The organism is Paenibacillus etheri (genome assembly GCF_001012825.1).
GTDB lineage: Bacteria > Bacillota > Bacilli > Paenibacillales > Paenibacillaceae > Paenibacillus_AQ > Paenibacillus_AQ etheri.
In genome coordinates, this window is sequence record NZ_LCZJ02000018.1 from 474,136 (window position 1) to 531,806 (window position 57,671).

51 protein-coding genes and 2 pseudogenes (2 of these 53 only partly in view) are annotated in these 57,671 nt (G+C 42.1%); 42 read left to right on the top strand and 11 right to left on the bottom strand.

Features of this window, described 5'->3' with window-relative positions; all coding sequences use genetic code 11:
• The 6 genes in view from UQ64_RS07680 to rbsB are tightly spaced (at most 27 nt apart) and all read left to right on the top strand, a layout consistent with a single transcriptional unit that may run on beyond the window.
• Positions 1 to 135, top strand: partial view of a LacI family DNA-binding transcriptional regulator gene (locus UQ64_RS07680; protein WP_060622862.1) — the final stretch only. 846 nt of this gene lie to the left of the window's left edge; the window shows 135 of its 981 coding nt (coding positions 847-981); its start codon lies off the left edge, out of view; its stop codon occupies positions 133 to 135.
• Positions 136 to 162: 27 nt separating this feature from the next.
• Entirely contained in the window at positions 163 to 1,041 is an 879-nt protein-coding gene (rbsK, locus tag UQ64_RS07685; RefSeq protein ID WP_060622863.1) for a ribokinase, read from the top strand.
• A 2-nt stretch (positions 1,042 to 1,043) separates the two neighbouring features.
• A complete protein-coding gene (gene rbsD / locus UQ64_RS07690; RefSeq protein WP_060622864.1) occupies positions 1,044 to 1,442 on the top strand; it encodes a D-ribose pyranase in 399 nt (132 codons plus the stop codon).
• 18 nt (positions 1,443 to 1,460) lie between these two features.
• A complete protein-coding gene (locus UQ64_RS07695; protein ID WP_060622865.1) occupies positions 1,461 to 2,942 on the top strand; it encodes a sugar ABC transporter ATP-binding protein in 1,482 nt (493 codons plus the stop codon).
• 2 nt (positions 2,943 to 2,944) lie between these two features.
• Positions 2,945 to 3,913 carry an ABC transporter permease subunit gene (locus UQ64_RS07700; protein WP_060622866.1) on the top strand — a complete coding sequence of 323 codons (969 nt, stop codon included), beginning with the start codon at positions 2,945 to 2,947 and terminating at the stop codon, positions 3,911 to 3,913.
• 12 nt (positions 3,914 to 3,925) lie between these two features.
• Positions 3,926 to 4,843 (top strand): ribose ABC transporter substrate-binding protein RbsB, encoded by a 918-nt coding sequence (rbsB, locus tag UQ64_RS07705; RefSeq protein ID WP_060622867.1) that lies wholly within the window; start codon positions 3,926 to 3,928, stop codon positions 4,841 to 4,843.
• Between the two features lie 68 nt (positions 4,844 to 4,911).
• On the opposite strand, the gene UQ64_RS07710 is transcribed toward rbsB, so the two are convergent.
• Positions 4,912 to 6,720 carry an LTA synthase family protein gene (locus UQ64_RS07710; protein ID WP_245237878.1) on the bottom strand — a complete coding sequence of 603 codons (1,809 nt, stop codon included), beginning with the start codon at positions 6,718 to 6,720 and terminating at the stop codon, positions 4,912 to 4,914.
• 267 nt (positions 6,721 to 6,987) lie between these two features.
• Between UQ64_RS07710 and UQ64_RS07715 the strand changes: the two genes are divergently transcribed.
• The 14 genes from UQ64_RS07715 to UQ64_RS07780 all read left to right on the top strand — a co-directional run bounded on the left by UQ64_RS07715 (position 6,988) and on the right by UQ64_RS07780 (position 21,213).
• Entirely contained in the window at positions 6,988 to 7,536 is a 549-nt protein-coding gene (locus tag UQ64_RS07715; protein WP_060623259.1) for a sigma-70 family RNA polymerase sigma factor, read from the top strand.
• A complete protein-coding gene (locus tag UQ64_RS07720; RefSeq protein ID WP_060622869.1) occupies positions 7,526 to 8,824 on the top strand; it encodes a DUF4179 domain-containing protein in 1,299 nt (432 codons plus the stop codon). Before UQ64_RS07715 ends, UQ64_RS07720 begins: the two co-directional genes overlap by 11 nt.
• Before the next feature lie 68 nt (positions 8,825 to 8,892).
• Positions 8,893 to 9,354, top strand: coding sequence for a hypothetical protein (locus tag UQ64_RS07725; RefSeq protein ID WP_060622870.1), 462 nt, complete (start codon positions 8,893 to 8,895; stop codon positions 9,352 to 9,354).
• Positions 9,355 to 9,509: 155 nt separating this feature from the next.
• On the top strand, positions 9,510 to 9,995 hold the full coding sequence (locus UQ64_RS07730; RefSeq protein WP_060622871.1) for a hypothetical protein: 486 nt from the start codon (positions 9,510 to 9,512) through the stop codon (positions 9,993 to 9,995).
• A 193-nt stretch (positions 9,996 to 10,188) separates the two neighbouring features.
• Positions 10,189 to 12,159: a serine hydrolase domain-containing protein gene (locus UQ64_RS07735; RefSeq protein ID WP_060622872.1), complete on the top strand. Its 1,971-nt coding sequence runs from the start codon at positions 10,189 to 10,191 to the stop codon at positions 12,157 to 12,159.
• 145 nt (positions 12,160 to 12,304) lie between these two features.
• Positions 12,305 to 13,036: a class I SAM-dependent DNA methyltransferase gene (locus UQ64_RS07740; RefSeq protein ID WP_060622873.1), complete on the top strand. Its 732-nt coding sequence runs from the start codon at positions 12,305 to 12,307 to the stop codon at positions 13,034 to 13,036.
• A 65-nt stretch (positions 13,037 to 13,101) separates the two neighbouring features.
• Positions 13,102 to 13,698 (top strand): hypothetical protein, encoded by a 597-nt coding sequence (locus tag UQ64_RS07745; RefSeq protein WP_060622874.1) that lies wholly within the window; start codon positions 13,102 to 13,104, stop codon positions 13,696 to 13,698.
• A 20-nt stretch (positions 13,699 to 13,718) separates the two neighbouring features.
• Entirely contained in the window at positions 13,719 to 14,261 is a 543-nt protein-coding gene (gene cysC / locus UQ64_RS07750) for an adenylyl-sulfate kinase (protein WP_280818174.1), read from the top strand.
• Positions 14,262 to 14,405: 144 nt separating this feature from the next.
• Positions 14,406 to 16,460 (top strand): AraC family transcriptional regulator, encoded by a 2,055-nt coding sequence (locus UQ64_RS07755; RefSeq protein ID WP_245237879.1) that lies wholly within the window; start codon positions 14,406 to 14,408, stop codon positions 16,458 to 16,460.
• A 108-nt stretch (positions 16,461 to 16,568) separates the two neighbouring features.
• Positions 16,569 to 17,573 (top strand): FecCD family ABC transporter permease, encoded by a 1,005-nt coding sequence (locus UQ64_RS07760; RefSeq protein ID WP_060623260.1) that lies wholly within the window; start codon positions 16,569 to 16,571, stop codon positions 17,571 to 17,573.
• Positions 17,566 to 18,567, top strand: coding sequence for a FecCD family ABC transporter permease (locus tag UQ64_RS07765; RefSeq protein ID WP_082651020.1), 1,002 nt, complete (start codon positions 17,566 to 17,568; stop codon positions 18,565 to 18,567). Before UQ64_RS07760 ends, UQ64_RS07765 begins: the two co-directional genes overlap by 8 nt.
• A gap of 40 nt (positions 18,568 to 18,607) precedes the next feature.
• On the top strand, positions 18,608 to 19,669 hold the full coding sequence (locus UQ64_RS07770; protein ID WP_060622878.1) for an NAD(P)/FAD-dependent oxidoreductase: 1,062 nt from the start codon (positions 18,608 to 18,610) through the stop codon (positions 19,667 to 19,669).
• 110 nt (positions 19,670 to 19,779) lie between these two features.
• Positions 19,780 to 20,559: an SDR family oxidoreductase gene (locus UQ64_RS07775; protein ID WP_060622879.1), complete on the top strand. Its 780-nt coding sequence runs from the start codon at positions 19,780 to 19,782 to the stop codon at positions 20,557 to 20,559.
• Between the two features lie 177 nt (positions 20,560 to 20,736).
• Positions 20,737 to 21,213, top strand: coding sequence for a GNAT family N-acetyltransferase (locus UQ64_RS07780; protein ID WP_060622880.1), 477 nt, complete (start codon positions 20,737 to 20,739; stop codon positions 21,211 to 21,213).
• 205 nt (positions 21,214 to 21,418) lie between these two features.
• On the opposite strand, the gene UQ64_RS07785 is transcribed toward UQ64_RS07780, so the two are convergent.
• Together UQ64_RS07785 and UQ64_RS07790 are read right to left on the bottom strand one after the other, a co-directional pair.
• Complete coding sequence (locus UQ64_RS07785; protein WP_060622881.1) at positions 21,419 to 21,778, bottom strand: VOC family protein; 360 nt, start codon at positions 21,776 to 21,778, stop codon at positions 21,419 to 21,421.
• Between the two features lie 318 nt (positions 21,779 to 22,096).
• The gene (locus UQ64_RS07790; RefSeq protein ID WP_342447577.1) at positions 22,097 to 22,921 is read right to left on the bottom strand and encodes a helix-turn-helix domain-containing protein; all 825 of its coding nucleotides are present in this window, start codon (positions 22,919 to 22,921) and stop codon (positions 22,097 to 22,099) included.
• A gap of 124 nt (positions 22,922 to 23,045) precedes the next feature.
• On the opposite strand from UQ64_RS07790, the gene UQ64_RS07795 reads away from it, so the two are divergent.
• The 5 genes and pseudogenes from UQ64_RS07795 (at position 23,046) to UQ64_RS32015 (ending at position 27,451) form a co-directional block, all read left to right on the top strand.
• Positions 23,046 to 23,750: a class I SAM-dependent methyltransferase gene (locus tag UQ64_RS07795; protein WP_060622882.1), complete on the top strand. Its 705-nt coding sequence runs from the start codon at positions 23,046 to 23,048 to the stop codon at positions 23,748 to 23,750.
• Between the two features lie 19 nt (positions 23,751 to 23,769).
• Positions 23,770 to 24,518: pseudogene (locus tag UQ64_RS32010) on the top strand (DUF4184 family protein).
• Between the two features lie 1,109 nt (positions 24,519 to 25,627).
• A complete protein-coding gene (locus UQ64_RS07810; RefSeq protein WP_245237880.1) occupies positions 25,628 to 26,815 on the top strand; it encodes an ATP-binding protein in 1,188 nt (395 codons plus the stop codon).
• Positions 26,816 to 26,999: 184 nt separating this feature from the next.
• Positions 27,000 to 27,332: a DUF421 domain-containing protein gene (locus UQ64_RS07815; protein WP_245237881.1), complete on the top strand. Its 333-nt coding sequence runs from the start codon at positions 27,000 to 27,002 to the stop codon at positions 27,330 to 27,332.
• Positions 27,329 to 27,451: a hypothetical protein gene (locus UQ64_RS32015; protein WP_245237882.1), complete on the top strand. Its 123-nt coding sequence runs from the start codon at positions 27,329 to 27,331 to the stop codon at positions 27,449 to 27,451. Before UQ64_RS07815 ends, UQ64_RS32015 begins: the two co-directional genes overlap by 4 nt.
• A 125-nt stretch (positions 27,452 to 27,576) precedes the next feature.
• Here UQ64_RS32015 and UQ64_RS07820 read toward each other — a convergent pair whose 3' ends face one another.
• Together UQ64_RS07820 and UQ64_RS07825 are read right to left on the bottom strand one after the other, a co-directional pair.
• Positions 27,577 to 28,986 carry an MDR family MFS transporter gene (locus tag UQ64_RS07820; RefSeq protein ID WP_060622886.1) on the bottom strand — a complete coding sequence of 470 codons (1,410 nt, stop codon included), beginning with the start codon at positions 28,984 to 28,986 and terminating at the stop codon, positions 27,577 to 27,579.
• Between the two features lie 88 nt (positions 28,987 to 29,074).
• A complete protein-coding gene (locus UQ64_RS07825; protein ID WP_060622887.1) occupies positions 29,075 to 29,500 on the bottom strand; it encodes a MarR family winged helix-turn-helix transcriptional regulator in 426 nt (141 codons plus the stop codon).
• Between the two features lie 284 nt (positions 29,501 to 29,784).
• On the opposite strand from UQ64_RS07825, the gene UQ64_RS07830 reads away from it, so the two are divergent.
• Entirely contained in the window at positions 29,785 to 31,029 is a 1,245-nt protein-coding gene (locus tag UQ64_RS07830) for a stalk domain-containing protein (protein WP_060622888.1), read from the top strand.
• A gap of 221 nt (positions 31,030 to 31,250) precedes the next feature.
• On the opposite strand, the gene UQ64_RS07835 is transcribed toward UQ64_RS07830, so the two are convergent.
• Positions 31,251 to 31,871: an undecaprenyl-diphosphate phosphatase gene (locus UQ64_RS07835; protein ID WP_425339576.1), complete on the bottom strand. Its 621-nt coding sequence runs from the start codon at positions 31,869 to 31,871 to the stop codon at positions 31,251 to 31,253.
• Positions 31,872 to 32,026: 155 nt separating this feature from the next.
• Between UQ64_RS07835 and UQ64_RS07840 the strand changes: the two genes are divergently transcribed.
• From UQ64_RS07840 to UQ64_RS07860, 5 genes are all read left to right on the top strand, one after another.
• Positions 32,027 to 32,578 carry a GNAT family N-acetyltransferase gene (locus UQ64_RS07840; RefSeq protein WP_245237883.1) on the top strand — a complete coding sequence of 184 codons (552 nt, stop codon included), beginning with the start codon at positions 32,027 to 32,029 and terminating at the stop codon, positions 32,576 to 32,578.
• Positions 32,579 to 32,739: 161 nt separating this feature from the next.
• Complete coding sequence (locus tag UQ64_RS07845; protein ID WP_209445733.1) at positions 32,740 to 33,804, top strand: Wadjet anti-phage system protein JetD domain-containing protein; 1,065 nt, start codon at positions 32,740 to 32,742, stop codon at positions 33,802 to 33,804.
• Positions 33,801 to 35,306: a hypothetical protein gene (locus tag UQ64_RS07850; RefSeq protein WP_060622891.1), complete on the top strand. Its 1,506-nt coding sequence runs from the start codon at positions 33,801 to 33,803 to the stop codon at positions 35,304 to 35,306. Before UQ64_RS07845 ends, UQ64_RS07850 begins: the two co-directional genes overlap by 4 nt.
• 12 nt (positions 35,307 to 35,318) lie before the next feature.
• Positions 35,319 to 36,077: a DUF6063 family protein gene (locus tag UQ64_RS07855; RefSeq protein ID WP_060622892.1), complete on the top strand. Its 759-nt coding sequence runs from the start codon at positions 35,319 to 35,321 to the stop codon at positions 36,075 to 36,077.
• Entirely contained in the window at positions 36,064 to 40,545 is a 4,482-nt protein-coding gene (locus UQ64_RS07860) for a coiled-coil domain-containing protein (RefSeq protein WP_060622893.1), read from the top strand. Before UQ64_RS07855 ends, UQ64_RS07860 begins: the two co-directional genes overlap by 14 nt.
• 363 nt (positions 40,546 to 40,908) lie before the next feature.
• Here UQ64_RS07860 and UQ64_RS07865 read toward each other — a convergent pair whose 3' ends face one another.
• Entirely contained in the window at positions 40,909 to 42,372 is a 1,464-nt protein-coding gene (locus UQ64_RS07865) for an ATP-binding protein (RefSeq protein ID WP_245237884.1), read from the bottom strand.
• 204 nt (positions 42,373 to 42,576) lie between these two features.
• Here UQ64_RS07865 and UQ64_RS07870 point away from each other — a divergent pair, with 204 nt between their 5' ends.
• The gene (locus UQ64_RS07870; RefSeq protein ID WP_060622894.1) at positions 42,577 to 43,299 is read left to right on the top strand and encodes an MOSC domain-containing protein; all 723 of its coding nucleotides are present in this window, start codon (positions 42,577 to 42,579) and stop codon (positions 43,297 to 43,299) included.
• An 89-nt stretch (positions 43,300 to 43,388) separates the two neighbouring features.
• A complete protein-coding gene (locus tag UQ64_RS07875; protein WP_060622895.1) occupies positions 43,389 to 45,458 on the top strand; it encodes a serine hydrolase domain-containing protein in 2,070 nt (689 codons plus the stop codon).
• 74 nt (positions 45,459 to 45,532) lie between these two features.
• On the opposite strand, the gene UQ64_RS07880 is transcribed toward UQ64_RS07875, so the two are convergent.
• The gene (locus tag UQ64_RS07880) at positions 45,533 to 45,964 is read right to left on the bottom strand and encodes a flavodoxin domain-containing protein (protein WP_060622896.1); all 432 of its coding nucleotides are present in this window, start codon (positions 45,962 to 45,964) and stop codon (positions 45,533 to 45,535) included.
• Positions 45,965 to 46,168: 204 nt separating this feature from the next.
• On the opposite strand from UQ64_RS07880, the gene UQ64_RS07885 reads away from it, so the two are divergent.
• Positions 46,169 to 46,510: a DUF4181 domain-containing protein gene (locus UQ64_RS07885; protein ID WP_060622897.1), complete on the top strand. Its 342-nt coding sequence runs from the start codon at positions 46,169 to 46,171 to the stop codon at positions 46,508 to 46,510.
• Between the two features lie 29 nt (positions 46,511 to 46,539).
• Here the strand turns inward: UQ64_RS07885 and UQ64_RS07890 are convergent, their stop codons facing one another.
• The gene (locus tag UQ64_RS07890) at positions 46,540 to 47,358 is read right to left on the bottom strand and encodes a lipase family protein (RefSeq protein ID WP_060623263.1); all 819 of its coding nucleotides are present in this window, start codon (positions 47,356 to 47,358) and stop codon (positions 46,540 to 46,542) included.
• 548 nt (positions 47,359 to 47,906) lie between these two features.
• On the opposite strand from UQ64_RS07890, the pseudogene UQ64_RS07900 reads away from it, so the two are divergent.
• Positions 47,907 to 48,098 (top strand): annotated as a pseudogene (locus tag UQ64_RS07900) (PfkB family carbohydrate kinase); the annotation flags it as partial.
• A gap of 233 nt (positions 48,099 to 48,331) precedes the next feature.
• Here UQ64_RS07900 and UQ64_RS07905 read toward each other — a convergent pair.
• The gene (locus tag UQ64_RS07905; protein ID WP_060622900.1) at positions 48,332 to 49,072 is read right to left on the bottom strand and encodes a collagen-like protein; all 741 of its coding nucleotides are present in this window, start codon (positions 49,070 to 49,072) and stop codon (positions 48,332 to 48,334) included.
• Positions 49,073 to 49,256: 184 nt separating this feature from the next.
• Between UQ64_RS07905 and UQ64_RS07910 the strand changes: the two genes are divergently transcribed.
• The 7 genes from UQ64_RS07910 to nagA all read left to right on the top strand — a co-directional run bounded on the left by UQ64_RS07910 (position 49,257) and on the right by nagA (position 57,168).
• A complete protein-coding gene (locus UQ64_RS07910) occupies positions 49,257 to 50,291 on the top strand; it encodes a YheC/YheD family endospore coat-associated protein (RefSeq protein WP_060622901.1) in 1,035 nt (344 codons plus the stop codon).
• Between the two features lie 511 nt (positions 50,292 to 50,802).
• Positions 50,803 to 51,510, top strand: coding sequence for a DNA alkylation repair protein (locus UQ64_RS07915; protein WP_060622902.1), 708 nt, complete (start codon positions 50,803 to 50,805; stop codon positions 51,508 to 51,510).
• A gap of 104 nt (positions 51,511 to 51,614) precedes the next feature.
• A complete protein-coding gene (locus tag UQ64_RS07920) occupies positions 51,615 to 52,904 on the top strand; it encodes an L-cysteine desulfidase family protein (RefSeq protein WP_060622903.1) in 1,290 nt (429 codons plus the stop codon).
• A 194-nt stretch (positions 52,905 to 53,098) separates the two neighbouring features.
• Positions 53,099 to 54,565 (top strand): protein adenylyltransferase SelO, encoded by a 1,467-nt coding sequence (locus tag UQ64_RS07925; protein WP_060622904.1) that lies wholly within the window; start codon positions 53,099 to 53,101, stop codon positions 54,563 to 54,565.
• A gap of 37 nt (positions 54,566 to 54,602) precedes the next feature.
• Positions 54,603 to 55,082 (top strand): DinB family protein, encoded by a 480-nt coding sequence (locus tag UQ64_RS07930; protein WP_060622905.1) that lies wholly within the window; start codon positions 54,603 to 54,605, stop codon positions 55,080 to 55,082.
• Between the two features lie 167 nt (positions 55,083 to 55,249).
• Positions 55,250 to 55,999, top strand: coding sequence for a DeoR/GlpR family DNA-binding transcription regulator (locus UQ64_RS07935; RefSeq protein WP_060622906.1), 750 nt, complete (start codon positions 55,250 to 55,252; stop codon positions 55,997 to 55,999).
• 26 nt (positions 56,000 to 56,025) lie between these two features.
• On the top strand, positions 56,026 to 57,168 hold the full coding sequence (gene nagA / locus UQ64_RS07940) for an N-acetylglucosamine-6-phosphate deacetylase (RefSeq protein WP_060622907.1): 1,143 nt from the start codon (positions 56,026 to 56,028) through the stop codon (positions 57,166 to 57,168).
• A 27-nt stretch (positions 57,169 to 57,195) separates the two neighbouring features.
• On the opposite strand, the gene UQ64_RS07945 is transcribed toward nagA, so the two are convergent.
• Positions 57,196 to 57,671: the 3' portion of an AraC family transcriptional regulator gene (locus UQ64_RS07945; protein ID WP_060622908.1), read on the bottom strand. The gene runs 298 nt beyond the window's last position; the window shows 476 of its 774 coding nt (coding positions 299-774); its start codon lies beyond the right edge, outside the window — the gene reads right to left on this strand; it ends in the stop codon at positions 57,196 to 57,198.

Genomic DNA, 57,671 nt, shown 5'->3' on the forward strand with positions numbered 1-57,671 from the left:
CAGCCGGCGCATGACATGGGCCGAGAAGCGGCTGGTTTACTTATTAAGTTAATTGAGCAAGATAAGGTAGAAGATAAAATCATTCAATTACCCGTCAGCTTTGTGGAGCGGGAAACAACAAGAAGTATAGAATAGATGACAACATAAGAAAGGTTGATGGACATGGCTAAGATTTGTGTAATTGGAAGTTGCTCTATGGATTTGGTGGTGACCTCATCCAAGCGACCTCACGCAGGGGAGACTGTTCTTGGAGAGAGCTTCGCTACCGTTCCAGGAGGCAAGGGAGCGAATCAAGCTGTAGCTGCTTCGCGTCTAGGGGCCGAAGTTATGATGATTGGTTGTGTAGGTGAAGATTTCTATGGTACGGAGATCATGGAGAATCTTAAGAGAAATCGGGTTCTTATCACAAATGTGGAACCGGTTACACATACCGAAAGCGGGACAGCTCACATCATTTTAGCAGAAGGTGATAATAGCATTATTGTTGTAAAAGGAGCAAATGATTTAGTTACTCCTACGTTGGTTGAGCGAGCGCTTGATGTAATTAAAGGCTCTGATATGGTGCTAATCCAACAAGAAATACCTGAAGAAACAGTGTCTTATGTAAGTGAGCTGTGCCATAAATTTAATATACCTATGCTGCTTAATCCGGCACCTGCTCGTCCTATCAGTGACACGATTATAGAAAATGCTGCCTATCTGACGCCTAACGAACATGAATGTACGATTTTATTCCCTGGGATGAGTACTACAGATGCCTTACGGAAATATCCCAACAAGCTATTTATAACAGAAGGAAGCAATGGCGTACGATTTTACGATGGAGAACAAGAAGTTCTGGTTCCCACTTACAAAGTGAATGCTATAGATACGACTGGAGCTGGAGATACTTTTAATGCGGCATTTGCAGTTGCTTTAGCTGAGGGCAGCTCCATTCCGGATAGTGTAAAGTTTGCCAATCGAGCAGCATCTTTATCCGTTACTAAATTTGGTGCTCAAGGTGGTATGCCAACAAGAGCAGAAGTGGAGGCGAATCTGTAACTATGAAGAAACACGGGATATTAAATAGCCATATTTCCAAAGTGCTTGCGGACTTAGGTCATACCGATACAATTGTCATCGCAGATGTTGGACTTCCAGTTCCACCAGGTGTTCCGAAGATTGATCTGGCGGTTAAACTAGGGGTTCCTAGCTTCCAAGATATCGTTGACATTATTTCAGAGGATATGGTCATCGAAAAGGTGATCGTTGCAAAGGAATTAGAGACTGATAATAAAGTCACCTCTCAATACTTGAATAATAAATTTAAGGAAATACCGATAGAAGCGTATTCACATGAGCAATTTAAGCAGCTGACCCAGCAGGCAAAGGTTATCATTCGTACGGGTGAAGCTAAGCCGTATGCCAACTGCATTCTACAAGCCGGGGTCTATTTTGGATAAAAAGGGGGTTCGAAGTGTATGCACATTACGATGAAAGATATTCATAAGTCTTTTGGCGCTAACCGTGTATTAACCGGTGTGGATTTTGAACTTAAGGATGGTGAAGTTCATGCCCTGATGGGTGAGAATGGCGCAGGTAAGTCTACGCTGATGAATATTCTGATCGGTTTGCACCAACGTGACCAAGGTACCATTCGTATAGATGATCAGGAGAAATACTTTGCAAATCCCAAAGAGGCAGAACAATATGGAATTGCATTTATCCATCAGGAGCTAAATGTATGGCCGGATATGACGGTTCTGGATAACCTGTTTATTGGCAAGGAACGAACATCCAAATTCGGCCTGTTAAATAGGAAAGAGATGAAAGCGTTAGCAAATGAACAGTTTGCTAAGCTCTCAGTGACCATTCCTTTGAACCAAGAGGCGGGGGAATGTTCGGTAGGTGAAAAACAGATGATAGAGATCGCTAAAGCGCTTATGACGCATGCAAAAGTTATTGTCATGGACGAGCCTACCGCTGCATTAACCGAGAGAGAAATACAGAAACTATTCGAAGTCATTGCCTCACTGAAGAAAGAAGGCGTCTCTATCGTCTATATTTCGCATCGGATGGAAGAGATTTTTACAATATGTGATCGAATCACTGTTATGCGGGACGGGAAAACCGTAGATACGAAGCCTATTCCTGAAACTAACTTTGACGATGTAGTTCGGAAGATGGTAGGTCGTGAATTAACAGACCGATTCCCTGAGCGAACTTCTAAACCTGGAGAAGTAGTTCTTGAAGTTAAGAATGCATCCAAGAAAGGGCAATTTAAAAATGCTAATTTCTCAGTGCGAGCTGGTGAAATCATAGGATTCTCTGGATTAATGGGATCTGGACGTACAGAAATGATGAGAACCTTATTCGGACTGGAATCTTTAGACCAAGGTGAGATTTGGGTGAAGGGACAGAAGGTTACCATCCGGAATCCCAATGACGCTATGCAAGCTGGAATCGGCTTTGTTACAGAAGACCGCAAAGATGAAGGGTTAATCCTAGATTTCTCTATTCGAGATAATATGGTGCTGACGAATTTATACGACTTCGCCCCTAAGGGTGTAATCAATGCTAAGAAGGAACAAGAATTCGTGGATATGCTTATTAAACGGCTGCAAATCAAGACACAATCATCATCGACTTTGGTCCGGAATTTATCTGGGGGTAATCAACAAAAAGTAGTTATCGCCAAATGGATTGGTATTGGCCTAAGTGTTCTTATCCTCGATGAGCCAACACGCGGCGTCGACGTTGGGGCTAAACGGGAAATCTATCAACTCATGAACGAATTAACCGAGCGTGGCGTCGCCATTATTATGGTATCCTCAGAACTTCCTGAAGTCCTAGGGATGAGTGACCGCATCGTAGTTGTTCATGAAGGGGAAATCAGTGGAGAACTTTCACAACAAGAAGCTACGCAAGAAAAAATCATGACGCTAGCTACAGGGGGGCAATAGTAATGACTACTATCAAAGATGAGAGTGTAAAAAAAGGGTTCCAAATGGGGCAAATCACGCAGAAATTAGGGCCATTACTAGGGCTAATCATTCTTATTATCATCGTAACTGTGCTGAATCCAAGCTTTATGGAACCTCTAAATATACTGAACTTACTTAGACAAGTCGCAATTAATGCGCTTATCGCTTTTGGAATGACCTTTGTTATTCTGACGGGTGGCATCGATTTATCAGTAGGCTCTATTCTAGCCTTATCCAGTGCCTTTACAGCCAATCTGATGTTATCAGGATGGGATCCAATCTTAGCTATTGTTGTGGGTTGTTTAGCGGGTGGACTGATGGGGATGGTCAACGGGCTAATGATTACGAAAGGCAGAATGGCGCCTTTTATCGCTACGCTGGCAACCATGACTATTTTCCGCGGCTTAACGCTTGTATACACGGATGGTAATCCAATCACGGGTCTCGGAGACAGTATGACGTTCCAATTGTTTGGCCGTGGATATTTACTGGGAATACCTGTACCTGCTATCACGATGATTATCGTATTCGCTGTCTTGTGGATTGTACTGCACAAAACGCCATTTGGCCGTAAAACGTATGCCATTGGTGGGAATGAGAAAGCATCCATTATTTCAGGGATTAAAGTAGACCGCATCAAAATAATGATCTATTCCTTAACGGGTATGTTATCCGCATTGGCTGGAGCTATCTTGACCTCCAGATTGAACTCGGCACAACCAACAGCGGGTACATCTTATGAACTGGATGCGATCGCAGCTGTAGTATTAGGGGGTACGAGCTTAACAGGTGGCCGTGGACGTATCGTAGGCACTTTGATTGGTGCTCTAATTATCGGGATTCTGAACAATGGATTGAACTTGCTCGGCGTATCTTCTTTTTACCAAATGGTAGTTAAAGGGATCGTTATTGCGATTGCTGTACTCATAGACCGTAAGAAAGCCGTATAAGGGGGATTCCACATGAAAAAGCTCACATTAATTTTTACTTCCTTACTCTTGATTCTTATGACTGGCTGTTCCTTAGAGCCTCCAGAGTGGGCTAAGCCTAATAGTGGTGGGGGCCCGGGGAATATGAAGATTGGATTATCCATATCTACCTTGAACAATCCGTTCTTTGTATCGGTTAAAGATGGAGTTTTGGCAGAAGCTAAGAAACTAGGGATGGAAGTTCTCGTGATCGATGCGCAGAATGATTCGGCCAAGCAAAGTAATGACGTTGAAGATTTAATGCAAAAAGGTGTAAATGCGCTGTTAATCAATCCAGTAGACTCTTCAGCAATCTCGACGGTTGTTCAGACGGCTAACAGCTTAAATATCCCAGTCGTTACTTTGGACCGTTCTGCAGATAAGGGAGATATTAAAGCCCTTGTTGCCTCTGATAATGTAAAAGGTGGATCGATGGCGGCAGAATATATTGTAGAGCAGCTTGGAAAAGGTGCAAAGGTCATTGAACTAGAAGGATCACCGGGAGCTTCAGCCACCCGTGAACGTGGGAAAGGATTCCATGAAATTGCCGACACACAGCTTGAAGTGATTGCGAAGCAAACCGCTGATTTTGACCGTACGAAAGGGTTGACCGTTATGGAGAACCTGCTCCAAGGAAATCCAGATGTACAAGCGGTTTTCGCTCATAATGATGAAATGGCTCTTGGTGCTATAGAGGCGATTCAGAGTTCAGGTAAGAATATTCCCGTCATCGGTTTTGATGGAAATGAAGATGCACTTAAATCCATAGAGGCGGGTAAACTCACAGGAACCGTTGCTCAGCAGCCTGCATTAATTGGACAGTTATCGATTCAAGCAGCGAAAGATGTGTTAGATGGCAAGACGGTTGAGAAACTGATTGCCGCACCTCTAAAACTGGTCGTAAAAGAATAAGTAAACGGATATAGAAAAACACTGCATACACCAATTTGGGGGATGCAGTGTTTTTGGTATATAAAAGCTTATTTTTCCTCAATCACTCTATCCGGTAACTGTGTCACATAACTATCGGACAAATGAAGAAGCTCTAACGCACGATCGAACTCATCTTCTGTCGTTTGTTGCGCGTGGTTACCATCGCCAGATAAGGTATAATGCTGACCGTCCTCGAAGCCACTGCCAGATAGGAAGAGCTCTTCATTATTGACGAAAGATCCTGTTGGCAGATAATAGCGCTGAGGAAGTAGGTTATAAGTCGATTGATTCAATAAATCTTGTCCGAAATGAATATGATCCGCAAGAGAAACACCCAATAAATTAGATACAGTAGGCAAAATATCCACTTGTCCGCCTAGCTGTTCTTTTACACTTGGCGTTGTAATTCCCTTTGCTGATAGGATCAACGGAATATTAATCAATTCGCGTTCCGTATATTCATGACCAAGAATTTCCTGTAATAAGACGTGATCGTTCTCTTTCAGAGAGAAGATAGGAAGTCCGCGGTGATCTCCGTACAATGCAATCAAGCTGTTATCCCATACCCCGTTTTGTTTGAGCTCATCGATAAAAAGTCCAAGTGCATAGTCAGCATAATTCTGAGCACGAATATAATCTCCGACTAACGTTCCTTCGAATCGTTCTGGAAGGGCCATTTTGTATTTATCCTCAGGGATCGAGAATGGATTATGCGCTGACATCGAAATAACATGAGAGTAGAAAGGCTGATCCTTCTGATCCATCCTTGCTAGCTCTGCAGCTGTTTTCTCATACAATACTTCATCAGAAGCCCCGTAAAATACAGTGTCCTCTTCACCATAGTATTCCTTATCGTAATATCGATTAAATCCTAAAGCATTATAAAGCTCGCCACGATTCCAAAAGTCGACTTCATTCGTATGGAATGTTGCCGTATCATAACCTATCGCTTGAAGTAGCTTAGGTAAGCTTGGAAGCTCTTTGGGCGCATACATTTGAGTGGCTGGACCATCGGGTGGAACATAGAAAGAAGTATTTACAATGAATTCGGCATCCGAAGTGTTTCCTTGTCCAACCTGCTGGTAGAAACGCGGAAAGTAGTAACTGCTAGCCGCGAGCTTATTCATATTCGGCGTAATTTCAACTCCGTCAATCTTAAGATTGATTAAGAAATTCTGGAAAGACTCCATCTGAAGAATGATCAGGTTCTTTCCTTTGGCGGCTCCAAATAAAACTGGATCAGTGGTAGATTGAATTCCTTTGGTCTCGTTAATCGCAGCTTGTGTAATCTTAGCGACGTCGATTTGTTCTTCCTCTTGATTGGCTAGCAGAGAGTAAGCTTCATAATTGAGAATGCCCATTTGCTCGGCTTTAACGGTTTCGTTCATACTGGCTCGGTTCGGAAAAATATTCATTGCGCAAATGACGATGGAAATACAGAACAAGATCGCAACCGCTTTCCGGTTACTTTTACGCGACATGGCTTTTTTCCAATTAAGGGCCTTTTGTTTTCTAAACATGACCAAACCAATGACAATGATATCCACAAAAATAAGCATATATTGCGGACGCATGACCGAGAAAATACTTTTCTTAACAGCTCCAACTTGCTTGACCTGATCTAATACTTGCGAAGTAGCAATAATGCCAAAATGATTATGATATACAATGAGTGAGAAAAATAGTGTAGTGATCAACACATTGACCAGCATGTAGATGGCAATTTTTCGTTTCGTTGCGAACCATTCAATCATGCAAAAGACTAGAAGCACAAAAGGGATTTCTTTTAGCCATGTGGTCCACGTAGGCCCGTCTTCAAAGAGAAAATACCAAGCAAAATAACTTTTAACTAGCATAATGAGAGAGAAAAATAATAGGGATCTTTTACTGAGAGTACGAGGTTCTTTAAACGGCATCTCTTATGCCCATCCTTTTCTTTTAGATTAGTTCATTCTATTACTTGAAGTGTTTAAAATCAACTAGATTGGGGTATAAGAGAAACTTATTTTCCTTAATATTACATTTGGGTGAATGATACCATAGATTTTATCTATAAAATTATTTTTATGGGAAATGAACTTTTTAAGGTACTCCTAACTCTTATAGGGGAGAGAGGTGAAGGCATGGATGTCGCGCGATGGGTAAAAAAAGCCAAGAAGGGGAATAAAGAAGCATTACTCCACTTAATCATGTCTGAAAAAGACGTTTATTATAGGCTAGCGTTCAGCTATATGAGGAATACACATGATGCCATGGATGCCATGGAGGAAATGATCGTCACGCTTTATGAAAAGATCGGTCAACTAAAGAAAGAAGAAGCTTTTTATAGCTGGAGTAAGACGATTCTGGTGAATGTCTGTAAACAACTACTTCATAAGCGCGGGAAGCTGGTGCTGTTAGAGGATTGGAGTAACGTTGACGATAGTGAATTAGACCAAGCTGTGAGTAGTGATCCTTATCGTAGAAGTGAGCAACAAATGGATATCGAGGCCTTGTTATTACAAGTAAATGAGCATCAAAGAGAAGCGATTCAATTAAAATATTTTCATGATCTCGATTATCAAACGATAGCTGACATTACAAAGGTTTCGCTAGGAACGGTTAAATCAAGAATTTACCATGGATTACAAACGCTCAAAAATCATTACAGAGGTGATGTTGATGAACAATAACGTCGAGCAACAATTAGCTGATGAGAAGACGCACATAGCGTCCATTACCGCACCTGAAGAATTAGAAATGAGATTAAGAAACGCTTTGAATTCGGCTCCCGCAAAAAGAACGAAAAGAATAGCATCGATTTGGAAGATCGCGGCAGTTGTGCTATTGGTGACAGTAATATCTGGACAAAACTACAATGCTTTTGCTTATTATGGCAAGCAGCTTTTTGGCTTTGATGAATTGCTTAATGGCACAACTTTACAACAGCTAAATGAAAAAGGGATGGGGCAAAACGTCAACAAGAAGACTACGTTAGTAGATGGGACGGAACTTACCATTAACGGAATTATGGCGGACGCCAATCAATTCATTATGTATTACACGTTAACTAATCCAAATGGATTAGAGGATATGTCTGTGGACGCTTTTAGACCCTCTAAAATAAGTGGTTTTTTAACTGATTCTAACGTAATAAGTGGTACATCATTAATCAATGAAGAGCATACGGAGATTAAAGGACAGATGTCGTTTGACAGGGTAAATCCATTTTCGAAAAAACTAACGTTACACTTTTGGCAGCAGCTAGAAGAAAACGGTCAGATGAGTGAAGGAACAGTTGCGTTCCCTTATAATCCCAATGAGGCCATGGAAACACAGATAAAACAATCGATCAATAAGAAGATTAAAGTCGACAAAGGTACGATTACCTTCAAGTCGATCACAGCTACACCAACGATGACTGTAATAAAAGGGAAGCTGGATGTCGATAATTTTGATCGAGTGAATCTAGGATTACATGGGGTACAATTAATTGTTAATGGAACGCCTGTAGAGATCTTGGGTAGTGGCAATCAAACCTCATTAGGTGGCAGAACCTTTGAGATTCGCTTCGACACATTGCCAACGGAGCTACATTCCATGCAACTAGTCGTTAAAGAGTTTACTGGATATCAGAAGCTGGACGGAAAGTATTCCCTGATTTCCATAAGTGATAAGCTTTTTTTGCTGGGCGACAAAGAATTATGGGTAAAGAATGTATCCAAAACCTCTCAGGGGATCGAAATAACGATCGCTACGGATGATGATGTGATGCTGGATGGTGTGTCTATAGGAACGAACAACGAGAATACGCCTTTAAAAACAACGATCAATCAGAAAGAGACAAAGCAAGTGGACGGCAAACTAATGAAGGAACGAACTTTATTATTTGATACACAAACGGAGCCTGAGTCACTACTTATAGAAGGAATGCATTACTTGAAGGCATACAATAAAGTGATTGAGATACCTGTTGATTAATAAGAGATGGCATATCCAAATATTATGAAATATAGTAAACTATAATAGTCTGAGAAAGTGAGGGATTAATGGATAATATTGGGGTATACAAAGTGAGTCGTCCTTCTTTAATATCACTTCTGTTATCAATGATTTTTTCAAGTGGCTTACTATTGACAAGCGTCATAAATAATATGGACGGAAAAGTACTTTCATATATCGGATTTTTTTGGATAATCTTTTGTCTGATAGTTGTAATCGTATTGCTCTATAGAATCATTACGATTAGAAGGTTCATTCAAATCAAGATTCTTTCGGACTCAATAATAGTTGAAAATAAAGAAATTGAAGCAAACCGAATTGAGAATATTTATGTAAAGGGCTATTTCAAGCCCGTAATAGGGATTAAGCCTGTAGATCATAAATTTGCTCCCTATAGATTATGTTTTAGTTTTCTTGACCAAGAATACTGGGGAATGAAAGAACTAACTAAATGGGCTGAATGTAATCAAGTTAAACTGTCTCACCAAAGATTTATGAGATGGCTCTAAGGGGCTGTGACAATATAAGGGGTGTTCCAAGAGCCTTGAAATGGCTGATGGGGCGCCCCGTCTTTTTTCATCTTCCTTCATCCAAACACCAAGATGTAATATCCATTTTTTATAACATATGGTAATCTATATGGACGTGAGAAAAGGAGGGGCACATGGATCATATAGGGGTTTATAGAGTAAGGCGTCCGTCGTTAATACCACTGCTGGTAAGCATCAGTGTGCTATTGGGTATTCAATTGTTTCAAATTTATAACCTGAACCATCGCTATACAGCTAGCGACGATTTAGTGCTTTCTTGTTTACTTTATGGTCAGGCTATTTTGTGTTTGATTGTTGCAATTGTTTTAGTCTACAGGATATTTACGATCAGAAGGGTTGTTGAAATTCAGATTCAACCGGAATCTATATTAATAGAAGATCTAAGCATAGAAGCAGATCGGATTAATGATATTTATATAAAAGGATATTTTAGTCCTGTAGTTGGGATTAGACCTAAAGAGAATAAATTTGTTCCTTATAAATTATGTTTTAATTTTTTGTCACAAAAAGATGAAGATGAAGTGATGAAACAGTTAAAAGCTTGGGCCGAACGAAATCAGATCAAAGTATCTCATAAGAATTTTTCGAGATGGCTATAAGCTAATCTAGACTAATATACGAAATGAAAGATACTGACCCTGGTTAGTGTCTTTTTGTTGATTAACCGACACGTCATATGACATGTAACAAAGCTAAGTGGTGACAGAACGTTTCTAGCTAGAATGACATTCCGTTTGTGATACTCAGAACAGGTTCAGTATTCACAAATCACCCTATAGAGGAGAATGGATTATGAAGAAAAAGACACGCAGGCTCAGCGTCATCGCACTAATATTATCAACAGCTGTATTTACAGCATGTTCAGCACCAGTCTCCACTAACGCAACCAGTTCGAAAGGATCTTTTAATGGAAAAGAAATTGAGGCTTTCGCGGACCCTATATTTGCGCAGAAAATGAAGGAATACAATGTGAACGGATCCAATTTTGTAGTGGTTAAAGACGGAAAGGTGCTCGTGAATAAAGGGTACGGATATGCGGACAAAGAAAAGAAAACACTTGTCGATAAGAATACCGTCTTTCAGATCGCATCCGTGTCGAAGACATTTACCGCTTTAGCAGCTCTGCAGCTAGTGGAACAAGGAAAGATGGATCTTGATCACGATATCAATGCGTATCTTGGCGGAATGAAAGTACCAAATGAAACGGAAACTCCGTTAACCTTAAGAAATATGTTATCTTACACAACGGGCTTTGATTACCCGGATAAAGCTAACTTTGTGGCACCGGAATATGTAGATCAAGACATCCCCATGAAAAAGTTTATGACGGAGCATATACCGACTGTCGTTCGGACGCCGGGTGAAGCGTATACCTATGATAATTTTGCCTTTTTACTTGCGGGCTATGCGATTGAGGAAGTAAGTGGTACCCCGTTTTATAAGTACATGGAGAACTATGTGTTCAAACCATTAGGAATGAACTCTACTAGTGCTCGATTTACCCCAGAGCTTTTAGTTAGAATGGCCACGCATTATGGACCAGATGGTAAACCGCATCCAACCTTTGGGCATGCGCCTACCGATGGGCCACAGGGCAGCATCCTTTCCACAGGAGAAGATATGGCTAAATATTTAACTCTTTTTCAACAACAAGGTAGTGTGAATGGGAAGCAAATCATTAGTAAAGAAACCACGAAGATGATGCAAACGTACTCTGTATTTGCGAATGAATCGCTTCCGATGACGACGATTGGAGGATTTGAAGGGTATCGTAATGATCTGATGAATGGATATCATGTGGTTCTCAAAGGTGGAAATATGCCTGGTCATCAATCACTGATCGTATTATTGCCTGAGGAGAATACGGCTTTCTACATGTCCTATAACAATGACACAATGATGAGCTTAGATATCTATGAAGCCTTGATGGATCACTATTTTCCTGAAAAGAAAGCTCCAGAGGCGCCCAAGTACCTTCCATTGAATGCTTCAGAAGCAACTAAATATACCGGAACTTATTTGAATACTAGATTCTATTTCTTGAAATCGAATTTTACTTATGCAGATGGCAATCTGATTATGGAAACTGGAACAAGCGGTACACATACGTTACGAATGATTAATCCGCTATTGTTCGAAGATGAATCCGGCAATAAATTAGCCTTTAAAAAAGATCATCAAGATCAGATCGAATACTTTTATTATACGAATCCTAATAGCCCAGACTTTGTTTCAGATGCTCTTAAGGTTCACACGAAGCCAGCATTCGCTGATGTATCTGAGGAGAGCGCTTATAAATCTTACATCGACAACCTGTATTCGCTGGATGTGATAAGTGCTAAATCTGGCAAAAATTTCGAACCACAGGGAACGATGACACAAGGTGAGTTTATGGATGCTCTAATTCTTGCCCATGGATGGTACAGCTTTCCTCATTTAATTGAGGGGAATAAAGAATTAACGAAAAAAGGAATCCCTGGTTTTGATCGTAATGCTGTCATCACAAGACAAGCAGCAGCCGTTATGATTCAAAATCTAAAACAAGCTAAGCAAGCTTCAGAAATTACGCTTAAAGGTGACACAGACTCATGGGCCACTGATTCGATCATAGCATTAGTGTCACAAGGTATTGTAGATCCTGATACAAAAGTGAATGTTGACGGGACTGTCGATTTTCGTTCTAAAAAGCCTTTGCTTCGCCAAGAAGCGGGTGCAATACTTGATCTTGCTTTTGGATACTATACATTGCCAATCAAACACTAAGGAATTGGACACCTCAAAGAGACTCTTTGAGGTGTTTTTTTTAATGATAGGTTTAAGTAGCTAAATGAAATCATCGGTAGTATTAGGTTGTTTTAAATGCTAAAATTACCCAAAAAGTATTTTCTTACAGCAAGGAGGTATTCTTTTGGATTACAAAGGGTCAGCGGTGTATGACAATGCAGATTTTTTCTATAACTATTTATTGAGAAGAAACAGAGCGGATAGCCCAAATAACATTATTGAAAAGCCGGTTATATATGATCTTATGGGTGATGTACTTGGGAAAAAGGTGCTCGATTTAGGATGCGGGGATGCTAAGTTCGGATATGAGTTGCTTGAGCAGGGATGTAACTTTTACGAAGGTGTGGAAGGTTCAAGTAATATGTTCAAAGCGGCAAAAGAACTGTTAAAAACATCTAAAAGTAAGATTCACCATGCTACTATGGAGAGTTGGAATTACCCAAAAGAGCAATATGATTTGGTAATTTCTCGATTGGCTATTCATTATTTACAAGACCTAAAACCAATCTTTGATAGTATCCGTAGTGCCCTTATCCCTAATGGTCAGTTTATTTTTAGTGTTCAGCATCCGGTTCTAACATCATCCATGAATAGTGCAACAACTTCAGAAAGAAAGTCGGACTGGATCGTCGATAACTATTTTGAAAGCGGTAAGAGAAAGGAGCCTTGGATTGGAGAAAGTGTAGTTAAGTACCACAGAACTTTTGAAGAGTATTTTCAGACACTGAAACATGTTGGATTTAAGATAGAGGATATTAGAGAATGCAAGCCGAATTCCCAGTTTTTTAATAGTGAAGGCGAGTATAAGAGAAGGATGAGAATCCCACTTTTTCTCGTGTTTAAATGTATAAAATAATTTGTTGAAGTAACGCTAGTCTAATGAGCATATGAATGCAAAGAATTGCAATAAGGAGGACTAAGATGAAACGGATGCAGTTTATACGCCCAACCGAGCATTACGATCAAAGAATTACAGATATCGATGAGCAGATTTGTGCATTGATAAAATCACGTAAGGAACGCTCGGATAATAATCCAGGATTCCCATCTTTTGAGTATATTTCAGATTGGGCGGCGAAGTTTGAACTCTACGAGGATTTCTTGAAAACGGTATTTGGGACATTATTTAGTGAAGAGCATTTTAAACCGATGGTCGAGCCTACTGGTTTTACAAAACATATTGCTGTTCTACAATCCATAGAGAAGGATGAGTTCTTCTATACGCTGACCTCTATACGACAATACAATAATGCTAGTGTTATCACGCTTAGTCTGGATTGGGATATTACCACTGAGCTATACTCTAATAAACCTAACCATTTTGAGTTATTTATAGATGAATCGTATGATTGTCGAATGACGAACGGCGGAAGTTCATCAGGACATGCAGCCTATAACTATGTAGTATCTCCGCCCCTCCCCGACGATATCTCCGGTATTAAATTAGAGTTCAGGGAATTTAGTTCACCCTTAAAGAGGGATGGGACAGGTACTGAAATTGTGTTTAAGGTAGAATAACTATACAAAGTATTTTAACAATAGAATCTAGCAGGAAGAGGTACGTATCTATGAATCAAATGATATGGCTAACTGGACTATCGGGTTCAGGTAAATCTACGCTTGCAGAGGAACTGAAAAATCACATTGAGAATTGCTACATTCTGGACGGTGATACATTGAGGAGAGGTATTAATCAGGATCTTCAATTTAGCGAAAAAGATCGATTGGAGGTCGGCAGAAGAATTGGTGAGATTGGTAAGATTCTGCTTGATGCGAACCTGAATGTGATCGTTGCCTCGATCTCTCCATATCGCTCCACACGTGATAAGGTCCGTTCTCTCATAGGGGATTCCTACAAGGAAGTTTATGTTCAATGCCCTTTGGAAGTATGTGAGGAGAGAGATCCGAAAGGTCTATATAAACAAGCAAGAGCCGGACAAATCAAGCATTTTACGGGTATTGATTCTCCATATGAAGAGCCTATTTGCCCGGATGTGATCGTAGAGACAGACAAGTTTTCGTTAGATGAATGCGTGTCGAAGATCCTTCAACACATATCAGCTATGTCATCCAGAACGTAGCTGGAGGGGGCACATGGGATTTGCGCGGAGCTTATCGAAATGATTTATATAAAATGACGAGCTAACCAATCAACGGTTACTCGTTTTTTTTTACGCCCCATTGCCAATAACGCTGCTGGAAAAATTATGCCAATATTATTGTAAATGATAATCATTATCATATATGATGGAGGTATAATCTCTCCAAATGGAGTGAAAGAGAAGGGGGAGAGTAAAACGGTGACATTGAATAATCAAGCTTTGCTATGGAATCAGGCATTTATCAAAATCATAGATATACGACATACAAGAATGGAACAAGGCGAGGAGCTGCATGCGTATAGAATGCCCTCAAGCGTCTTCTTATATGTGACTAAAGGTAGTGCACAGCTTCAACTGGACGGGATCTCTCACCTCGTCAGTCGTTTTTCCTTGCTCCATGGGGGTAAGGGTATCTACCTTGATATTACGGCAGATGAGCTGCTGGAATACTATATTATTTTGTATAAAGCGGTGCTAGCACTACCATCCCGTCAAGAAACGATCAAGCTGATGGAGCAGCACAATCCGTTTCAAATGCAATATGTATTTAAGCCCCATTATCCGATCTCAGTCTTCCATCATGTTACCTCCATGAGTAAGGAATGGCATCGTTCGAATCTATTGGATAAGCTTCAAGTTAAAGCGATATTTTATCAAATGGTTTATGAAATTCTAGAACAGATGGAACGCCAGAATATTATAGCTGTCAAGCCTGATTTGGTGGCCCAAGCGGTTCGTTATATTCATGAACGCTATCGGGAGCCGATAACGCTTGAGACGTTGCTTGAACACCTTAGTTGCAGCTCTAGACAGCTACTGCGCGCCTTTAAGAAGCAAGTGAGAACGAGCCCGATCGATTATTTGATTCAATTACGGATGAGCAAAGCGAAGCATTTGCTTCTTTCCACAGACTTCACTCTGAAGGAAATTGCCGACAGCGTTGGCTATACGGACAGCTATTATTTCAGTCGGATATTCAAGAAATACGAGGGGGTTTCTCCCACTAGCTTTAAAGAAGCTGCGTTGCAACAGGAGCAACGTCGAAATAATCCATCCGTCGTGTTCAGATCTCCCATTGTTGCTAGAAGACAGCAACGTTATATTGGTAATGAGTTTGAGAATCATTATCAATATAAAAGAGAAGGGGAAATACTGATGTATCGTAAGTCAAGAACAACAATGGCAGCAACCTTATTATTTTGTTTCGTTCTCTTTTTGAGTGCATGCTCGGCAGGGGGAACGAATGTCACACCGACAAACAGCAGTACATCTACAAATAATGTAGCAACTTCTGCAAGTCCTGCTGCAAGCACGTCGACGGATGTAAGCAATGACACAAGAGTAATTAAGCATGCGATGGGGGAAGAAACGCTCACCGGCGCCCCTGAACGTGTTGTTATATTGACCAATGAAGGAACAGAGGCACTTTTGGCACTGGGCATCAAACCGGTCGGAGCCGTTCAGTCTTGGATTGGCGACCCTTGGTACGACCATATCAAGAAAGACATGGAAGGCGTTACAGTTGTGGGAGACGAGCTTCAGCCGAATATTGAATTGATCGCGAGCCTTAAGCCGGATCTGATTATTGGGAATAAGGTCAGACAAGAGAAAATCTACGACCAATTAAAGCAGATAGCTCCAACGATATTCTCCGATGATCTGGCCGGAGATTGGAAAATTAATTTCAAGCTCTACTCCGAAGCTTTAAACAAGCAGGAGGAAGGAGAGCAGGCGATGGCGGACTTCGATAAACGAGTTGAGGAAGTCAAAGCGAAGCTTGGTAGCAAAGCAGATACTAAAGTATCGGTGGTTCGCTTCTCCGCAAAACAAGTGCGCATTTATCAGAAACAAACGTTCTCCGGCGTGCTCTTGAGCCAATTAGGAATTGCACGGCCTGAGTCGCAGAATAAAGACTCCTTTATCGAAGTTATGACCAAAGAGACGATCCCTAGTATGGACGGCGATGTGCTCTTCTACTTCGTGTCGGAGACTCCGGGCAAGGACGATGCATCGAAGGTCGTGGAAGAATGGAAAAAAGATCCCCTGTTCCAAAATTTGAACGTTGCTAAGAACAACAAGGTGATTCAAGTCGATGAAGCGATCTGGAACTCGGCAGGCGGATATGAAGCAGCCAATCTGCTGCTGGACGAACTCGTTAAATACTTTGATGTGAAATAATAATGGCGTATCGAATCAACAAGCTGACGCTGTATTCGCGTCAGCTTGTTGATGATTCCGGCAGTCTAGTTGTTAGGACTGCCAATGAATAGGAGGCTCGGTGCAGACATGAATGGTTCTTTCCTAAGCAAGAGAAAGCTCGCCGGCCTAGTTGTCGGCTCGATTCTACTTCTAATATGTATGTTATGCAGTGTATTGTACGGTCTTCATCAATTCGGATTAAAGGACCTATGGTTGGCTTACAGTCAATTCAACGGTTCCAACGAACATCTTATTCTGACGAGAGTTCGTGTTCCTCGAACCTTGATTGCGGCACTGGTGGGGGCAAGTTTAGCTGTAGCCGGGGCGATTATGCAGGTTCTGACAAGAAATCCGTTGGCTTCGCCCTCTGTCTTCGGTGTAAATGCGGGCGCTGTACTATTTATTGTCATCGGGCTACTAGCATTCGGCTCCTCGTTAACGATGAGCGGTATGGTCTGGCTTGCTTTTGCAGGTGCGGTCGCAACATCGGTGGTCGTCTATATGCTTGGCTTGCAAGGAGGGGGATTCGAGCCGGTAAAGCTAACCTTGGCCGGCGCTTGCATGGCAGCTTTCGCTTCTTCTATTACTTCCGGCATTATTCTTATTAATAAACAGTCGTTAGAATCTGCCCTATTCTGGATGATCGGCTCTGTGGAAGGAAGAAATCTGGAGCATTTGCTGATGGTGCTACCTTATATGGCAATAGGAATGACGATCTCACTACTACTCGCAGGCTCGTTAAATATTATGGCAATTGGAGACGATAGTGCGAAGAGCTTGGGACAGCGTCTGACGCTGGTCCGCGTGCTATCGGCTACGGCAATTGTACTATTGGCAGGAAGCTCGGTAGCGGCCGCTGGTCCGATTGCTTTCATTGGACTTATTGTCCCCCACTTATGCAGATACATCGTTGGGCATGATTTCAGATGGTTGCTTCCTTATACCGCATTAGTTGGAGCGATCCTTTTGGTGACTGCGGATTTAGCATCGCGTTTTATTCTGGAATCCAAAGAAGTTCCGGTTGGCGTCGCAACGGCGATTATCGGAGTTCCCTTTCTGATCCATGTGGCTAGGAGGAAACAGCATGCTTAAACCGCGTAGAGCAAAGTATACGATCTTGTTGTTTATAGGTTTAACTTGTGTCGTTGCTGCCTTGTCGCTGCTTAGTTTATCAGTTGGGGGAGTTAGCGTTCCATTAAAAGAGGTATTTGCTTCTCTTGCCGGGCGAAACAGGGAAGCCAGCAATCTGATCATTATGCAGTTCCGTCTGCCTCGAATAGCAGCCGCTATTCTCATTGGTGCAGCATTGGCTGTAGCTGGTGCGCTATTGCAGGGCGTTATTCGCAATCCGCTTGCTTCACCCGATCTTCTGGGTGTAACCGGGGGGGCATCGGTAGCTGTGGTTGCCTTTATGACTTTCGTGACCGGTTACAGTATCCACTGGGTACCGTTCATTGCCATCGGTGGCGCGTTGGTTGCGACCACCATTAATTACGTATTTGCTTGGAAGAAAGGCGTGTCGCCGTTTCGGCTGGTGCTGATCGGTATTGGCATTTCTACCGCAATGGGTGCGCTCACTACGTTCCTGCTAATTAGCGGACCGGCTTATTTGGCTGCTCAAGTGCTGAATTGGATGACGGGAAGCATCTACGGCACTAATTGGAGCTATATTGAAGTGCTGTGGCCGTGGGTAGCGATATTCATTCCTTTATCGCTACTGCTCGCGAAGGAATTAAATGTGCAATCCTTAGGTGAGGATGTCGCTCGCGGGCTTGGAAGCAGGCTTCAGCTAAGCCGGATGATTCTCTTGTTTTATAGCGTTGCACTTGCCGGTGCTGCAGTTGGCGTAGCCGGGACGATATCGTTCATCGGATTAATGGCACCGCATATCGCCAGAATGCTTGTCGGAAATTCTTACAAGCTGATCATTCCGGTATCCGCGTTTATAGGTGCGATCATTCTACTGTTGGCGGATTTGGCAGGAAGAATGCTTTTTCAGCCGCTAGATGTTCCGGCAGGCGTATTCACAGCAGGCATTGGAGCTCCTTTTTTCATGTATCTGCTGTTTAAGCGCAAGAAGATTTAGATCTCCTTTCGAGGCGATCGAGAACAGAGGGAGGCAAAGAATGACTCAGGCATTGGAGCTTTTTGACGTAACCATAATCGGTGGAGGGCCCGCGGGCTTGTATGCTGCCTTTTATAGTGGAATGCGCGACTTGAAGACGAAGCTGATTGAGGCAAGAGAGGAACTCGGAGGAAGGACGTTAATGTATCCGGAGAAGATCGTCTGGGATGTCGGGGGCATGGCTCCTGCTCGTGCCGCTCAACTGACAAAGCTCATGATCCAGCAAGCGCAAACCTTTGATCCGACCATTGTGCTAGGTCAACAAATTACCGGGTTGGAGAGATTGGCTGATGGCACGATGCGCATAACGTCTGCAACCGGGAAGCAGCATTGGAGTCAGACGCTGATTCTAGCCATAGGGCATGGCGCGCTAAAACTTGCTAAACTTAACCTCTCCGGAGCGGAGAATTATGAAAAGGAAAATCTCCATTACACAATTACAGAATTGGCAATCTTTCGCGATAAAAGAGTGTTAATCTCCGGAGGCGGGGATTCAGCTGTCGATTGGGCTAATGAACTAGTGAGAATCGCTTCATCTGTTACGCTTGTGCACCGCCGGGAGCACTTTAATGGTCTGGAGCGGAATGTGAGGCGGATGAAGGCATCAGGCGTTAAAGTTCTTACGCCATATGCCATTACGGATTTATACGGGAATGGCAATCGCCTTGATGCTGTTTCAATCGCTCCATTAAATGCGGACGGGGAATGGACGGACGAGACAGTACAGGAGCGTCATGCGGTGGACGCCGTCTTAATTAATCATGGGCTACGTGGGGATCTAGGTCCTATTGTAGATTGGGGATTAGCGAGAGAGGATTGGAATTTTAATGCTGATGAGAAGCTGGCAACTAATCTTCCGGGTGTGTACGTGGCTGGAGATACGGCAAATTACGGCAGCAAGCTGTATCTTATTGCTGGAGCTTTTACGGACGCTGCTTTAGCCGTGAATAGTGCTATGCTGTATATCAAGCCGGATGCGCCAACAAGAGCGCAGGTTTCTTCGCATCACAGCAAGTTTGATGATAAGAACAGGGCGTTCGAACTTGTAGAGGAACGAAGCTGAAGGAAGGGATTCACACCATTTTCCTTATAGTATAAGTTTGTTGAATCTGCTAATGTCTATGTATTCCTACCTGTCTATCCTTCTAATTATGATCGGAGGTGTTATTACAGATGAACTCATTGAAAAATAAAATAGCAATCGTTACTGGAGCAAGCAGATCCACAGGAATCGGTACAGCAATATGCCGTTCTCTTGCAAGCCAGGGGGTAGATATTTTCTTTACGCATTGGCATCCTTTTGATGAAACAGAAGGGAATGGTGGAGAAAAGGAATGGCCAGAGCAACTTTGTACAGAACTGAAAAGCATGGGAGTCAGGGCAAGTCATATGGAAGCGGATTTTGCCAATCCTGAAGTCTCGATAAAGATTATGGATCAGGTAGAAGAGTCATTAGGAAATGCTTCGATTTTGATTAACAATGCGGCTTATTGCGTGCCCACGAATTATCAGAACCTGAGTATCACTTTGTTAGATCAACACTATGTAGTGAACAATCGTGGCACAGTTTTACTTAGCACAGAGTTTGCCAAGAGATTCGAAAAGAATCATTCAAAGGGGACTCCAGGTAGAATTATCTTTATGGTGTCAAAAGGACCTGATCCTGATAACCTAGCTTATATAATGACGAAGGGGGCACTAATCGGATTGATTGAACCTCTTTCGGTTGGTTTAGCTCCGCTAAATATCACAGTCAATGGTTTTGATCCGGGACCTACAGATTCCGGTTGGATAACGGAAGAGATGAAAACTCATTTTTTGCCTATGTTTCCAATGGGGAGAATCGGGTTGCCAGAAGATGCAGCTAGAGGCATTAGTTTCTTAGCGAGTGATGATTCGCAGTGGATTACGGGACAAGTGATAAAATCTGAAGGTGGATTTCTAGGAAAATAAAAAAATGCAATACGATAGCAAATTTTCATTAGATGTGACAACAAATAATACTTCAACCTGGCTACCAATTGATGGGTAGTCTTTTTATGCTTATAGACAGAATTTCACAACAAAACATGGAAATTGATGATATAATATCCAAACTCAATAATTTAGATATGAAGGGAGAAGCCCAGCATGATTACCCTCAGAAAGATCACACTAGAAAACAGACGTGCCATTTTTAACCTGGAAGTCTCGGACGATCAACGTCGCTTCGTTGCATCCAATTTGTCAAGTATGGCTTCGTGTTATGTCCTTGTAACTAATAGTGGTCATCCATTTCCGTTTGCGATTTACGCAGATGAAGAGCCGGTTGGTTTTGTGATGTTGACATATGGAATCACTGGATATGAAGTTCCATCATTCGTAAATGATAGCTATTGTATCCTGCGACTAATGATTGACAAACGATATCAGAATCAGGGCTACGGCCGAGAAGCCATGACAAGAATTTTGGAATTTATCCGCACTTTCCCGGCTGGCCCAGCACAATATTGCTGGATTTCTTATAAGGCTGACAATTTGCCTGCTAAAAGGCTTTATGAAAGCTTCGGTTTCCGTGACAGCGGCGAAATTATTGAAGACGAGCTTACAACCGTATTGCGACTTTGATTTGCTTTATACTTGGAGATTTCGAACCGTTTCGTGAAATTATCGTTACTTTGAAGCAGTATCAAATCACAAAACACGTTACTTTGAAGCAGTATTAAATCACAATTCACGTATCGGAGATGGAACTGGCTCCCATGTATTGATCGATGTCTCATAGCAATGAGAGAAACCGCTACTCGAAAATGCAAGTAACGGTTTATACTAATTATCTATATTCCAACAGTTCAATTACATTGCCAAACGGATCTACAATGGCGCTATAGATGCCTGGGGGACACTCGCGAGGTTCATCGTATAGCACTTTGATACCAAGCTGCTTATATTGCTGAATGGAAGCGACTAGGTCCTCGACTTGGAGTCCAATTACAACTTGTGATTCTCTTGGATACTGAACTTGAGTAGTGAGCTCCACTTGACAGAGTACAATCGGGATAGGTTCGTGCTTCAAGCTAACAAGGCAATCATCATATTGGGTGGAGATTTCGAATCCTAATTTATTACAATAGAAATCAATAGCAACAGTCATATCAGCTATGTTAATAGAAATAACACTGATGTTAGGCATACAATTATTCCTCCAATAGGTTAGAATACGTGCACAATCAAGGGAGAAGATCCTTAACATTCCTTGATCAGCCTTAAGCTTGCTCTTAAGACTTGAAAATATCTGCTAGCTCGTATTTCCCGCCTTCCTTCAAATCGACTAATACTTCTAGTGCAAACCATTACGATAGACGGACTGTTTCAATCCATGCCTTCATAACCAACTCTAGGTTACTTTTAACTTCGATTTGTGATACAAGACTAATCTGGTCACCTCTTCTCAGGGAGATTACTGTCAATTGAATTTAAGTATATGTGATTAATCAGCTTGTAAAGTCTTCTAGTTTGCTCGCTTTCGGTTAAATTTCTCAAACAATAACAGCGGTAAATTAACGACGATTGGTGGATCATACGGGAGCGGATCTCTTAAGAGGATGTGTACGTGCAACTTCGTTGTAATATTCACTTCAACAGGTTCATCAAATTTCCCTCGCAAACATGTATCTAACTTAAAATAGTCAACAGGATTACGACTCCATGGAATACCTGCTGTAAGTATGTAATACGTACCAGGTGAGATATCAGTAAATATGCATTCGCGATTGCGCATATTGAGCGCAGTACCGACGATGGGTTTCTGATCGGGAATGGGGCGTGGAAATAAACCTACAAATAATAGACCGCGAAAATCCGGTGGTGTCTCTAGCTGACAGTGAATGCACATTCGTGGTGAGGATGGCAATGATGTATCTGATGTTAAGGGTGTGTGTTCATATTGATTCATATGGGAGAATAATTCAGACGAAGTGGCTGCAAACTTCTTAGGTGATAGGCCGACGAATTGCTTGAACCGATGATGGAAGGAGCCGGCACTTCGGAAGCCTATCGAGAGCATAATCTTCGTTAACAACGAAGGTTGTTTCAGCAGCGCTTGTTTACCAGATTCCATCCGCAAGGCGGACAAGTATTGGCGTGGTGAAATACCTGTTGCTTTCTTAAATATTCTAGTGAAGTGATAGGCGCTATAACCAACTAGATGAGCGAGTTGCTCTGAAGTTACTTCTTCATCAAGATGCTCCTTCATGTATTGAATAGCTAGCTCCGTCGCGTGGATATAGCTATGATGTGGTAGATGAGTAGGCTCTACGTTAACCATCTCCTTCATTATCATAGGGGGTTCATAGTGTGTAATATTAAAAAATCCTATATATGTAGTATTTTAGGGCTTTGTCTAAAGCAGTACAAATGCTTAGGTGAAAATATGTAATAAGGAAAGCTCGAGGTGTGATATGGACAGAGTAGCGAATATAAGAACTGAAGAGAAGAGATATCATGACTTGTGTTACGATAGTTATAATTTGTTCGAGCCAGGTTCCTGGCTACATAGACCCGTAAAGACGGTAATCGATCTATTAGAAGAATACAGAGATCAAGAATATTTAAGTGTATTAGATTTAGGAGCTGGGATTGGTAGGAATAGTATCCCCATAGCGGAATCCATGAAAAATAGAAATGGGAAGGTAGTTTGTGTTGATTTATTGGAGTCGGCCATAGAAAAATTGGAAGGTTATAGTCGAAAATTTGGAGTCGAACCATTTATTGTAACAAGATTATCTGACATTGAACATTTCATTATCGATCAAGAGGAATATGATATTATCTTAGCTGTATCTGCCTTGGAACATGTGAGTTCGGTAAAGGCGCTGGAAAGTAAGCTTAACGAAATGATTATTGGAACTAAAAGAAATGGAATCAATTGCATTATTATCGGATCGAACATACAAGAGGTAAACCTTGGAAATGGACAAGAACTAGACCCGATGTTTGAAGTGAATATACCTACAGAAAGAATGATGGATTTATTAGTTCAGCAGTACACTGGATGGGAAGTTAAACAACGATTTGTAAAACAAATAGAATATGAAATTGATAGAAAAGGCCAACCCGTAAAACTGATAACAGATTGTATAACCTTTGTTGCTAAAAAAATATAATAAACACTAGGAGATGGTTATGCCTTTTACCTTTGCTCACCCTATTTTTGCCCTTCCTTTTAAATATGTGAAACCAAAATACTTTAGTGTTACCGGTCTAATACTAGGAAGTATGTCGCCTGATTTTGAATATTTTATTATGCTTGAGCCCTATCAAAGTATAGGGCATTCTGTAAGAGGATTATTGTTGCAGGCGATTCATCTTTGTGTGATCCTTGCACTAATTTTCCATTTTATAGTTAAGGAGAGTTTAGTATTGCATCTTCCTTCGAACTATAATATTGATCAACGAGCATATAATACCTTGAGCAGGTGGGGCTTGAAATCTACAGGCTGGATAGTGTTTATCATATCCGTGATTATTGGTTTCTTAACTCATGTGTTCATCGACGGGTTTACGCATTTTAATGTTATTTTGTGGAGCGATATTCCCCTCTAAGAGATTTAATGATTTATAATTTGCCTCTTTATAAAATATTTCAGCATTCTTTTTCGGTATCCGGATTACTCTTGCTAACCTGGATGATAATTAGTTCTTTGTATCGACACCATGAAACGGTAACGACAATGCCAACAGTAACAACAAAACAAAAAGTTATTTTCTGGACATCAGTAGTTGTTGTAGCGATAGCAGTAACCAGTATGAAGTTACTTTTTAGTTCGAGCAGGAATATAATTGGTGTTCTTGTGGTTTCGCCTATTACAGGGGGATGTTTAGGAATATTACTTGTATCTATCATAATAAGAGGTTTACAAAAGACAAAATAATCATAATTCGTTAAATAAATTACGAGTAAGAATATCATCGCATCATTAAAGCATCCATTGGATGTATTTTGCAATAATAGAATTTATAAAAATTCGAGACTGCGGAGAAATGTGAAACAAATTCAATGGATGGTCCTATATTCAACTGCTGGCCATGGGGAGCCCAGTTTTTAATTAAGCACACGCCTCTTTGGGATGTATAACGGACCGAGTGGACCTTATATCCTCCGAAATGCATGTTTTAGTCGAGCTTACGGACAAATGTATACGAAAAACCGAATACAATGTGCCGCCGGTAACGTAAACGAGCCAAATGTATGCGAAAAATCGAATACAATGTGCCGCCAGTAACGTAAACGAGCCAAATGTATGCGAAAAATCGAATACTATGTGCCGCCGGTAACGTAAACGAGCCAACTGTATGCGAAAAACCAATACAATGTGCCGCCGGTAACGTAAACGAGCCAAATGTATGCGAAAAATCGAATACAATGTGCCGTCGGTAACGTAAACGAGCCAAATGTATGCGAAAAACCGAATACAATGTGCCGCCGGTAACGTAAACGAGCCAAATGTATGCGAAAAACCGAATACAATGTGCCGCCAGTAACGTAAACGAGCCAAATGTATGCGAAAAACCGAATATAATGAGCCGCCAGTAACGTAAACGAGCCAAATGTATGCGAAAAACCGAACACAATGTGCCGCCGGTAACGTAAACGAGCCAGTGCCGTTATTCGCCCTGATTCACCCGGAATGGGCTTGTTATTAGGGAATAAGTGCAATACGGTCCGTCCCTAATATATGTGCTTATTTCATCGAAATAAAGGCTATACGGTTCGTAAGCGGAACCTCACACGGATACGAGTATGGAATTACGGATGTACTCAGCTTGTAACTCTACCTCCAAGGACGCCGTCAGGTGCTTTTTTTTATTATTTGAAAAATGGTTGAGAAATACATAGTTAATAAGGGGAACTTTACTTATAATATTACTTTAGCGTATTTTTCCAGTACGCTGTCTTTTAAGTAACACTAGGCTGAAAGGAAGTTATCCCTTGTTTGAGACTTTGCTTTTGAATTTTTTGTTTATATTGTTTCCGATCTTAATGTTTCTAATTTTCTTTGAGAATCGAGCTTTTGCCTACAATAGTAAGATTCTAGTTCTACTGTCGGCAGTGACTATGTGTTTATGTATAGCCAAACCATTTAAACTCGATATTGGCTTTATTTTTGATTTGAGATATGTTCCGTTTATTATTGTGAGTCTTTTTGGTGGATACAAGAACGTTCTCCCGCTATATATCCTTTTAAATATCTATCGATTTTATGTGGGTGGAGAGGGTACGTTACAATCCTTTCTTTTTGCCACTTCAATCCTGATTCTGGTCCCTCTATATAGTAAAAGGTTCTTAAAACTTGATTCGAAAGGTCGCATCATCGCGGCAACGATAATTTCTTTTCTGACGATGGGATTTTACCTAATTATATTAGGGTTCACACAAGGGACTTTAAATAGGGAATATTGGATTCTCACCTTAAATGCCTTTACGACGCATGTCGGGGTGATGAGTATCAATATGATTTTAATAGAAAAGATTATTACTAATATTAAGAATCGCGACCGAATTATGCAATCTGAAAGACTAAATGTCGTTAGCGAGTTAGCGGCTAGTGTATCACATGAAATAAGAAATCCACTTACAGTGACCAGTGGCTTTTTGCAGTTGTTGAATAAATCCAAGTCGATCACCCGAGAGGAAAAACAATACGTAGAGTTATCTTTGCTAGAACTACAGAGAGCTGAAAAAATCGTGAGTGACTATCTCTCTTTTGCCAAACCACAGTCCGAAAATATGATTTATTCTAATATGAAGGCGGAGTCAGAATATACTAAAAATATCATCATGCCTTATGCCACTATGCACAAGGTAGAGGTCAGATTTAGCTTTAATAATTCATTAAAAAAAAGTTATGACCGGAACCAAATACAGCAATGTTTAATTAATCTATATAAAAACGGAATTGAAGCGATGAGGGACACAGAAGGCGGAACGCTATTTATCGATATATTTGAAAAAAAGCAAAATATAATGATCAGTATAAAGGATAACGGAGTCGGCATGACTAAGGATGAAATATCGCGTCTCGGTAAGCCGTATTATTCTACTAAAGCAGAAGGGACAGGACTGGGGATGCTTATGGTCTATAGTACCATTGATAAGGTGAAAGGAAGCATTGAAGTCGATAGTGAAAAAGGAAAAGGAACAACGTTTCTAATTACCATCCCTACTTAAGCGAGAACATGCCACAGTACACCTACAGTTATAATGTTTATACTCTAATAGGAAAGTGTAATACCTTTCATGAATGGATTTTGTGTGAAAAGGCCACGAGCCTATGTGAATCCATTAGGAGGTGCAGCTGCTATGGAGGTTTTTATAACTAATAGGTGTCAAACTGATCATCAGCTTCTTTGGTTTGTGGATCATTACCTTTATTACCGGCCGCAAGACGCTTAGCCAATTGACACCACTCGACTTCTTGTCATCATTGATTTTAAGTGAAATTGTAGGTAATACGATATACGATGATGAGGTGAAGATCTGGCAGCTGCTGTTTGCTCTATCCATCTGGACCGCTTTGTCTTATTTGTTTGAAAAGGCGACTACCCATTTTGTGAAGTTCGGGAACATGGCTGAAGGTCGGACAGTGTTGCTAATCGACGATGGTAAAGTCAGTCTTCTTCTTTTTCCATTACAATTATTGATAAAGGTAGGTTGCTGGAAGATTCCATGCGTGGCCGGCCAATGAATAAGATACAGATTCAGGAATGGGTCAGGGCGCAAGGCTATAAATGCGTGGAAGATATTGCTTATGCTGAATACAAGGAAGACGGATCACTCTATATCATACCTAAAAACAAATCATAAATCTTGTGATAATAATAAGTAAAGCAGGCGTATGGATACAGAATTTATTCATCATATGCAAATCAAAATTGATTAAAATATAGACAGCGGACAGCTCATGTCCACTGTCTTTTTTTTGATTACAATTAATAAACTCTAATACGCTTCACAAATAACGATAAAATCAATCCGATACCTGCAATTGCTGCGATAAATAAGTATGCATGTGTAATTCCAGCGGTTAAAATTTCAGGCTGTGCAGCAGTTGGATGTGTGTTAGCGAATCTTGTTTGTCCGTTAGACATTAGCGTAACAGCGAACGTTGTACCAAGAGCACCTGCTATTTGTTGAAGTGTATTCATGACAGCAGCACCATCCGGATAGTATTTCACGGGTAACTGATTTAAGCCATTGGTTTGTGCGGGCATAATGACCATTGCTAATCCGATAAACATTGCGCAGTGTATTAAAATAAAGGTCAGGTTACTGGTTTCAGTAGAGTTGCTTGTAAACAGAAAACCTGCAATTGTTGCGATGGAGAATCCAAGCGGCAGCAATAATCTTGGACCGAATTTGTCGAATATTCTACCCGTAACTGGAGCCATAGCTCCGTTAATCACACTGCCTGGAAGGAGCAGAATTCCTGCAGCTGTGGCTGATAACAATAAACCTCCTTTTAAATATAAGGGTAATAAAAGGGCAGAGGATAAAATGATCATCATTCCAAAAAAGACCATAACAAGACCTATTGTAAACATCGGATATTTAAACACTCGTAAATTCAGCATTGGCGTTTCCAACTTAAACTGTCGTAATACAAACAGGATTAAGCTGATGATACCAACGATAAGAGGCAGATAAACAATGATTTCACTTATAGAATGATCAGCGATGTTACTAAAACCAAATACGATTCCACCAAATCCAAAAGTAGAAAGCAGGATGGATAGAATATCAATTTTAGGTTTTGAAATATCGGCTACATTTTTGATGAATGTTAATCCGAATCCAAATGTAAATAATAATAAAGGTAAGCTTATCCAAAAGATAAATTCCCAGCCCAAATGATCCACGATCAAACCAGATAAAGTTGGCCCGATGGCCGGTGCACACATAATCACTAGTCCCATCATCCCCATGACGGTTCCACGTTTATGTGCTGGGAAAATAATTAGAATAATGTTCGTCATTAGGGGGAGCAATAAACCAGTTCCCAAGGCTTGCACTAAACGCGCAATTAATAACGAGGTGAAATTAGGCGAGAGGGCAGCAATTAATGTTCCGACGATAGATAATATCAAGGAAGCTGTGAATAATTGTCTAGTGGTAAACCATTGCATTAATAAGGCGGATATAGGAACGAGGATTCCTAATACAAGTAAATATCCTGTGGTTAGCCATTGAACCGTGGAGGCGTTGATTGAAAATTCATCCATTAAGTTGGTAAAAGCCATATTTAAGGCGGTTTCACTAAATAGCCCGACGAATGCACCTAGCATAAGCGAGAAGGCCATAAGGGCGGGACGTCTAACTTGAACAGTTGCTGTTGATTCCATGATAGGGATAAACCTCTTTTCAGAAATAGATTCGTATTATTGTTGTGGAATAGATTGATATGTCAACTATAGGGCAGAGAAAATGCATTTATGCATCTCTTACATTATCCTGCACACGAGTTAACAAAGTCTTTAGTGTTGAATAATCCGCAGGAGATAATCCAGTCGCGATAATTTCGTTTAATTGGAGGGTCACCTCATTTATAGTAGTCTCTAATTTTCTGCCTTCTTCTGTTACAAATACATTTACTGAACGACGATCCTGTCTACTTGTTACTTTATGAATGTAACCTTTGTTCTCTAAGCTAGCGATCATCCGGGCAACACTGGCTTTGTCTTTCCCAAGTTTATTAGCAATCTCATTCTGAGATAAACCTTCTTTCTCAAGCAACAAAGCCATAAGTAAATGTTGTTCAGGAGCAAGTCGAACAGGGGCAAGCAATTTTGTTAAATAATTGGCTATTTCTAAATGCAAATCTCGAATAACTAATCCTAGCGGGTCTTTGGAATCCATATGATCTCTCCTAATTAAAATATAGATGATATATCAACGTTTTGGTTTTGTTAATATTAACATAAAGTAACTAATACAAGTCAAGTTAAAGCATAATTAAGTTATGGAGAAGATATAGAGATGGCCAAGCCGCTCTATAATGAAATACGCCTCTGATTGTGTGTCTAACCATTGAGATGAAGTTCATTTACGGGGTGGTTTGTTTTGTGTTTTTGGCCTGCTTTACAGAAACCTTTCTAGATAAATGTCGTCTAACAAGATATGGAAATTTGAGGAGGGGAACTATGCGAAATAAATGGATACTTATAGGCGTCTTGCTACTTATGGCAATCACTCCATTGATTGTTGTCACAAAGGTACAAGCCGCAAAAGTATTGTTTGACGGGACTACTAGCGCGGAGCAACTAAAAGCACTAGCTTCGATTAATAAATTTCGGCAACAAATGGGGTTGGACGAAGTGAAACTTGATCCTGACCTCGTTAAGGCGGCGATTAATCATGCTCGCTACGCTAATGCTAATTATACGATAAAGTCTGAAGGCGATTTATCTATAGAAGTGAAAGGTCGTGAGTTCTTTACCCAACAAACGCCTAAAGAGAGAGTGTTAACATCGGGTTTTAGCGGAGAAGTACCGGAGATTATGGAAACCGTGTATATGAAAGAGCGGGCCTATGATGAATTTGATATGGCCTCGGAGATTAGCGAGTTAGCTGTTATGCATGATCGCAGGGAAGTGATGCTGACCCCGGCAGTTGCCTCTATTGGCATTGCAAGAGTTGGAAAGTCTACCGTAATTGTGGGTGCTTTGAAGTCAGAAGGCGTAATGACTACACCAGCGACTGCGAGCGTATTTCCTTATGATGGAATGACGCGTGTGTGGTCAGGCAACATTTACAAAATGAATGCACAGCAGTTAATTCAAGGAGAAGCTACAACACTTACGGTCTTTAGTAGTCTTCGGGATGTATCGGACATAAAGGCTGAACTGAGCACACAAGCAGGTAACCGGCACATTATTATCCCGCTTAATGTGAAGAGACTCAATTCTGGTTACGGGTATGTACTAACAGCGCAACGTCAGTTGAGGGGTGATCGGGAGTATACGGCGGAGGTTACATTTCAATCTGGTGGCGAAACGCTAGTGAAAAAGTGGAACTTTAAGACAAGCCCATTCCTGTATCAGTTGAACATTGATGATATGCCACTTCTATCAGCACCACCGCTTAACATTGTAAATGGTATTTCAGAAGTACCCATGCGTTATCTCTTTGAGTTATTTGGAGCCAGGGTAGAATGGAACAAGGCAACTCGTACGATTACCTCTGAAAAAAATGGACTTTCTCTGAAGATGACCATCGACGATCATAAAGCCTACATTAATGGACAAGCTGTGCAGATGAATAGCCCACCCCATCTATACGGTTATGCGACTTATGTTCCCCTCCGATTTATATCCGAAACGTTCGGATATGACGTAGAATACGATCCGATCGAACGTTCGGTGGACATTTGGACAGGTCTATTATGAATATAAATAATCTATTTTTCCACATTCTATATTTCCGTTGCTCAGTTTTCTGGCATTGCTTTTGGGATTACCTTTATCGTTTCAGCCATATTCTCACCGATTTGGGGGCTGGCGGCGGACAAGTTCGAACGGAAACTTTGGCTTTAAAATAGGATGAAAAACCCTCATGCTCTCTGTAATCCCAGAGATTGTCATGAGGGCTTTTGTTTGAAATCATGTACTTACATGAAGATAAGGAGTAGTATCCCAGCCAAGAAGCAGTAATAAGAGAAGTACTTCAAATTACCCTTAGCCATAATCCCCATAAACCAGCGCATAGAGAAATACGTGACGATTAGTGTAGTGATAAATGCAATTAAGTAAGGAATTGCTAGTTGCGCTCGGTTCGGGTCACCGGCAATATCAGATGCACCCATAACAAGTCCGCCCAGACTGATCGGAATATACAGCATAAAAGAAAAGCGTAAAGCAGTTTCTTGCTTCATTCCCACAGCGATGGAAGAGATGACCGTTGCGCCTGAGCGACTTATCCCAGGAATAAGAGCTACTGCTTGGGCAAGTCCGACTATGACTGCATCCTTCGCTTTTAAGTCCCCATCTTGTTTACGGCCGCGTAGATTACGAATTAAGCATAAAGCAACCCCGGTTACCAGCAAGGCGATGGACACGGTGTGTACTGACGAGAAGATCTCCTCAATTTGGTCCTTAAAGAACAAGGCTACGATAACCGCAGGCATGGTGCCAATGATAATGTACAAAGAGAACATGAAATCTGACTTATATTCCTCTTTGCGGGTCAGAATAAATTGAACTTGACTACACAAGTTATAATATTCTTGAATGGCTCGTTCACTAACCGAGCCTATCACGAAAGTAAACTAAATGAGGTGGAACTATTTGTAGTTCATTAATTAAAATTCATCGGCAGGACATTCCGAAAGCAGCCAGCGTTCTGGCAGAAGCCTTCGCAAAGGATGATCCACTGTATCAGCATATTTTGCCTGATGAATCAACCAGACTTCGCGTACTAAATATTTTTTTTCATCGTTATATTGAGATGTTGTATCCTTATTCGGATTTACTAACGACGTCATCTAATTATGAAGCCGTCGCCTTGGTGTTTCATTCGGAGCGTCAGACGGGGACTTTGATTTCGAACATCAACTATATGAAACGAATTGGGCTTGCGATTCTCAAGTGTTTACCGATTTGCCGAATCATTGGTGTGCGAGGGTTCATTCGAGGATTATCCATTTTACGCAGTATGAGCTCCTTATGGTTATCAATGTTTGGAGATCAGAAGTATATGCATTTGGATATGCTTGTAGTGCAAGAACGTTACCGTGGGCAAGGATATGTATCAAAGATTATGATGCCGCTGCTCGCCGAGTGCCGCGAGAAGAATGCATTATGCACGTTAGAGACACAGACGCCAAGTAATCTTCCCATCTATGAGCATTATCAGTTCCACACGGTTAAGGTTATCCCTTTACCAAATAGTACACTAGAGCAGTATTGCATGGCATGTACTCCAGATTCTGCAAAGTAGAAATACATGGATAGAATCTATTATTTTATTTAACAAAAAATAGCCTAACCATCGAAGGATTGATATAATAGAAACATATATTCGCGTACTTCAGAACCCTATACGGATGTATACGGGTTTTATTTTTATTTGGTGAGGGTGATCGTTTGAGATCGATTCTTATGAATGCGTTAGAGAAAAAGTTTGGCGCTGTCCGTACAGGGAGAAGTAAAGTAGAACTTGATAAGCTGGAAAAAGAAATCATTAGAACTGCTTATGAAACACCGGCAGAATATGAATTGTTAGGCGGAGGGTTTCGTGTTCTAGCGGTCGCTATAACCGAGCTTGTGGCTGAGGGTTACCTAGAACCGATGAAATCCAGTCCGATGAGCTATAAACAACCTTCTATACCTACATCTTATTGGTTATCTAAGAGTGCCTCGGCTCAAGCGAGGTGGGATCCTTCAGCTGTGTTAAGGGTGCAAGATTTGCTAGATCTTCATTATTACTTGATACGTCCTGAAACTCAGACGCAAGAGCTTTGGAGCCGGATAGAGCGGGTTTCTAATTTTTTGCGTACAGTGAAGGATCGCGAGATGATTACCATAGAAGAAAGGTCACTGGAATTGTTTGGTCAAGAGAAATGGCTCTCTGATCCTGAAGGAAAACAATTTCTTACTAGAGTGAAACTAACACTGGAAAGCCTAAAATGTGTAAATGCACGGGAACCGTTTATTTATTACGTCAAGCCAGCAGTAACTGTACGGAACATTCTTATTGTTGAGAATAAATCATTTTTCCACTCAGCTAAACGATTAATGCTTAATGAAATGATGATTTGTGGTTTATCATTGGACATGCTAATTTACGGTGAAGGTTGGAAGATCGATAGTAGCTTGCTCTTACTGGAGGAACTGAACATTGATCCACTTCAAACCACCCTATTATATGTCGGAGATATGGATAAAGCAGGCTGGGAAATTTACGGTAAACTGAAAGTCAGTTATCCGAATTTGAATCTCCGACTGGCGCTTCCAATTTATGAACAGATGATGAAGCTGACAGAGGAGCCGTATACATATAAAGTTCCGCAGACTTGTAACCCGGAGCATCTGTACAACGTAGTGCAAGAACTCTCAAGCAACTTGGAACTGCTGGCATATATCGAACGATTACTGAAAGAGGACTTAAGGGTTCCACAGGAAGTTTTAAATTACGAAGTGATGGCGAGGATGGCAGAAAGATGAATTGGTCGGATTTTGGCGAACGAAATAAACGATTGAATCCCCTATGGAATCTGGGGGCTGGGATGAACCTTGGCGAGATCCAACCGTACAAAGAAATGGTTTCTTTAAGCATCTTGTTGCAAGTCTATTATTTGGAGCTAGAATCCAATGAGAGAAGATCCAAGGAAGATATTATAGCCCTGACTTGGACTGCATTGGAACGCTTCAATATCGCGAATCTCGGGACTAACGAATCTGTAGAACGTTTAGTGGACGGCCTGCTCTGGAGCGGAAATGGTGGAGATTTCGAATCCTATTATTATGATGATGCCGCTCGGCAAATGTCTGTGCAGAAATATAAGTATTTCATGGTGGATGAGGATGCGACCCGCAGTAGCTGGGAAGAGAGTGGCAGAACAATCTATCGACTCTCTGAATATGCCATGGAGCTTATTTTTATGAGTCATGAGATTATTGAAGAGTTCCAGATCAGCATCAAGCTGCTCGAGATTCAGATGCATATTAAGCATGGCCGTGTAACAAGGGCGCTTCAGGATGTGAATGAGCTTATCTCCCGGGTCCGGAAGATGACCCATGAGCAGCAGGAATACCGGAATGCATTGCGCCGTAACCCGAAGCATATTTTTAGTGAATTTGGAGTGGCTCGGCATCAGCGACTCGAAGAAATTCATCAGCAGTTCGATGAAGAACGTAAGCATTTTGATAATATTCATCGTTCTTTGGCCCGGTTAGCCAATGACGAGAAAGATGTGATCGACTTCAATGAGATTCGTATTCTTTCTGAGCGTGTGGAGCTCTCTAGGCGTGTACATGATGAGCTGGCTGAGGTAGTCTTGAATATTTTTGAGGTGGAGACTAATTTAAGATTGAACTTCCCTGAATTATTTTGGGGAGCTGCAGGCTTTAACTTCCGTACTCATATTTGGGAGGAATGGGTTAAAGAAGAGGGTCTCCCAAGCGGCGACAGCCTTGAACTTCTACTCAGCGGATTGTTCGCTCCGAATCAGGATTTTGTTTATCCACTTCCCTGGGCTTGGGAGGAGCAAGAGGTTGGCTTTATCCCGGATGTTGTGATGGATGAACTTGAAGATGAGATAGATGCTGAGACCATTCAATATATTCCTAAAGGTATACCATGGGCGGAAGTCGTTGAACTGTGGAAGCCTGTGTTCTATGCGCTAGCCCGGCGGGGAAGATTTACGTTTACTGCAGAAGCTTTTACCGCAGAGGAATTAACCCGTTGGGCACGCACACCGGATGCTATTGATCTATGGGTGCAGTTTTTTCAATCAGAGATTACAGTACAAGAACAGGCTCCAGAGAACAGCAACGGATCCGACGAATGCCAGTTGCTAATCCGGTATGTACTTGCGGATGATCCTCAACTGGAGAGCCTGCGCGGTAAGCTGCTACATACGAGCATTGCTCCAGAACTAACCCCAAGAGTACGCTGGTCTGGTCTGGATATGAGTCCATATACTATTACGATCGTGGAGAGGTGAGAGGTTACTAGCATGAGTTATACATTAGAACAGGTACAGCTAGCTTCACGGCTATTTTTTGAATTACTTCGTAAAAAAGTAATCCCTCTCGATGATCCTGCGGCTGCTGAATGCCTGCAGGATGCAGGAACATATGATGCGCTTCAATATGTTGCCAAGGAGGCAGGCTGCCGAGTGATGAATTCCGGACACCGTCTCCATTTGTTAGTCAATCCACTCGGGTCAGTGTTCGCCACCAACTTTACCCAGTTGAAGAATAAATACTCACGGATTGAGCGCAAAACTCATTTACATATCATTAATATCATCATCCTTGTATTTCTGGCCGAGATGGATCAGGATGAGACTCACTTTAAGTCCGGGCAGGACAGTATGTCCTATATACAGATATCCGATCAGGTGTCGTCACTTTTTCAAGCGTGGATGCAGATGGATGATGAAGGTCGGTTTAGCCAGCAGTGGCGGTTGGATATCCAAGCGATGTCGAAGGTGTGGACTAATCTTTATATGCAAACTAAGAGTCAGGAAGAAAGCGATCTTCTAACAAGAGGCGCAGGCTCACGAATGGGTCTGATTCATGAAGGTATGAAGCTTCTGGAAGAGGAGAAGCTCGTGTTCATCTCGGAGTCAGAGAAGCGGATATTCCCACGGGAAGAGCTTTATGAGAGAATGCGGTATTTATATCATGATGTTGACCGGTATCAGGAATTAAAGAAACTCATCGGACGAACTTTAGCTGAGAAAGACGGTGCTACTAATGCCGCGAATTGAACGCATACGAATTACTGGACTTAAATACGAGAAAATGCTTAAGAAATATGATGATATGATTCTGGACCTTTGTAACGAAGAGGGGCCAGCCAATACGCTTATTACGCTTATGAATGGTGGCGGGAAGGGCGTACTGCTGCAATCCATTTTTCAGTTATTAATGCCCAAAACGCCATGGGGAAAAGACAGCGAGAACCAGGTTGAAGCATTTTTTCATAATCATAAAAAACAACTTAAACCTTATACCTTTCATGTAGCTATCGAATGGCATCTCGACAACAGTGAGCGTAATGAGTATATGACAACTGGTATTGCTATGACGGCACATAACTCGCTGGATCAGCAGGATATTAAAGTGGATTACCTACTGTACGCACTTACGGATTACGGAGAAGCGTCTGAACTTACCCTTTCGACGTTGCCACTCTTTGATGAAGAGAATGCTGAACCTACGAGTTTTGAAACAATCCAGCAATTTATACGAGATCGGCGGGGAGAAATTGTACCTTTCGGCAGCCATAGCTCGGATTTAAAAAGATATTATGATTTCCTGGCAACTCGGGATATCCATATCGCCGAGTGGCGCAATATGCGGCGGATCAATGGGGAAGAGGGCGGTATCAAAGGTTATTTTAAAAAGAATGATGCCTTTACCAACCATAACTTGTTCGAAAGGCTGATTATTCCAGAAATCGGCTCCAGTCTGAATGAGGGGCTAAGAGAAGACGACAATACGCTGCAGCGTATGTTTATCGATACGGCGACAGTAGCTCAACGACTGCCAATGCTTGAACAGCGGGAACAAGTCTACACAGAGTTTCTTGGCATGGCTGCACCATTATACGAGCTGGTGAAGCTGGGAGTAGAGGCAGAGAGCGTTGTTCAGGAAACTGAACTGCGTGGACGTCAGATCCATACGGTTATCCATGAAGAGCAGAGAAATGTGGAAGAAGAGCGAAGTAAGGTTGGTAATGAACTGGCTGGTCGTTATCAGGATGCGAAGCAATTGCGATTTGAGACGGACAACCTCAAGTATTTGCGCAGCAAGGAAGAAATGGAACTGAAACAAGAAGAGTTCAAAAAGCTTAGTGATGATCAGAGCCGTGCACGTGGACGGCTGGACGATTCCAAGACTCAGGAGAAAAAGCTTGAAGTGGCTCATTTCTTAGCTAAACGTATGCTCCACACACGACAAATTGAGCAATGGCAGAAAGAAATTCAAGCGATCGAAGGATCTCTGGAGATGAAAGAACGTCAGGAGGTTATTCAGACTGCTAAAGAAAAGCTTCGTAAACAATGGGATGTGGTGTCTAGCCTCTGGCAACAAACGATCAGAGGATTTGGAACAGCGGAGCGAGCACTGACGACTGAAGAAAAAGGTTTACGTAAGGAGCGGGAGAGCTTCCTGCAGGAGTTGGCTGGCCTAGATATTCAGATTAATGAATTAACGTTATCTATCCGGCAATATACAGAAGAGCTAGGCACATTCGCAGCTCAGCATGGTCAGGAGGCTGCCCATACTCCGGCGGCGGCGCTACAACGTACGATTTCAGCTGCCCAAACGATACTTCTGGATATGGAAGCGTTAGAGAAACAGCATAAAGAGGCAGATAACCGAAAGCTGGCACTACATAAGAATCATGCTGAGCTCAGCGAGAAACACCGGTCTTATGAACGAGAGTTAGACGAGCTTGGGGTTGTGCTTGATTCACAGACCTATAAAGAATCGCAGTTATGGTCACAGCTCGTTGTACTACTGGAAATGTATGATGAGCATAATCGTTTAGGAGCTACTGGCCTTTTTGAAGAACAAGAGGCGATTCAAGTACGCTTTATCCGAAAAATGGATGAGGTGGAGCAGCAGACGAAACGTTCCAGACGGGATTACTACAATCAGCTTATGGATGTGGAACTTCAGAACCAATCCTACTGGCTGCCGAATTCAGATATTCTGGCGGTCAAGGATACACTCGATTCGCTTAAGATTCAATCCACACCGGGTAGTTCCTATTTAAATGATCGTCCATATCTTGAACGTGAGGAAGAGCTAGAGCGCCATCCACTTCTTCCTTATAGTCTGATTGTTACCCGGCGCGAAGCTGATAAAATCAAACCGGATTTGCTGAAGGACACACTGCTGCAATCAGCTGTGCCTATCTTTATCCGTGAAGAGATGGTAGCTTCAGATCCGGTATCTTTTAAACTTTTAGCTAACCAGGGGCCACAAATGGTACTGGAGCCAGATCGTTTCTTGAACTTTAAGAGCGGTATTCAGTCGAAGCTAAAAGAGCAAGAACAAGTGCTTCAGGACGCGGAGGCTTATTTATCGAAGTTGAAATCTGTGCGTCAGGAATATGAGCGGTTATACCAAACAGAGAACACTGTGACGATTACAGCCAAACGCAATACACTAATGAAACTGCAGAGTGAACTTCAGCTGAGCATTATCAGTCTGAGCAACGAGATGGATGAGAACGAGAGCACGCTTGCCCGGATCGGTCGCGAACTTATTGAGAATAAGGCGCTTAGTGCAGAGCATGAGCATAGAGCAGCAGCGTTGCAAGTTTGGATTGAACGTACGAAGAAGCATGAGCAGGATCAAAAGGAGAAGAAAAAGTATTCAGATCGTAAGAGTCTGGTGAGCAGGGAGCTGGCGAGTAAAGATCAGCAGCTCGAGCATCTTGAAGCGCAAATGGTAAGCCTTGGCGGTGAACGCGAGAAATGGATGGGAGATGCCAAGTATGCTCTGTTTCCTAGACTACAGCATTGGTTTCCTGAGATTGTGTTTCCGACCTCTCATCAGCTTGCGGATGATATGGAAGCCACACCCATAGATCCCGTAGAGCAGAATCTTCTGTTGCAGCAGCTCAGTACCGTTGAAAGTCTGCAGCAATCGCTGACGGAGAATGAGCTTGAAATTCGAACAAGAGCCGCCCAGATTAAAGCGGCGAGCGAGAATTTAACGGAGCTTGAAGCCAGCCTGAATCAAGTGGATGAGAATTGGCGGAAGGTAACAGAGCCTGCTGAATCTACCGAATCCATTATGGCTGCAAGAAACCGTCAAAAGTCTGAAACATCTTCGCTAGAAGAAGACTATCAGATGGTTCACGACTCTTTCATCCGTTGTCAGACCGAATTGGAGAATTTGCAGAAGGAACTACGCAAGGTAGAGAAAGGAATCAAAGAGAAGCACGAGCGTGCCGTGGAAATTTGGAATGAGCTACTGGAGCAGAAAGAGGCAGACATTCAGGAGCGTTTCCAAGAGAATGAGCTTATGCTTAACCAGTGTAAACGATCTTTGGAACGAATGGATGCGCTCATTCAGACGTTATCCAATCAAATCAAGATCATGAATGCACATATTGAGGATCGGGTCAATCTACGGACTGTGCCAGAAGAATTGATGCTGAACGTAAGAGAAAGCTGCGAGTCTCTGGTTGCTGACTGGCTTCTTCGGATTAAGGATAGCCGGGTTAGACGGGACGAGGTCTCCAGAAAGGTGAAGGAAGAGAAAAATTCATTAACCGGAAAACTTGCCAAAAACGAACGGAATTCTGAACTGGAGACCAAGATACTAGATCGTTTAAATACGGTTCATTGGGATAACTTCGCTATTGCTCAGCAAGTCCTGGATTCGATGTTACGTAGTTCACGCGATCAGATTGAGAGCATTCAAAGCGATAAGGAGGATATGGATCTGTCCCGCAAGATGTGGGTAGCTCGGGCGTCTTATCGTGTAGTACAAATTATTGATATTATGAAGCGAATGGAACGTCGGATGATTATTCATAACGAGAATAACTATGCCTTCCCGCTGGTACGTCTGAATTATAAGAATATCAATGTACCGAGAGCAAGCGATGAGGTAGAGCCGATGGTGAGCGATTATTTCAATCGGTGTATCCAGGAATTGCTCGCAAAATATCCAAAGATTGAACAAGTGCCTACACCTATAATCAAAGAGGTTATTAATGACGGACGAATCGTCTATGCGGCACTTCAGAATCGCTTCCCGATTCTTCAGGTATATAAACCGGTAACGGAAAACTACTTCCTATACGCCGCTCCGGAAGACTATCATTATTCCGACTGGGAGATCATCAATCGGGGAGCGCTGGATGAGGCTGTCGGTAGTGGTGGACAGCGCCAATCTGTACAGCTGCTGGTAGCTATGATGATCATGACGCATAAACGTGTGAATCGTGAGAACAAAGGGTGGACGGTCTTTTTATATGACAATCCATTTGGAGAGATGGTTTCTAATAATGTGCTTGATCCCGTATTTGAAATTTCTAAGGCTCTTAAATTTCAGTGGCTGATTGTTACGCCGCCGGAGCTTGTGAAGAATGACGTTAGCGTTCGCTTTGGTGTGTACTGGCAGCTCTATTTCGGAGGTGTCAAAGGGGATATGCTAGAATCCACCCTAGTCAAGGGAGGAAGAAAGCTCATTCCTAATTCACTTTTTTGACCCTTGTATCCATAATGAAAGAAGCTCTAGTAGCATAATGCTGCTGGAGCTTCTTTTTCGTTATACATTATCCTTATCTTTCTCGCTTATAATGCTTACCGGCCATAAAGGACGCCGAAGGCGTATATGTTTACTATAATAGAATTAATAAAATTTCGAGACTGCGGAGAAATGTATGCGAAAAACCGAATACAATGTGCCGCGAGTAACGTAAACGAGCCAGCACCGTTATTCGCCCCAAATTACCCGGGAATGGGCTTGTTATTAGAGAATAAGTGCAATATGGTCCGTTAAGCGGAACCTCACTACGAAGGTATGGATACTAGTATGGAATAAGGATCATTCATTGCGGCACTTCAAATGCTATACCGCAGCTACTTCTGGCTCTAATATCGTTGGAATGGTTACGGTAAAAGTAGTGCCTTGCTCAGGGACACTTTCTATAGTGATCGCTCCGCCATGATTATGTACAATATTCTGTGTGATCATAAATCCAAGGCCTGTTCCTGTTTCTTTTGTCGTATAAAATGGTTTGCCTAGTGCTTTGATCTGTTCCTCTGTCATCCCGCAACCCTCATCCTGAACACTAATTCGGGATCCACTTTCAGTGGTATGAACATGAATATATATGTTACCCCCATGATGCATTGCTTCCATCGCATTTTTAAGCAAATTAATAAACACCTGTTTGAGCTGATACGCCTCTCCGTGGATCCAAATAGGTTGGTCTGCACAGACAGGGAGAATCTTAAGGTTTTTTAGTGCAGCTTGACCGTTCATCAATGTGGTAACTTGCTCCAGCAAAGATAATAAATCCACAGGTTTACTGATATGTGTCGTTTGTGGTTTTGATAATACGAGCAGCTCGTTAACGATAAACTCGATGCGTTTCAATTCTGACTCAATGATAAAGAAATATTTATCATTCATTCGCTCGGAAGAGCGAAGCAGTTTCATAAAGCCATTTATGGCCGTAAGCGGATTCCTGATTTCATGAGCGATTCCAGCTGCTAATTGCCCTGCAGTGGATAATTTCTCGGATTGGATTAGCCGTTCTTCTTCCAGTATTTGCTGAGAGATATCTTTGAATATTCCAATAAACGCCATGTTTCCGTTGAAGATAATCGGTAATGTGAATCCATCCACATATTTCTGCTGACCATTTAAGCAATTAATTAAGTAGCAGACAGAGCCTATCGTGTTACCGCTGTAATACCTTTCTCTTCGCTCTTGAAGGATTGAATAATTGGAAAAGTCTACAATATTATTGGTAGATGTACCCAGTACTTGATACAGGCTCTCCGCATGAATTAATTGTAAACCAGCTGAATTCACATACTGTATAATCCCATTCGCTGTTATAACAACGGTCAGAGGTAATCCCTCTAGCAGCTGCAGGAAAGATTTCTCTTTCTCTTGCAGATTTTGTTCTGCTTCCTGTAGCTGATTTTCCATGTGCTTGTTTATCGTCTTATTTTCGAATTGAGCAAAATAATACAGGGGTGCACCATTGGCATCCGATATGATAGATATGGAGATCTCTAGTGATAATAGGTGTCCGGTTGGTTGGTAGTAATTCTGTTGGAATCGATGCGGATGGATGTTCAACGAGGAAAGAGACCTTCCAAGCTCAGCAATTTCACGGATCTGACTTAGAAGCGTACGAACAGATGAAGAGGGGGTTAGTAACTCGTTATGATCATACCCCAAGAGGGCACTTAAGGCGGAATTCCATTTCAAGAGCGTTCCATCAAACGAAATAAGAGTCATTCCAATTACAGCATGTGTAAAAGCAAAATCAAAACTTTGGAATTCATTGGACCGCACTGCTATTCACCTCTCACATTCTTTCCGCCATATGTAATACTCATAGTATAAAACATATATTCTAGTAAAATATACAAATTTTTATGTAATCTAGAATCGTTCGAAATAGCTATGTGTTGTTGTGAAAATAAGGGTGCAAGAGTTAAACGATTTCAGGTAAAATTAGAGAATACGTGCATTTTTAGAAAGTGGAGGCGTTGTACCGTGCAATCAATCGTTGGTGAAATTCGAGAAATTAATCGCTATCCAGTCAAGTCATTTGCAGGTGAACGATTGGAAACCTGTAGGATAGAACCATATGGAATGCTTGGGGACCGTTACTGTGCCTTTTATGATGAGTCAAAAGAGGGCTGGTGGCGTTATTTTACGGCTAGAAATAATCCTAAAATGCTCACCTATCAAGCGCAATTTATCAATGGAGAAATCCAAGTAACTGCATCAGATGGGCGAACCTTTGGGTGGGATGATCGTTTATTAGAAGAAATCCAAAGCCAAACCAAAACTGCAATCTCCATGTCTAAACTAAAAGCTTCACATCCACAGCCGGAGCATCCGCAACTGTTATCGGTGGATGGCGCCAGTATCTTACTCATTACGGATGCTAGTTTGAAGAAGTTAGAGGCTGCGTGGGGACATTCCTTAGATCAGCGCCGGTTTCGTGGGAACTTTGTTATAGCGCTAAGCGATGAATCGCTTTTCGAAGGGGATTGGATCGGGCGGCAGCTCTCCATAGGAGATGTTCAGCTACAGGTAGATAGTTTTTGTGAGAGATGTATGGTTATCACAATGGACCCAGATAGTCAGGAAAGAGACCCTAAATTATTGAAAAAACTAAACCAAGAGTTTGAACTACACTTCGGAGTGTACGCTTCTGTTGTTAAGATAGGGGAAATCAGAATCGGAGACAAAGTAGAATTAATGGATTAGATAATGATAATGATATAAACTTCCTTTACATTCCCATATGGATAATTTACCCTTTAAGGGAATGGAAAATTCATAGCGGGAGGGAATGTATGAAGAAGAAAATAATATCCCTGTTGATGGTATCTCTACTTTTAGTAGTGTGTCTTCCTACGAATGCATTAGCAGCAGATAGTAGTAAAACGCAAACATATGTGAACACTCAGAAGGTCGCGGCAGAGAAGGCAGCATTCTTAACGGAAAAGATAGGAACGACAAGTCTCCAATATGCTCTTATGGATGGCGATAATATCGTTATGAGTGGCACAGCTGGATACAGCCATGTGGAGAGCAAGACAGCACCAAGCACTACAACGATGTATGGAATTGGCTCGACGAGTAAAATGTATACGACCGCTTCTATTATGAAGCTAGTTGATCATGGGAAGGTAGATTTGGATGCACCTGTCGTATCTTATCTGAATAATTTTACGATGGAAGATTCACGCTATAAGCAAATCACCGTACGAATGCTGCTGAATCATTCATCAGGTCTTGGGGGTTCGAACTTATCAAACTCTTTCTTATTCAATGATTCTGATTCTATCGCCAAAGATAATTTGCTGGCGACTTTGACAACTCAACGCTTAAAGGCAGATCCAGGAGCCTACTCAGTATATTGTAATGATGGATTTACGCTGGCGGAGTTGATTGTTGAGAAAGTCAGTGGAATGGACTTCACTACATTCATCCATCAGAATTTTACAGGTCCTTTAGGGCTTGAGCATACGAAAACGCCAGTAGATTCTGTTGATTCTAGCCAGCTGGCAAGTGTATACAATGCAACCTACCCTGCCGCTTTACCCCAAGAGACGATTAATGTGATTGGAACAGGGGGCATCTATTCTACGGCTGAAGATTTGGTGCGCTTTGCAACTATTTTCACTGGAGGATCGAAAGGGATTCTGTCAGAAAAATCAGTAAAAGCGATGGAGCAAGAGGAATACAAGCGTGGAATGTGGCCGAAAGGGAAAGATAATTCGTTTGCGTATGGATTGGGCTGGGACAGTGTGAACTTATACCCATTCAATCAGTACGAGATCAAAGCTCTGACAAAGGGCGGGGATACAACTCTGTATCATACTTCACTTGTCGTATTGCCTGATCAGCAGATGGCAGCAGCTGTGGTATCTTCTGGTGGGGATAGCTCAACCGATCAGATGCTTGCTAACGAAATATTGCTCAGTGCGCTACAAGAAAAGGGAGTTATCAAGGAACTAAAACCTACACCTACATTTAAAGCTTCGAACAAAGAGGTTATGCCGCAGGAATTGCTGGATTATGCTGGTGTCTATGCTGATTCTACACAACTGATGAAGATAGAGATTAGTAAAGCTGGAGAATTGAGTATATCTTCGATTATGGCACCTACATTTCCAGCTCAGAAATTTTCGTATAATACGAACGGTGAATTCTTAGATGCAGCGGGTACAAATAAAGTTAGCTTTGTGAAGGAAAGCAATGGTCGTGTCTACCTTTGGATTCAAGGGTACGGGGTCATTCCAGGGCTTGGTGAGACTGCTCTTTCTCAATATGCAGCTGAAAAGCTAGAGGCGAATGCTTTATCCAATGAGGTCTTGTCAGCTTGGCAGCAGCGGCAAGGGAAATTGTATTTTGATGTCAGCGAGAAGTATAGCTCACAATTTTACATGAGTATGCCGGTAGCTGGAATTGCTATGTTCCCTGATGCACCAGGCTATATGGGCTCGAATAAAATAACTGGGCCGAATAAAGCTGAAATGACCGTACAAATTCCAACTTTAGGTGGGCGCGATCTTGCGGATATTGTTTTTGAAAATAAAGAGGGCGTGGAGTATCTCAAGCTTGGAAACCAATTATTTATCACACAGGATGCCATTAAACCTATTTATGCCGGCCCGCAATCATTGGTAACTATTCAAACGGATGGATATGCAAGATGGTTTGAAGTTCCAGAGTCGGCATCAGGCAAGTTGATGACAGTAGGGCTACCACCTAAAGGTTCCTTTGCTGTTTATGATGCGAATGGTGTGTGTGTAAATTTCTCTACTGTCAGTGGTATTACGCAAGTTAAACTTCCGAGTAACGGGAAAATTGTATTTGTAAGTGATGTGGGTGCGAAGTTTGAATTGACAATCAAGTAGTAATAAACAATTCAATTATATTTTTAAAAAAAGAATCCTGTTACCCAGATCATTTATCTTGGTAACAGGATTTTTTATTTGAAATTATTTGAAAACTCTCTTATTTTATCTACATAAATTCCTTTGAGTTGATCGGTACCTTCCTTGGGAGCCTTATAGGCATTATAACCGCCAAAGGATTCGATGCAAATCGCAGCTTTTTTTAGATCATCCGGAAAATTCTTCTCTATTAATTCCTCAGTTGTCTTTGGTTTTTCGTTACAAATATAGTAGCCCATCTTCTTATTTAGCAACTCATCTTTGTTTTTTTTGATAAAATCACGAATCGCTTTATATATTTTCTCATCTCTTACTCCAGCACCTAAAATAATGCTATCAAATGCCTCAAGACTTGGCTTCTCTATTTCAATATTACAGATCTTACTCTGAGGAAGCTCTTCAGATAATACCTTTGCGCATTGCTCTGTTGCTCCTGATTTTGTAGCGTATAGAATAAGTACTGCCATTGTGGTTCCTCTTTTCAGTGTAGATTATTCAGGTTCTAAAAGACTCTTGCAATTCAATTATCTCGATTATCAAGATATTATCCATACTATCGAAAATACAGATCCTTTGTCAAGTTAACTTCAAGTTCTCATGCGTTAATCCGACATCCTTATTATGGTATTATGAGGGTAATGAATTCATCGCTTAGAAGGAGGGGAACAGGAGTGATCATTCCATTTTTAATATTAATTCTTTCTTTTTCTTACTTTATTCTAAGGATATGGATTGTTGGTCCGGATAAGGAAAAACTTTCTGACGACGGTAATGAGCTTAATATAAAGGGTAAACTTATACTCGGACTTGTAGGATTAATTACTGCAATTGTCATAATGATAGCTGATGGCGTACAGGGGATTGTTATGAAGTGGTTTTGGATTGTATTAATAATAATAGCATTAGGATTTCAGTCCTTCATTGATTGGAAATTTCTAAAGCATACGAAACAGCATATAGTTTCACTGATAGTGCTAGTTGAAGGTGTGGTATTAGTTTATTTTCTTTTCTAATAGGTTCCACCATGAAGCCTAATCTCCTGTCATGGTGGAATTGATGCACTTATGATGGGGTTACTTACAACTGGACAGAATCCAGGGTTTGTTAAACAAAGTTCCTCGGAGTACTGCGGTTGAAGCTTGGAGAGCTCTGTGAAATAGTAGCTGATCATATGATTACCACTTGCTGATCCATTCTGGAATGACAGTGATAAAAAAGTGTGGACATGACTGTAATAATACTTCGTTTCCCGTTTAGGTAGCCTATATACATGGGGAGGCAAGTAGGTAACAACATCAAAGAGATTGGCATAACGGTAACTCTTGCGGACATATTGTTTAACGGCATTAGTGAAGTCCGGATCGCCTACACGTGGGGAACCATAAGTAAACAGGTTAGGTGAGATGTAAGAGGTGTTGGCCGCAATATCAATAGCACATAAAGTGGCGAGTGCTCCACCAAGGCTATGACCAGTAATGTATAAGGTCTTATCGGGAGATAACTTTGTGAGTGTAGAGATGATCCCATCGCGAGCTGAATAGTAGATATTCGTGAAACCGCGGTGGGTAAGGGTGTCTTCTTTAATATAGTTAAATCTCTCTTGTGAGGCCATAACGTTTGACATCCAATCGGTTGTGGAGCTGGTTCCTCGGAAGGCAACGATAATCTCTTGTGGAGATTCCAAAATAAATCCAAAGCGTTCCCACACCTCGCTGATGGATCTTGCTTCAATCGTATCCACGATCTGATAATTTAATGGAACGACGAATGAACCGTCTTTATTTGAGAACTGCGCATAGGTCTGTCCGCAGATAGCAGCTAGAAAGATAGCCCTTTGCTCTTGATCATTTTTGGTACCCATGTACATCCCGCCCTTCTTCCTAAACTATATTAGGGGGACGAGGGAGAGATTCCTATATCATGCGAGACCCTGTACTAATGTGAAAGGGCTAAATTGTACACCGCTTAAATAGTTACCTCAGATTATCTAAAATCATTTGCATTGAATGCGGGAATGAAATTGTTGTTACTGATAATTCATCTAACAAAGACTCTCAAATAAATATAGTTTCTTGGAAGATGGAGAAGGGAATTTAGTGGTAATTAAAAAGACAGCAATTGCGGTCGCTTATGTATTATATTAGGGATTGTATGATTTCAGCGTCATTCGAATGATTTGGTCTGTATTTAGCAACAGTTACAAATCCTAAGTCCATTTTAAATAAAACTTCAACCTCTGATTCGCTACTCGCCATAACGGAGTGAGTAAAATGCTGAAATACAGGAGTATCTACATTTCCATCGAGATATTTGTTGAATGTGGAAATAACTTCATTAAGTATAGGCATTGAATTTTTTCCTCCAGAGAGATATTGATAACCAATTAGGAGGTATTCAGTAGGTAATAAGGACGATGGGGTGGTCGATACGGTAGGCGCCGGGGATGGTTTTGCCATTGGCGGCATAAGCGGACTACTGGAGAAGCTCACTGTAGCTGAGACCGTCAAGCGCGGCAATGCGATCAGTGCATTGACGGTGATGTCTCCCGGCGACATGGATGGTCTGGCCTGCCAACCCGTGAGAGCTTGGAGAAGTTTATGAATCGGAAAGCGTAGTAAGTAATGTCATGGCTATTTCTATTGAAAAAAAAGATACCGTTCCACAGTAACTGTGAACGGTATCTTTTTTGGGGTTCGGGCAGATTAAACAGCCGAATGCGGCGCTCTTTTGTAACCTTGGGCGGACTCAGGAGATATTATTTGCTCAAAGTCTATAAATATATTAAAAAGAGAGCTGATGGTTCCGACCACCTGCTCTCTTTATCGAACTAAAAATCAGGTATTAATCTCAGTCGCTGTTAATGTTCCTTCGTTAATTGTAATGGTAATATTACCTTCTCCAGGAATCGTTCCTGTTGCTCTTAAGGTGTAACTATGTTGCCCAACAGGAGGTCCCATATCACAGCATGTCAGTGCCGTTGTAATCGGGCTGTTGGCAGATACGGGAGTGTCACTTGCTGTACACAATAGAGTCACGCCATCCCGAAGGATAGTAAATGAAATGGTAGGACTAGCAGCAGACGGAGTCCACGTGGCATAGGCGGTAAGCCAGACAATGTTGCCGGGTTTATCTACAGTTATATTAACTGTGGCCAAATCGGCTACTGGGGCAGCAGTGGTAAGAACGATTCCAGCGAACTCAGCACAAGCAAATTCAATAAAGAGTCCTGGCGTTCCAGCCGGACCTTGTGGTCCTGTAGGCCCAATAGGGCCTTGCACCCCTGCTGGTCCTTGCGGTCCTGTGGCCCCAATGGCACCTTGCGGTCCTGCGGGTCCTTGCGGTCCTGCGGGTCCTTGCGGTCCTGCGGGTCCTTGCGGTCCTGCGGCACCTTGCGCTCCTGAGGCACCTTGCGGTCCTGCCGGTCCTTGCGGTCCTGCGGGTCCTTGCGGTCCTGCGGGTCCTTGCGGTCCTGCAGGTCCCTGCTTTCCTGTAGGCCCAATGGGTCCTTGCACTCCTGCAGGACCTTGTGGTCCTTGTGGTCCTGGTGGTCCTGGTGGTCCTGGTAATCTTCCCATAACTCACACTCCTTTGAATAGTGGGTATATCTCACCCTGCCTACAATGTATTCCGTAAAAATAGATGTGTGTCAGTAGTCAAATGACTTGATAATATGGCCTACTATGTTGATGTCCCATGCATATTAGCTGAATTCACATATCCTACATCAAGGAAACCATTTCATGCAGAAAGGGGATCAAGATGAAGAATGTTGAAACACTAGGTATTATGGTTACTAACGCCAGGCAACGGAAGGTGACTTTAAAAAATTACATGAAGAATCATCATTTTTCAAAATTAAGGATGTTCAGTTTTTCCCCAACTGATATTGATTGGGAGCATAGACGTATTAGAGGCCTTCATCTTCGTAATATGAAGTGGGAAACGGGTAGCTTTTCATTTCCAAAGGTGATTTATAACCGTTGTTACAATTCAGAGATGGAGACTATTGATCGGTTGGAGCAGATTATTGGAAGGAACAAGTGTTTCAATCAAATTAACCAATTTGACAAGTTGGAGATTCATCAGGCTATAAATCGTTGGCTAAGTCCTCATGTCCCAGATACATTGCCTTACAGTAACGATAACTTGGAACAAATGATTCACCTTCATAAATTGGTTTTTTTGAAGCCCTGCCACGGCCATATGGGAAAAGGCGTTTATCGAATCGAACAGCGTGATACTGGAGAACTGCATATTTCTAACCACTATGTTATGCCCAGCATTATCGTAGGATCTATAAGTCAGTTACTTACCGAATCCGAACGGTTTGTAGGTCAAGTTCCCCATTTAATTCAGAAGGGGATATTTACCAATAATCTTAACAACCGCACTTTTGATATCAGGGTGCTTGTACAAAAAAATAAAAATGGTCTTTGGTCCACTACTAATGTTATCAGTCGAGTATCATACGCAGGCTGTTTCAATACAAGCATATACGAAAGAGCCTGCCTAGCGATGGATGTGTTGAAGAAGCTATACCCGGCAAAATCCGTTAGGGATATGATGAATACCATCTATAACTTAAGTTTACGAACAGCAGAGATCCTTGAGTTGGATTCCGGCATCCATCTATGTGAGGTTAGTGTAGATTTGGTCATTGACTTGGAAGGACATATTTGGATCATTGAAGTTAACGGTATGCCACAAAAGAGCCTTTATGATGAACTTCCTATATCCCGAAGAGCCATATACTCTCGTCCACTTGAATACGGCTATTACCTAAGTAAACGATAATTTTTTAGATGATCCAGCATATGCGGAATTACTTGTATAGGTTCTTGCCTTTGTAATGGCTAATGAAGTTCAATATTCAAGACAGTTGTGTTTTGTTGGTTTCTTTCGCTTCGGAAGTGCCTCGTTATGCATGCGCTGTACAGTGCAGGCCGATGTTTGCTGCAGGCGGGAACAATGCGAGCCGTTGACCCAAGCGCTTGTTCGACGGTGTGGGAGCTAAAGAGCATTAGGCCCGACAAATCGTACGACCATCCAAATCCGGCTTTGCAAGATTGCAGTACAAGCGGATGAAAGGCACGGGTCCAGAAAGATCGTTGCTGGAATTACAATCGGTTCTGTAAAAGGTTGGGGTAATAACCACCTAAAAATATAGGTGGTTATTTGCGCACCCAAAAGGATTCCTTCGGAAACTTAACTTGCGACAAGTAAACCCATACAGTACACTTTCTTTATCTGGTGCTAATCCAAGGTAACTTGGGAATAGAACTTTTAAAAAAGGAAGTGTTAAATAGTGGATTTAGAGATGGTCATGCAGGAGCTGGAAGCGCTTGGCAAGGAACGAACCAAGAAAATATATATGTCTAATGGAGCAAAGGAACCGCTATTTGGCGTGGCTACCGGAGCAATGAAGCCAATCTTCAAGAAAACCAAAATAAATCAGCCATTGGCTGAGCAGCTTTACGCGACAGGGAACTATGATGCCATGTATTTTGCCGGCATCATTGCTGATCCCAATGCAATGACGGAAGACGATTATGACCGATGGATGGATGCGGCTTATTTTTATATGCTGTCCGACTTTGTAGTGGCAGTAACCTTGGCAGAAGCGGATATTGCACAACAAGTTGCCGATAAATGGATCGCGAGCGGTGAAGAGCTGAGAATGTCGGCGGGCTGGAGCTGTTACTGCTGGCTGCTTGGCAGTCGGCCGGACGTTGAGTTTTCCGAGAGCAAACTTGCCGGTATGCTTGAGATGGTGGAAAATACGATTCATGATTCTCCAGAACGTACCCAATATTCAATGAACAACTTCATGTACACAGTGGCCGTATCTTATTCGCCACTTCATGATAAGGCCAGTGAGACCGCAAGAACAGTAGGGCCAATTGAAGTTGATAAGAATAAGGCAAAGAGTAAAATCATTCACGCGTACTCAAATATTCAAAAAGCTGTCGACAAAGCTCGGCTTGGATTTAAACGCAAGCATGTAAGATGTTGATCTAGGACAAGCTTTCAGAGAAGAAAAAGGATTCCCTGAAACTTCACTCTGAGTTACTATATAGAAATGACTCCGAGCGGGAGAGAAAAGGGGGAAAAGCATACATGGGCAACTTATTGGAAATTTTGCACAAGGAAGTCGTACCGGCAGAAGGCTGCACAGAGCCGATCGCAGTTGCGTATGCCGTCTCCTTGGCGGCAGAGCTTCTCGAGGAAGAAATAACGGGGATTCAGCTGCATCTCAGCGGTAATATTATTAAAAATGCAATGGGAGTGGGCATCCCTGGGACAGGCCAGACAGGTCTACCTATCGCAGCAGCCCTTGGAGCGGTGGTCGGACGTTCGCACAAGGAGCTGGAGATCCTGTCAGGCCTGACTCAGAATGAGCTAAAGCTGGCAAATGACCTGCTTGATCGAAAGCTGCTAAAAGTGGAGATAATGGACACTCCTGAGAAGTTATATATTGAAGCACAGGTGAAAACAGAGAACCATACAGCGACTGCCATCCTTGCTAAGGAGCATACTAATATAGAATACCTGGCTCTGGACGGGAAAAAAGTGACACCAAAGAAGTCTAAAGCTGACTGTGGCAAGCCTGGTCTTTCCGATACTGAAGCCTATGAAGGCTCTGTAGATCGGATATTCGAGTTTATAAGTACGGTTCCAAATTCAGACCTTAGCTTCCTCTTGGAAGGCGCTCGGATGAACAAAGCGATCTCGGATGAGGGACTGCGGGGCGATTATGGCTTGCAAGTAGGGAAGAAGATGAATCAGCAATCTGCTGTGAATTTGTTCGGCAATGATGTTGCGAACAGGATTATAGCGGCCACTGCTGCGGCTTCAGATGCTCGCATGGATGGCAGTGCAATGCCTGTGATGACAACAGCAGGCAGCGGTAATCAGGGTATCGCCTGTACGCTACCCGTTATATCATTGGCGGAACTGCTCGGCAAGGATGAAGAGACGCTGGCTCGGGCGCTTGCACTGAGTAATCTGGTCACTGTGCATATCAAGCATTATATCGGGCGGTTGTCGCCTTTATGTGGTTCTGGGATTGCAGGCGGAGTAGGAGCGAATAGCGGGATTATTTATCTCATGGGCGGTAGTCTAGAGCAAATCAAACATGGGATACAGAATACGATAGCTTCTTTGTCAGGTATGATCTGCGACGGTGCGAATTCAACCTGTGCACTGAAGATTTCGACCTCCACCAATACGGCAATTCAGGCAGCCACACTGGCGATGAATAATATTGCTCCTACGACCAAGGATGGAGTTATTTTTGAAGAGGTAGAAGACACCATCCGCAATATGGAACGACTGGTTCAAGAAGGTCTGGGGGATACTGACAAGACTATTCTAAATATCATGCTCTCCAAAGGTGGAGCGAAGTAGCTTCCTAATAAATTGATAACAAGATAGGACATAATAAAGACCGCCTGGTTTCCTGCATAAAATGACAGGAGGCCGGGCGGTCTTTATAACTCTTCAGCAAGATCATAGGTTTACGAGAAAATTTGCATTAAATTTTAACATAACTTATTCTGAGATCATATAAGCCTAGACTGATGATATAAAAAGGAGATATTATGACGGAGAAGATAGATATAGGATGGAACTTTGAGAGCAGTTATGCTCATCTGCCGGAATCCATGTTTACAAGGATCAAGCCTACTCCTGTGCGTAAACCGGAATTGATCATCTATAATGAACCAGTGGCTACTACGCTAGGGCTGAATAGCACAGCACTACATAGTAAAGATGGCGTTCAGATTCTTGCGGGCAATGAAGTTCCTAAAGGTACGGAGCCGCTTGCTCAAGCGTATGCTGGACATCAATTCGGACATTTCACTATGTTAGGTGACGGCCGAGCCGTGCTGCTTGGTGAACAGATCACTCCCCAAGGTGAACGTGTAGACATTCAGCTTAAGGGCGCGGGAAGAACCCCATATTCTCGTGGTGGTGATGGCCGAGCCGGACTTGGTCCGATGCTGCGTGAATATATCATCAGCGAAGCCATGTATAGCTTAGGTATTCCTACCACTCGCAGTTTATCGGTGGTAACTACTGGAGAAACGATCATTCGAGAAACAGAGCAGCCCGGTGCTATTCTGACCCGGGTTGCGGCCAGTCATCTACGGGTGGGTACTTTTCAATATGTTGCAGCATGGGGTACTGTGGAGGATCTCCGCTCTCTGGCTGATTACACGTTACAAAGACACTATCCAGGTGCACCTATGGATGAGAACCGTTATCTTTTCCTGCTTCGGGAAGTGATTGGACGTCAGGCTGAACTGATTACCAAATGGCAGCTTGTTGGATTTATTCACGGAGTGATGAATACCGACAACATGGCGCTTAGCGGAGAAACGATTGATTATGGTCCGTGTGCCTTCATGGATGTGTATGATCCGGGGACAGTATTCAGCTCTATTGATCAGCAGGGTCGTTATGCTTATGGCAATCAGCCGGGTATTGCTTCTTGGAACCTCGCGAGATTCGCGGAGACTCTTCTACCGCTACTGGCTGAGGATCAGGAACAAGCGATCAAGCTCGCTGAAGAGGAGATTGCAGATTTTAAAGAGCGGTCTTATCATCATTGGCTTACGGGAATGAGAGCGAAGCTTGGAATCTTTAACGAAGAGGTAGAGGATGTTGCGCTAATTGAAGACCTGCTAGATTTGATGCAGAAATATCGGGCGGACTATACCAATACCTTCCGTGCTCTAAGTTTAGAGAAGCTGGAAGAGAATGCTCTGTTCGATGCAGCGGAATTTACTAAGTGGCAGGAGTTATGGCAGGCTAGACTTAGCAGACAGCAGCAATCGAAAGAGGATTCGCTGCAGCTAATGCGCAATAGTAATCCTGCAATCATTCCGCGAAACCACAGGGTAGAAGAAGCACTTCAAGCGGCAGTCCAACAGGAAGATTACAGTGTGATGGAGCGATTGCTTGAAGCTCTTTCCAATCCTTATGCTTATTCCCCTGAACAAGATGAATACTCGGTACTTCCTGAGGAATCGGCGCGTCCATATCGAACCTTCTGCGGTACCTGATTTGCTGATAATGATCTGAAAAATGGGGTGGAGCAAGATGTTTCATGCATATGATGTTCTGGCTAACCAGTTGCTAGCTAATGCGAATGATCCAAGTTGGTATGTTCCTTTTGAGGTAGCCGTAAAAAACCTAAGCGAAGAAGAAGCTTTTTGGAAGGTAACAGAAGCAAGCAATAGCATTGCTGAGATCGTGCAGCATCTGCTCTACTGGAATGAAACTTGGCAAACAAGGTATAAAGAAAAGAGTGTTCATGCGGTTCCTTCCGTGGATAACAATAGTACCTTTGTCGTAGCAGAAGGAGTAACGTTCCAAGAGCTTCAAGAACAACTGTTAGAAGTTCTTCTACATTGGCAGGAACTGATTACGAAGGAACAATTGGATGCCGATGTTCAAGAGTTCCAAGGCAGTCAGTGGTGGGAAGTAATGGGCAATGTGACTTCACATAATGCCTATCATGTGGGGCAAATTGTTTTTATTCGGAAGATACAAAAGAGTTGGGATCACACTGTGGAGTGAAATGAAAGACGTTAACGGATGTGCATTCATCTGGCTAACGTCTTTTTTTGGTGAAAATTTATGAGGATAATTTATATAATATACTTACAAACACTTATGTGGAATATACTAAATGCTTGTAAATGCTTGTAATATGGCTTATGATGACTTTAGGAGGTGCATACTTGATGTTTCAAGAGGAAAGATTGTTAAAAATACTTGAATATTTGAAACAACACCAATCGATGAGTGTTCAAGAGATCTGTACGCAATTTGAAGTATCCAGAGATACCGCTCGTAGGGATATTGTCAGATTAGTACAAGAAGGTGTTGTGATCCGAACGCATGGAGGGGTATCGTTACCTGAATTACAAAAAGAATTGTTATCTTATCAGGATCGATTGATTGATGAATCTGAGAGTAAGCAGAGAATAGGGAAGACTGCGGCGCAGCTAATCAAGGATCATGAGACTGTGATTTTAGATGTATCCACCACTGTACAGTTTGTAGCAGAACAGATCAGCGCGAAGGATATTACGGTTGTTACGCACTCGATTGATAACGTAGGGATCTTGTCAAAGCGGGAGGATCTGCAAATATATGTTCTTGGTGGCTACTTGAATGTGAAAAACCGCTTGTTATATGGTCCTTCTATTATCGATAAACTTAGTGAAATTCGTGCTGATAAAGCTTTTATTGGAGCATCTGCGATCGGTGCTGATGGCCTCTACTATCCATATGAAGAAGATGTGCGGGTGAAGAGAGAAATAGCCCGAAGATCAGATCAAGTCATCTTAGTGGCTGATCACACCAAATTTATTGGCAAATCATTTTTCCGTCTAGACTTTGATTGCATTGATATTCTAATTACCGATCGAGAACTCCCAAGTGAGATCAGAGAAGTTCTAGATCAGAAGAACATCACAGTTATTGAATGACTGATAACGAACAGAGGAGGATATTTATGTCTTATATTCTGCAAAATGTACAAGTGGTGCTTCAGGAACGTATTGTTCCAGCAGCTAATGTGTGGATTTCTGAAGGAAAAATCATAAAGATAGATACAGAGTCTCTTTCGATTCCAGAGGGAGATTATGAACGGATAGATGGTGGGAGACATTTGTTAGTACCCGGGATGATAGATGTTCATATTCATGGCGCCAATGGTTTCGATATGATGGATGGAACGGAACAGAGTATTCAAGAAGTGTCAAAATCCTGTGCTTCATCTGGGTGTACCTCATTTCTGGCTACATCTGTGAGTTCTACATTAGAAGATCTTTTAGAAATGATTCGTAGTGTCAAGCGTGTGATCGGACATGAAGTGGGCGCAAAGATCGCGGGCATTCATTTAGAGGGTCCTTACCTGAACCCGAAGCGAAAAGGAATGCAGAATGAAAAGTATTTACGGCATCCCAACTTAGACGAAATGAACCTGATTTTTCAAGAAGCGGGTTCACTTATTAAAATGGTTACAATTGCACCGGAGCTACCGGGGGGGATGGAGCTTATTTCCTTTCTGAAAGAAAAGGGTGTTGTTATAGCCATCGCTCATTCGGATGCCACTTATGAAGAAGCTAAACAAGCCTTTGCGTCGGGGGCAAGTCATGTTACGCATTGTTTTAATGGCATGCGGCCTATCCATCATCGAGATCCAGGGGTAATTGTGGCTGCTTTTGAAGAGAAGCATGTAAGTGTTCAAGCGATTGTGGATAATGTTCATCTACATCCTGCAATTATTCGATTAATGCATACCCTGAAAGGACCGGAAGGAATGGTCTTGATTACAGACGCACTGCAAGCTATGGGATTAGGTGATGGGGATTATATGTTTGGAGGCCATCATGTTACGGTATCCGAGGGGGTAGCGAGACTGAAGGATGGAACGCTAGCTTCAAGCACAGTGACTATGAATGAAGCCTTACGTTATACTGTCGAAACTGGAATTCCATTGATAGATGCCGTAAAGATGGCTTCAACTACGCCGGCTAATATTCTGGAACTTCAACGGAAGGGGTCAATAACAACTGGCTATGATGCTGACCTGGTCCTCTTGGATGATGAATTTAAAGTGCTCTGGACAATGGTGGATGGTCAAATTTTATAAATCATGATGAATACAGGTTACTTCTGCTCAATGCAGCTGTAACCTGTATTCATGTGCGGTTATGCCAAACACGCTTTTAAAATGCCGGTTCAAATGGGTTAGATCCACAAATCCGCACTCTGCCACGGCTGCATAGATATCCTTGGATTTCTCAATGGACTGCTTGGCATGCTCTACTTTGCAATTTAAGAAAAATTGATAAGGCGATATACCTGTATGCAATTTAAACGCTCGAATAAATTGAAATTTGGATAGATCAAACTCTTTACAGAGGTCGTCTAGCTTCAGTACATGCTCCAAGCTGCAGTACATCATTTCTTTCGCTTTTTTGACGAGGTTATTATTCGTTCTGCGGTCGGTAATGATTTCAGTATGGGATACTAGATCCAGCAGAGTTAATAACAGCTCATTGCACAACGACTCCTCTTTACCATTCTGAATGGCATGACTTAGCGCCAATATGCACTGAGCCAATTTATTGTCATATAGGATAGGGGAGGAAA

Excerpts from the sequence above, each read along its gene's own strand:
- UQ64_RS07890 (WP_060623263.1), bottom strand. The coding sequence starts at position 47,358 with ATGGGTACCAAAAATGATCAAGAGCAAAGGGCTATCTTTCTAGCTGCT.
- UQ64_RS07905 (WP_060622900.1), bottom strand. The coding sequence starts at position 49,072 with ATGGGAAGATTACCAGGACCACCAGGACCACCAGGACCACAAGGACCA.
- rbsK (WP_060622863.1), top strand. The coding sequence starts at position 163 with ATGGCTAAGATTTGTGTAATTGGAAGTTGCTCTATGGATTTGGTGGTG.
- rbsD (WP_060622864.1), top strand. The coding sequence starts at position 1,044 with ATGAAGAAACACGGGATATTAAATAGCCATATTTCCAAAGTGCTTGCG.
- UQ64_RS07780 (WP_060622880.1), top strand. The coding sequence starts at position 20,737 with ATGATTACCCTCAGAAAGATCACACTAGAAAACAGACGTGCCATTTTT.
- UQ64_RS07910 (WP_060622901.1), top strand. The coding sequence starts at position 49,257 with ATGAAGAATGTTGAAACACTAGGTATTATGGTTACTAACGCCAGGCAA.
- nagA (WP_060622907.1), top strand. The coding sequence starts at position 56,026 with ATGTCTTATATTCTGCAAAATGTACAAGTGGTGCTTCAGGAACGTATT.
- UQ64_RS07760 (WP_060623260.1), top strand. The coding sequence starts at position 16,569 with ATGAATGGTTCTTTCCTAAGCAAGAGAAAGCTCGCCGGCCTAGTTGTC.
- UQ64_RS07855 (WP_060622892.1), top strand. The coding sequence starts at position 35,319 with ATGAGTTATACATTAGAACAGGTACAGCTAGCTTCACGGCTATTTTTT.
- UQ64_RS32015 (WP_245237882.1), top strand. The coding sequence starts at position 27,329 with ATGAATAAGATACAGATTCAGGAATGGGTCAGGGCGCAAGGCTATAAA.
- UQ64_RS07745 (WP_060622874.1), top strand. The coding sequence starts at position 13,102 with ATGAAACGGATGCAGTTTATACGCCCAACCGAGCATTACGATCAAAGA.
- UQ64_RS07830 (WP_060622888.1), top strand. The coding sequence starts at position 29,785 with ATGCGAAATAAATGGATACTTATAGGCGTCTTGCTACTTATGGCAATC.
- UQ64_RS07775 (WP_060622879.1), top strand. The coding sequence starts at position 19,780 with ATGAACTCATTGAAAAATAAAATAGCAATCGTTACTGGAGCAAGCAGA.
- UQ64_RS07875 (WP_060622895.1), top strand. The coding sequence starts at position 43,389 with ATGAAGAAGAAAATAATATCCCTGTTGATGGTATCTCTACTTTTAGTA.
- UQ64_RS07860 (WP_060622893.1), top strand. The coding sequence starts at position 36,064 with ATGCCGCGAATTGAACGCATACGAATTACTGGACTTAAATACGAGAAA.
- UQ64_RS07735 (WP_060622872.1), top strand. The coding sequence starts at position 10,189 with ATGAAGAAAAAGACACGCAGGCTCAGCGTCATCGCACTAATATTATCA.
- UQ64_RS07710 (WP_245237878.1), bottom strand. The coding sequence starts at position 6,720 with ATGCTAGTTAAAAGTTATTTTGCTTGGTATTTTCTCTTTGAAGACGGG.
- UQ64_RS07920 (WP_060622903.1), top strand. The coding sequence starts at position 51,615 with ATGGGCAACTTATTGGAAATTTTGCACAAGGAAGTCGTACCGGCAGAA.
- UQ64_RS07810 (WP_245237880.1), top strand. The coding sequence starts at position 25,628 with ATGTTTCTAATTTTCTTTGAGAATCGAGCTTTTGCCTACAATAGTAAG.
- UQ64_RS07850 (WP_060622891.1), top strand. The coding sequence starts at position 33,801 with ATGAATTGGTCGGATTTTGGCGAACGAAATAAACGATTGAATCCCCTA.
- UQ64_RS07880 (WP_060622896.1), bottom strand. The coding sequence starts at position 45,964 with ATGGCAGTACTTATTCTATACGCTACAAAATCAGGAGCAACAGAGCAA.
- UQ64_RS07770 (WP_060622878.1), top strand. The coding sequence starts at position 18,608 with ATGACTCAGGCATTGGAGCTTTTTGACGTAACCATAATCGGTGGAGGG.
- UQ64_RS07845 (WP_209445733.1), top strand. The coding sequence starts at position 32,740 with ATGAATGCGTTAGAGAAAAAGTTTGGCGCTGTCCGTACAGGGAGAAGT.
- UQ64_RS07825 (WP_060622887.1), bottom strand. The coding sequence starts at position 29,500 with ATGGATTCCAAAGACCCGCTAGGATTAGTTATTCGAGATTTGCATTTA.
- UQ64_RS07935 (WP_060622906.1), top strand. The coding sequence starts at position 55,250 with ATGTTTCAAGAGGAAAGATTGTTAAAAATACTTGAATATTTGAAACAA.
- UQ64_RS07715 (WP_060623259.1), top strand. The coding sequence starts at position 6,988 with ATGGATGTCGCGCGATGGGTAAAAAAAGCCAAGAAGGGGAATAAAGAA.
- UQ64_RS07795 (WP_060622882.1), top strand. The coding sequence starts at position 23,046 with ATGGACAGAGTAGCGAATATAAGAACTGAAGAGAAGAGATATCATGAC.
- rbsB (WP_060622867.1), top strand. The coding sequence starts at position 3,926 with ATGAAAAAGCTCACATTAATTTTTACTTCCTTACTCTTGATTCTTATG.
- UQ64_RS07820 (WP_060622886.1), bottom strand. The coding sequence starts at position 28,986 with ATGGAATCAACAGCAACTGTTCAAGTTAGACGTCCCGCCCTTATGGCC.
- UQ64_RS07765 (WP_082651020.1), top strand. The coding sequence starts at position 17,566 with ATGCTTAAACCGCGTAGAGCAAAGTATACGATCTTGTTGTTTATAGGT.
- UQ64_RS07720 (WP_060622869.1), top strand. The coding sequence starts at position 7,526 with ATGAACAATAACGTCGAGCAACAATTAGCTGATGAGAAGACGCACATA.
- UQ64_RS07925 (WP_060622904.1), top strand. The coding sequence starts at position 53,099 with ATGACGGAGAAGATAGATATAGGATGGAACTTTGAGAGCAGTTATGCT.
- UQ64_RS07785 (WP_060622881.1), bottom strand. The coding sequence starts at position 21,778 with ATGCCTAACATCAGTGTTATTTCTATTAACATAGCTGATATGACTGTT.
- UQ64_RS07790 (WP_342447577.1), bottom strand. The coding sequence starts at position 22,921 with ATGAAGGAGATGGTTAACGTAGAGCCTACTCATCTACCACATCATAGC.
- UQ64_RS07725 (WP_060622870.1), top strand. The coding sequence starts at position 8,893 with ATGGATAATATTGGGGTATACAAAGTGAGTCGTCCTTCTTTAATATCA.
- UQ64_RS07930 (WP_060622905.1), top strand. The coding sequence starts at position 54,603 with ATGTTTCATGCATATGATGTTCTGGCTAACCAGTTGCTAGCTAATGCG.
- UQ64_RS07695 (WP_060622865.1), top strand. The coding sequence starts at position 1,461 with ATGCACATTACGATGAAAGATATTCATAAGTCTTTTGGCGCTAACCGT.
- UQ64_RS07700 (WP_060622866.1), top strand. The coding sequence starts at position 2,945 with ATGACTACTATCAAAGATGAGAGTGTAAAAAAAGGGTTCCAAATGGGG.
- UQ64_RS07755 (WP_245237879.1), top strand. The coding sequence starts at position 14,406 with ATGATAATCATTATCATATATGATGGAGGTATAATCTCTCCAAATGGA.
- UQ64_RS07730 (WP_060622871.1), top strand. The coding sequence starts at position 9,510 with ATGGATCATATAGGGGTTTATAGAGTAAGGCGTCCGTCGTTAATACCA.